General features: G+C 62.3%; 60 protein-coding genes and 2 pseudogenes (1 of these 62 cut by a window edge). 36 read left to right on the top strand and 26 right to left on the bottom strand.

Annotation, left to right across the window (positions count from 1 at the left end):
* The 5 genes from ATE70_RS22820 to ATE70_RS22800 all read right to left on the bottom strand — a co-directional run.
* Window positions 1-26, bottom strand: partial view of a conjugal transfer protein TraG gene (locus tag ATE70_RS22820; RefSeq protein ID WP_058457582.1) — the beginning only. It extends 1,966 nt beyond the left edge of the window; only the first 26 of its 1,992 coding nucleotides appear in the window; the start codon lies at window positions 24-26; its stop codon lies beyond the left edge, outside the window.
* Window positions 27-163: 137 nt separating this feature from the next.
* The gene (locus ATE70_RS22815) at window positions 164-904 is read right to left on the bottom strand and encodes an SDR family oxidoreductase (RefSeq protein WP_156416661.1); all 741 of its coding nucleotides are present in this window, start codon (window positions 902-904) and stop codon (window positions 164-166) included.
* 66 nt (window positions 905-970) lie between these two features.
* On the bottom strand, window positions 971-1,555 hold the full coding sequence (locus ATE70_RS22810) for a TetR/AcrR family transcriptional regulator (RefSeq protein WP_058457583.1): 585 nt from the start codon (window positions 1,553-1,555) through the stop codon (window positions 971-973).
* Between the two features lie 77 nt (window positions 1,556-1,632).
* Window positions 1,633-2,796, bottom strand: a complete 1,164-nt coding sequence (locus ATE70_RS22805) for a DUF3363 domain-containing protein (RefSeq protein WP_269433480.1) — start codon at window positions 2,794-2,796, stop codon at window positions 1,633-1,635.
* 20 nt (window positions 2,797-2,816) lie between these two features.
* A protein-coding gene (locus tag ATE70_RS22800) for an IS3 family transposase (RefSeq protein WP_156419806.1) occupies window positions 2,817-3,988 on the bottom strand; the annotation gives its coding sequence in 2 pieces (ribosomal slippage) (window positions 2,817-3,724 and window positions 3,724-3,988; 1,173 coding nt in all).
* 112 nt (window positions 3,989-4,100) lie between these two features.
* Here ATE70_RS22800 and ATE70_RS22790 point away from each other — a divergent pair.
* Window positions 4,101-4,310 (top strand): hypothetical protein, encoded by a 210-nt coding sequence (locus ATE70_RS22790; RefSeq protein ID WP_058539811.1) that lies wholly within the window; start codon window positions 4,101-4,103, stop codon window positions 4,308-4,310.
* Between the two features lie 30 nt (window positions 4,311-4,340).
* Window positions 4,341-5,000: a hypothetical protein gene (locus ATE70_RS22785; protein WP_058539810.1), complete on the top strand. Its 660-nt coding sequence runs from the start codon at window positions 4,341-4,343 to the stop codon at window positions 4,998-5,000.
* 10 nt (window positions 5,001-5,010) lie between these two features.
* Here ATE70_RS22785 and ATE70_RS22780 read toward each other — a convergent pair whose 3' ends face one another.
* Window positions 5,011-5,796, bottom strand: a complete 786-nt coding sequence (locus ATE70_RS22780) for a hypothetical protein (RefSeq protein WP_058539809.1) — start codon at window positions 5,794-5,796, stop codon at window positions 5,011-5,013.
* 176 nt (window positions 5,797-5,972) lie between these two features.
* Between ATE70_RS22780 and ATE70_RS22775 the strand changes: the two genes are divergently transcribed.
* Window positions 5,973-6,197, top strand: a complete 225-nt coding sequence (locus tag ATE70_RS22775; RefSeq protein WP_058539808.1) for a hypothetical protein — start codon at window positions 5,973-5,975, stop codon at window positions 6,195-6,197.
* Between the two features lie 31 nt (window positions 6,198-6,228).
* Here ATE70_RS22775 and ATE70_RS22770 read toward each other — a convergent pair whose 3' ends face one another.
* From ATE70_RS22770 to ATE70_RS22750, 5 genes are all read right to left on the bottom strand, one after another.
* Window positions 6,229-7,299, bottom strand: coding sequence for a DUF6988 family protein (locus ATE70_RS22770; RefSeq protein ID WP_058801147.1), 1,071 nt, complete (start codon window positions 7,297-7,299; stop codon window positions 6,229-6,231).
* A 49-nt stretch (window positions 7,300-7,348) separates the two neighbouring features.
* On the bottom strand, window positions 7,349-7,942 hold the full coding sequence (locus ATE70_RS25015; protein WP_156419805.1) for a hypothetical protein: 594 nt from the start codon (window positions 7,940-7,942) through the stop codon (window positions 7,349-7,351).
* Between the two features lie 29 nt (window positions 7,943-7,971).
* Window positions 7,972-10,485, bottom strand: a complete 2,514-nt coding sequence (locus ATE70_RS22760) for a S8 family peptidase (protein ID WP_231732812.1) — start codon at window positions 10,483-10,485, stop codon at window positions 7,972-7,974.
* Entirely contained in the window at window positions 10,391-11,461 is a 1,071-nt protein-coding gene (locus tag ATE70_RS22755) for an AAA family ATPase (RefSeq protein WP_054590513.1), read from the bottom strand. The genes ATE70_RS22760 and ATE70_RS22755 overlap by 95 nt, the downstream gene beginning before the upstream one ends.
* Window positions 11,462-11,668: 207 nt before the next feature.
* Complete coding sequence (locus ATE70_RS22750; protein ID WP_058539819.1) at window positions 11,669-12,679, bottom strand: site-specific integrase; 1,011 nt, start codon at window positions 12,677-12,679, stop codon at window positions 11,669-11,671.
* A 187-nt stretch (window positions 12,680-12,866) separates the two neighbouring features.
* Between ATE70_RS22750 and ATE70_RS25010 the strand changes: the two genes are divergently transcribed.
* The gene (locus tag ATE70_RS25010; RefSeq protein WP_058799921.1) at window positions 12,867-13,175 is read left to right on the top strand and encodes a hypothetical protein; all 309 of its coding nucleotides are present in this window, start codon (window positions 12,867-12,869) and stop codon (window positions 13,173-13,175) included.
* Between the two features lie 70 nt (window positions 13,176-13,245).
* Here ATE70_RS25010 and ATE70_RS22745 read toward each other — a convergent pair whose 3' ends face one another.
* Window positions 13,246-14,487: a tyrosine-type recombinase/integrase gene (locus tag ATE70_RS22745; protein WP_030541452.1), complete on the bottom strand. Its 1,242-nt coding sequence runs from the start codon at window positions 14,485-14,487 to the stop codon at window positions 13,246-13,248.
* A gap of 172 nt (window positions 14,488-14,659) precedes the next feature.
* Between ATE70_RS22745 and ATE70_RS22740 the strand changes: the two genes are divergently transcribed.
* Entirely contained in the window at window positions 14,660-15,865 is a 1,206-nt protein-coding gene (locus ATE70_RS22740; RefSeq protein ID WP_058539805.1) for a MarR family transcriptional regulator, read from the top strand.
* A 254-nt stretch (window positions 15,866-16,119) separates the two neighbouring features.
* Here the strand turns inward: ATE70_RS22740 and ATE70_RS22735 are convergent, their stop codons facing one another.
* The 7 genes from ATE70_RS22735 to ATE70_RS22705 all read right to left on the bottom strand — a co-directional run bounded on the left by ATE70_RS22735 (window position 16,120) and on the right by ATE70_RS22705 (window position 25,621).
* Window positions 16,120-17,382 carry a TniQ family protein gene (locus ATE70_RS22735; protein WP_048575061.1) on the bottom strand — a complete coding sequence of 421 codons (1,263 nt, stop codon included), beginning with the start codon at window positions 17,380-17,382 and terminating at the stop codon, window positions 16,120-16,122.
* Window positions 17,379-18,215 (bottom strand): TniB family NTP-binding protein, encoded by an 837-nt coding sequence (locus ATE70_RS22730; RefSeq protein WP_030540651.1) that lies wholly within the window; start codon window positions 18,213-18,215, stop codon window positions 17,379-17,381. Before ATE70_RS22730 ends, ATE70_RS22735 begins: the two co-directional genes overlap by 4 nt.
* On the bottom strand, window positions 18,212-19,885 hold the full coding sequence (locus ATE70_RS22725) for a Mu transposase C-terminal domain-containing protein (RefSeq protein ID WP_030540650.1): 1,674 nt from the start codon (window positions 19,883-19,885) through the stop codon (window positions 18,212-18,214). Before ATE70_RS22725 ends, ATE70_RS22730 begins: the two co-directional genes overlap by 4 nt.
* Window positions 19,886-20,682: 797 nt before the next feature.
* Window positions 20,683-20,964, bottom strand: coding sequence for a WGR domain-containing protein (locus tag ATE70_RS24575; RefSeq protein WP_082640040.1), 282 nt, complete (start codon window positions 20,962-20,964; stop codon window positions 20,683-20,685).
* A gap of 1,012 nt (window positions 20,965-21,976) precedes the next feature.
* Entirely contained in the window at window positions 21,977-23,230 is a 1,254-nt protein-coding gene (locus ATE70_RS22715) for a replication initiator protein A (protein ID WP_081095436.1), read from the bottom strand.
* Between the two features lie 178 nt (window positions 23,231-23,408).
* On the bottom strand, window positions 23,409-24,425 hold the full coding sequence (locus tag ATE70_RS22710; RefSeq protein ID WP_058539803.1) for a ParB/RepB/Spo0J family partition protein: 1,017 nt from the start codon (window positions 24,423-24,425) through the stop codon (window positions 23,409-23,411).
* Window positions 24,422-25,621, bottom strand: coding sequence for an AAA family ATPase (locus ATE70_RS22705; protein WP_058539802.1), 1,200 nt, complete (start codon window positions 25,619-25,621; stop codon window positions 24,422-24,424). Before ATE70_RS22705 ends, ATE70_RS22710 begins: the two co-directional genes overlap by 4 nt.
* Before the next feature lie 222 nt (window positions 25,622-25,843).
* Here ATE70_RS22705 and ATE70_RS22700 point away from each other — a divergent pair, with 222 nt between their 5' ends.
* From ATE70_RS22700 to ATE70_RS22670, 7 genes are all read left to right on the top strand, one after another.
* On the top strand, window positions 25,844-26,956 hold the full coding sequence (locus ATE70_RS22700; protein ID WP_058539801.1) for an SAM-dependent methyltransferase: 1,113 nt from the start codon (window positions 25,844-25,846) through the stop codon (window positions 26,954-26,956).
* Window positions 26,957-27,021: 65 nt separating this feature from the next.
* A complete protein-coding gene (locus ATE70_RS22695) occupies window positions 27,022-27,228 on the top strand; it encodes a hypothetical protein (protein WP_058539800.1) in 207 nt (68 codons plus the stop codon).
* A 12-nt stretch (window positions 27,229-27,240) separates the two neighbouring features.
* On the top strand, window positions 27,241-27,864 hold the full coding sequence (locus ATE70_RS22690; RefSeq protein WP_058539799.1) for a DUF6927 domain-containing protein: 624 nt from the start codon (window positions 27,241-27,243) through the stop codon (window positions 27,862-27,864).
* A 16-nt stretch (window positions 27,865-27,880) separates the two neighbouring features.
* Window positions 27,881-28,081, top strand: coding sequence for a hypothetical protein (locus tag ATE70_RS22685; RefSeq protein WP_058539798.1), 201 nt, complete (start codon window positions 27,881-27,883; stop codon window positions 28,079-28,081).
* Between the two features lie 96 nt (window positions 28,082-28,177).
* Complete coding sequence (locus ATE70_RS22680; protein ID WP_058539797.1) at window positions 28,178-28,432, top strand: type II toxin-antitoxin system Phd/YefM family antitoxin; 255 nt, start codon at window positions 28,178-28,180, stop codon at window positions 28,430-28,432.
* Window positions 28,429-28,695, top strand: a complete 267-nt coding sequence (locus tag ATE70_RS22675) for a Txe/YoeB family addiction module toxin (protein ID WP_054136324.1) — start codon at window positions 28,429-28,431, stop codon at window positions 28,693-28,695. Before ATE70_RS22680 ends, ATE70_RS22675 begins: the two co-directional genes overlap by 4 nt.
* A gap of 14 nt (window positions 28,696-28,709) precedes the next feature.
* On the top strand, window positions 28,710-29,051 hold the full coding sequence (locus ATE70_RS22670; RefSeq protein ID WP_058539796.1) for a hypothetical protein: 342 nt from the start codon (window positions 28,710-28,712) through the stop codon (window positions 29,049-29,051).
* Window positions 29,052-29,074: 23 nt separating this feature from the next.
* On the opposite strand, the gene ATE70_RS22665 is transcribed toward ATE70_RS22670, so the two are convergent.
* The gene (locus ATE70_RS22665) at window positions 29,075-29,572 is read right to left on the bottom strand and encodes a hypothetical protein (protein WP_058539795.1); all 498 of its coding nucleotides are present in this window, start codon (window positions 29,570-29,572) and stop codon (window positions 29,075-29,077) included.
* A 67-nt stretch (window positions 29,573-29,639) separates the two neighbouring features.
* On the opposite strand from ATE70_RS22665, the gene ATE70_RS22660 reads away from it, so the two are divergent.
* From ATE70_RS22660 to ATE70_RS22610, 11 genes are all read left to right on the top strand, one after another.
* Window positions 29,640-30,926, top strand: a complete 1,287-nt coding sequence (locus tag ATE70_RS22660) for a hypothetical protein (RefSeq protein WP_058539794.1) — start codon at window positions 29,640-29,642, stop codon at window positions 30,924-30,926.
* 47 nt (window positions 30,927-30,973) lie between these two features.
* On the top strand, window positions 30,974-31,609 hold the full coding sequence (locus ATE70_RS22655) for a DUF7007 domain-containing protein (RefSeq protein ID WP_058539793.1): 636 nt from the start codon (window positions 30,974-30,976) through the stop codon (window positions 31,607-31,609).
* A 103-nt stretch (window positions 31,610-31,712) separates the two neighbouring features.
* Window positions 31,713-33,386 carry a hypothetical protein gene (locus ATE70_RS22650; protein ID WP_058539792.1) on the top strand — a complete coding sequence of 558 codons (1,674 nt, stop codon included), beginning with the start codon at window positions 31,713-31,715 and terminating at the stop codon, window positions 33,384-33,386.
* A 59-nt stretch (window positions 33,387-33,445) separates the two neighbouring features.
* Window positions 33,446-33,817: a DUF3768 domain-containing protein gene (locus ATE70_RS22645; RefSeq protein ID WP_058539791.1), complete on the top strand. Its 372-nt coding sequence runs from the start codon at window positions 33,446-33,448 to the stop codon at window positions 33,815-33,817.
* A 72-nt stretch (window positions 33,818-33,889) separates the two neighbouring features.
* Window positions 33,890-34,240, top strand: a complete 351-nt coding sequence (locus ATE70_RS22640; protein ID WP_058539790.1) for a hypothetical protein — start codon at window positions 33,890-33,892, stop codon at window positions 34,238-34,240.
* Window positions 34,241-34,388: 148 nt separating this feature from the next.
* Window positions 34,389-34,943, top strand: a complete 555-nt coding sequence (locus ATE70_RS22635; protein ID WP_058539789.1) for a DUF736 domain-containing protein — start codon at window positions 34,389-34,391, stop codon at window positions 34,941-34,943.
* Between the two features lie 183 nt (window positions 34,944-35,126).
* The gene (locus ATE70_RS22630) at window positions 35,127-35,642 is read left to right on the top strand and encodes a hypothetical protein (RefSeq protein ID WP_039330704.1); all 516 of its coding nucleotides are present in this window, start codon (window positions 35,127-35,129) and stop codon (window positions 35,640-35,642) included.
* Window positions 35,636-36,007: a hypothetical protein gene (locus ATE70_RS22625; RefSeq protein WP_022675508.1), complete on the top strand. Its 372-nt coding sequence runs from the start codon at window positions 35,636-35,638 to the stop codon at window positions 36,005-36,007. The genes ATE70_RS22630 and ATE70_RS22625 overlap by 7 nt, the downstream gene beginning before the upstream one ends.
* Window positions 36,008-36,082: 75 nt before the next feature.
* On the top strand, window positions 36,083-36,385 hold the full coding sequence (locus ATE70_RS22620; protein WP_039330707.1) for a type II toxin-antitoxin system prevent-host-death family antitoxin: 303 nt from the start codon (window positions 36,083-36,085) through the stop codon (window positions 36,383-36,385).
* Complete coding sequence (locus tag ATE70_RS22615) at window positions 36,366-36,770, top strand: hypothetical protein (RefSeq protein WP_022675506.1); 405 nt, start codon at window positions 36,366-36,368, stop codon at window positions 36,768-36,770. The genes ATE70_RS22620 and ATE70_RS22615 overlap by 20 nt, the downstream gene beginning before the upstream one ends.
* A 468-nt stretch (window positions 36,771-37,238) precedes the next feature.
* A complete protein-coding gene (locus ATE70_RS22610) occupies window positions 37,239-37,574 on the top strand; it encodes a single-stranded DNA-binding protein (protein WP_039330710.1) in 336 nt (111 codons plus the stop codon).
* A gap of 1,359 nt (window positions 37,575-38,933) precedes the next feature.
* Here ATE70_RS22610 and ATE70_RS22605 read toward each other — a convergent pair.
* Window positions 38,934-39,476 carry a MarR family winged helix-turn-helix transcriptional regulator gene (locus ATE70_RS22605; RefSeq protein WP_010339851.1) on the bottom strand — a complete coding sequence of 181 codons (543 nt, stop codon included), beginning with the start codon at window positions 39,474-39,476 and terminating at the stop codon, window positions 38,934-38,936.
* Between the two features lie 104 nt (window positions 39,477-39,580).
* Between ATE70_RS22605 and ATE70_RS22600 the strand changes: the two genes are divergently transcribed.
* The 4 genes and pseudogenes from ATE70_RS22600 to ATE70_RS22585 form a co-directional block, all read left to right on the top strand.
* Window positions 39,581-40,057 carry a YkgB family protein gene (locus ATE70_RS22600; protein ID WP_010339850.1) on the top strand — a complete coding sequence of 159 codons (477 nt, stop codon included), beginning with the start codon at window positions 39,581-39,583 and terminating at the stop codon, window positions 40,055-40,057.
* A 133-nt stretch (window positions 40,058-40,190) separates the two neighbouring features.
* Complete coding sequence (locus ATE70_RS22595) at window positions 40,191-40,775, top strand: recombinase family protein (RefSeq protein ID WP_010339849.1); 585 nt, start codon at window positions 40,191-40,193, stop codon at window positions 40,773-40,775.
* Between the two features lie 4 nt (window positions 40,776-40,779).
* The gene (locus tag ATE70_RS22590; RefSeq protein ID WP_012449407.1) at window positions 40,780-43,758 is read left to right on the top strand and encodes a Tn3-like element ISMpo10 family transposase; all 2,979 of its coding nucleotides are present in this window, start codon (window positions 40,780-40,782) and stop codon (window positions 43,756-43,758) included.
* Window positions 43,759-43,791: 33 nt separating this feature from the next.
* Window positions 43,792-44,844: pseudogene (locus ATE70_RS22585) on the top strand (hypothetical protein); the annotation flags it as partial.
* Window positions 44,845-44,847: 3 nt separating this feature from the next.
* Here the strand turns inward: ATE70_RS22585 and ATE70_RS22580 are convergent.
* A complete protein-coding gene (locus ATE70_RS22580) occupies window positions 44,848-45,117 on the bottom strand; it encodes a hypothetical protein (RefSeq protein ID WP_054362420.1) in 270 nt (89 codons plus the stop codon).
* A gap of 234 nt (window positions 45,118-45,351) precedes the next feature.
* Here ATE70_RS22580 and ATE70_RS22575 point away from each other — a divergent pair, with 234 nt between their 5' ends.
* From ATE70_RS22575 to ATE70_RS22565, 3 genes are all read left to right on the top strand, one after another.
* Window positions 45,352-45,603, top strand: a complete 252-nt coding sequence (locus tag ATE70_RS22575; protein WP_058539788.1) for a hypothetical protein — start codon at window positions 45,352-45,354, stop codon at window positions 45,601-45,603.
* 82 nt (window positions 45,604-45,685) lie between these two features.
* On the top strand, window positions 45,686-46,072 hold the full coding sequence (locus ATE70_RS22570) for a hypothetical protein (RefSeq protein WP_200912148.1): 387 nt from the start codon (window positions 45,686-45,688) through the stop codon (window positions 46,070-46,072).
* Between the two features lie 121 nt (window positions 46,073-46,193).
* The gene (locus ATE70_RS22565) at window positions 46,194-46,427 is read left to right on the top strand and encodes a hypothetical protein (RefSeq protein WP_054362423.1); all 234 of its coding nucleotides are present in this window, start codon (window positions 46,194-46,196) and stop codon (window positions 46,425-46,427) included.
* Here the strand turns inward: ATE70_RS22565 and ATE70_RS22560 are convergent.
* Genes ATE70_RS22560 through ATE70_RS22550 form a run of 3 tightly spaced genes read right to left on the bottom strand, consistent with a single transcriptional unit; the run spans window position 46,424 to window position 50,113 of the window.
* Window positions 46,424-46,750 carry a hypothetical protein gene (locus ATE70_RS22560; protein WP_054362424.1) on the bottom strand — a complete coding sequence of 109 codons (327 nt, stop codon included), beginning with the start codon at window positions 46,748-46,750 and terminating at the stop codon, window positions 46,424-46,426. The two genes, ATE70_RS22565 and ATE70_RS22560, sit on opposite strands and share 4 nt — an antisense overlap.
* Window positions 46,747-47,130 carry a ParA family protein gene (locus tag ATE70_RS22555; protein WP_058539787.1) on the bottom strand — a complete coding sequence of 128 codons (384 nt, stop codon included), beginning with the start codon at window positions 47,128-47,130 and terminating at the stop codon, window positions 46,747-46,749. Before ATE70_RS22555 ends, ATE70_RS22560 begins: the two co-directional genes overlap by 4 nt.
* A gap of 31 nt (window positions 47,131-47,161) precedes the next feature.
* On the bottom strand, window positions 47,162-50,113 hold the full coding sequence (locus tag ATE70_RS22550; protein ID WP_021226799.1) for a Tn3 family transposase: 2,952 nt from the start codon (window positions 50,111-50,113) through the stop codon (window positions 47,162-47,164).
* A gap of 128 nt (window positions 50,114-50,241) precedes the next feature.
* Here ATE70_RS22550 and ATE70_RS22545 point away from each other — a divergent pair, with 128 nt between their 5' ends.
* From ATE70_RS22545 to ATE70_RS22535, 3 genes and pseudogenes are all read left to right on the top strand, one after another.
* Window positions 50,242-50,847, top strand: a complete 606-nt coding sequence (locus ATE70_RS22545) for a recombinase family protein (RefSeq protein WP_021226800.1) — start codon at window positions 50,242-50,244, stop codon at window positions 50,845-50,847.
* Window positions 50,844-52,205: a hypothetical protein gene (locus tag ATE70_RS22540; RefSeq protein ID WP_058539786.1), complete on the top strand. Its 1,362-nt coding sequence runs from the start codon at window positions 50,844-50,846 to the stop codon at window positions 52,203-52,205. The genes ATE70_RS22545 and ATE70_RS22540 overlap by 4 nt, the downstream gene beginning before the upstream one ends.
* A 60-nt stretch (window positions 52,206-52,265) precedes the next feature.
* Window positions 52,266-52,526 (top strand): annotated as a pseudogene (locus ATE70_RS22535) (integrase); the annotation flags it as partial.
* A 70-nt stretch (window positions 52,527-52,596) separates the two neighbouring features.
* On the opposite strand, the gene ATE70_RS22530 reads toward ATE70_RS22535, so the two are convergent.
* A complete protein-coding gene (locus tag ATE70_RS22530) occupies window positions 52,597-52,899 on the bottom strand; it encodes a hypothetical protein (RefSeq protein WP_058539784.1) in 303 nt (100 codons plus the stop codon).
* A gap of 299 nt (window positions 52,900-53,198) precedes the next feature.
* Between ATE70_RS22530 and ATE70_RS22525 the strand changes: the two genes are divergently transcribed.
* From ATE70_RS22525 to ATE70_RS22515, 3 genes are read left to right on the top strand one after another with little or no spacing between them, the layout of a single operon-like run.
* Entirely contained in the window at window positions 53,199-53,396 is a 198-nt protein-coding gene (locus ATE70_RS22525; RefSeq protein ID WP_058539783.1) for a hypothetical protein, read from the top strand.
* Window positions 53,393-54,547, top strand: coding sequence for a tyrosine-type recombinase/integrase (locus tag ATE70_RS22520; RefSeq protein WP_231732809.1), 1,155 nt, complete (start codon window positions 53,393-53,395; stop codon window positions 54,545-54,547). Before ATE70_RS22525 ends, ATE70_RS22520 begins: the two co-directional genes overlap by 4 nt.
* 8 nt (window positions 54,548-54,555) lie before the next feature.
* Entirely contained in the window at window positions 54,556-54,762 is a 207-nt protein-coding gene (locus tag ATE70_RS22515; protein ID WP_058539782.1) for a hypothetical protein, read from the top strand.
* Window positions 54,763-55,069: the final 307 nt, after the last annotated feature.

The following is a 55,069-nucleotide window of genomic DNA, read 5'->3' as shown; positions in this document are numbered from 1 at the left end:
CCCCAGAGTATTTTCGTAGCAGACATCGACGCTCACCAATTGCATTTTCGCAAATTGGTGAAGAGCTGCGGCGCTATTCAATACGTGTCGTCATCATGTCGTACTGTAGCGCAAGGTAGCGAGAAATTACCGGTCTTCGACCGCCAATACGTGCGATCAACGTTCACAGCACGAACCCGCCATCGATAGTCAGGCTGGCGCCCGTCATATAACCAGCCTGATCGCTCGCAAGGTACGATATGAGGCCCGCAATCTCCGCCGGCTGTCCAACCCGGCGAAGGGGAATCATCTCTCGCAATTGTGGAATCATCCCCGCCGTCATGTCCGTCTCGGTCGGACCAGGCTGGATGTTGTTGACGGTGATTCCACGCGGAGCGAGATCGAGGGCAACGCCCTTTGCCATCGATGCGACAGCCGCCTTGGTCATGGCATAAACGCTGGCGCCCGGTGTGCCTGTGCGGACTGCAGTGTTGCTGCCGATCGTAATGATACGACCTCCGTCGCGCATGTGGCTGGCGGCAGCTTGGATGGCGAGGAAAACGCCCCGAACATTGACGGCCAGCATCAGGTCGAGATCCTCCAAAGTGAAGGCGTCCACCGTTGCTATCCGAATGATCCCGGCATTGACGACGACGACGTCGATCTGTCCAAGAGCCTCCGCGGTTTGCGCCGTGGCAGCTCGGATCGCCGTTGGATCGGCACTGTCAGCCCTTATCGAGAGCGCCGTCCCTCCCGCCGCCTCGATGGCGGAGACGACCTCTGCCGCCTTGTCCGGGCGCGACACATAGGTCAGAGCCACCGCGAATCCGTCTGCGGCCAGTCGCGATGCCGCGGCGGCGCCGATGCCACGCGATCCGCCGAACACCAGCGCTGTCCGGCGTTCCGTCCTTGATCCATTGCTCATGAAGAGTCCTTTCTTGATCGATCAGTGCATAACTAGGTGTGGTTCTACGCAGACCATGCCGATCCCCTAGTGAGATCGCAGGCGGTCGGTGGCGAAGTCGGCCATGCGGCGTAGTTCCTCCAAGCCACCGCCGCCACGCGCGGCAAGCTGAATTCCCGCCATGGTCAACTGAATGAAATTCGCTGCTTCCCCGGGGGTGAAGGTGGGGTCGATCTCTCCATTCGCCTGACCTTCGCTGAGTCGCTCGGCAAGCCGCTTGTTGATGGCCATCCCGACTTTGGTCCTTAGTTCGCGAAGTTCGGGATCGGATGCCCCGAATTCGCCGACCGAATTGACACCCATGCAGCCCATCGTCCTGAGCCTGTCGTCCTCGTCGATGAGTCCGATGAGCAGATCGCGGACGCCGGCTAGTGGTGAAATGGCGCCGTTCAGCCGCTTCAGGTGGCCGCTCGTCGTCTCTCGCTGATAGGTCTCGAGCGCTTCCACATAGAGCCGTCGCTTGTCGCCGAAGGCGTGGTAAAGACTCTGCCGCCCAATTCCCATTGCTTGGATGAGGTCTTCCGTCGACGTGGCGGCATAGCCCTTCGCCCAGAAGGCCTTCATGGCTTCCTTCAGGGCGACTTCCCGATTGAACTCTCGCGGTCTGGCCATGAACGCGGTTTAACCGTTATGCACTGATCAGTCAATAACGGCTCGCATGACTTTCATCGGCGAGCGACGTCAATTCCCTAGAGGCCGATTCCCCGCTGCCGGCCGAAGCTCCAGTCGACGCCGCCGTCGCCGCGGGCGACGCCCGAGACGTGACGGCCGAGCTGCTTTTCAATCGATGGTGTCCAAGGCACAAGGCTGAAGCCCAGGCCATCGTCGATCATGGCGAAGCGGCCGGTCGCGAGCGTGAGGCGCCGCTGATAGGTGCCGGTGACGTACTCGCCGGCCTCCGACTTGACCTGGGGTCGACCGGTCTCGGCGGTGATGCGGGCGGCAACTGCCTCCAGCTCGCGCCGGCGCAGCGTGTCGATCAGTCCGGGCTGGAAGCTGACGCCGCGCTTCTGGCGCTCGGCGAGGCCCTGACCGACGAGATGCTCGGCGCGGCGATCCATGGCGTCGCGCACCTCGGCGCCGAAGCCGCCGCCGAGCGCCACGGGCTCGCGGGCGATGGCCTGCCGGTCGAGCCAGGTCGCACCGGTCGCGGTGACCTGCCGCTCGATGTCGATATCGGAGCGCACGGCGATCGCGACGCGACGACGGCCCTGCGCATCGTCGAACTTGCGCAGCTCGACGATCGAGCCCGGCGCGCTGTCGCCGGCCGCGTCGAGGTCGGGCAGCTTGATATGATGGGTGCGGCCGTCGATGCCGTCGACAACGGCGAACGCCGTGCCCTTCAGCTCGTCGTCGAGCCCGCGCGCGACCAGGCGGCCGATGACGGGATCGTTGAGGCTTTCCGACGCGAGCACGTAGCTCGCGGTGCCGCGTGCGATGCCGCGCTCGGTCAGGCCATGATGGATGCGCTTGATGATGTCGCCGCGCTCGCCCAGCTCGCGCAGCGTCGCCTCGGCCTTCTCGGAGATCGTCCACTGGCCGGGGCCGATTTCATCGGCGAGGCCGAGCCCTTCGAGCTTGCGCAGCCGCCCGACTTTGAGCGCGCGGAATTCGTCTGGCCGGCGATCGGCATGCGGTGCGAGATCGATGACGCCGGTGCGATAGGCATCGCGGGCGAACTGGCGATCGAGATTGGTCCAACGATCGGCGTCGATCTGACGTTCGAGGGTGCGCCGGATCTCCTGATCGGTGCGCGGCCCCAACTCGTGGGTGATGAGGTCGCGCGCCCGGTCGCGCATGCCCTCTTTTATGTAGTCGCGCGAGATGACCAGGTCCGAATGACCGGCCCCCACCGAGTGGTCCGGGTGGATTGTTAGTGCATTCGCGCCTCCATCGCCAGTGTTGGCCGTAGGTGGAGCGAAGCGGAACCGGAGGGCAACACTGGCGATGGAACGGCCTCTGGCGCCGGTGGCCGATACCCGAGCGAGCTGTGCGGCCGGACTGTGTTGTAATGTCGCCGCCAGGCTTCGATCAGGATGCGGGCCTCGGCGAGCGAGTAGAAGATCTCGCCATTGAGCAGTTCATCGCGCAGCGACCCGTTGAAGCTCTCGCAGTATCCATTCTCCCATGGCGATCCGGGGGCGATGTAGAGCGTCTTCACGCCGACCTTCGCCAGCCATTCCTGCACCGCCGTCGCGATAAATTCCGGGCCATTGTCGGACCGGATATGCGCGGGCGGACCGCGCGTGACGAACAGTTCGGCCAGCGCCGCCAGCACATCGTCGCTCTTCAGCTTACGCGCCACGGGCAACGCCATGCACTCCCGGCTCGCCTCGTCGATGATCGACAGGATGCGGTATTTGCGACCATCGTGGGTGCGACCCTCGACGAAGTCATAGGACCAGACGTGCCCGGGATATTCCGGCCGAAGCCGGATGCATGATCCGTCGTTCAACCAGAGCCGCCCGCGCTTCGGCTGCCTTTGCGGCACCTTGAGCCCCTCGCGTCGCCAGATGCGCTCGACCCGTTTGCGGTTCACATGCCACCCTGCATTGCGCAGCAACGCCGTCACTCGGCGATAGCCATAACGACCATATTGCCGCGCCAGCGCAATGATATCCGCGGTAAGAGCTGCTTCGTCATCGGCCCCGCGAGGCACCTTGCGCTGTGTCGATCGATGTTGCCCGAGCACGCGGCAGACCCGTCGCTCGGACACCGGCATCATCATTCTGATGTGATCGATACAGCGCCTTCGGCGCGCGGGGCTCAGAAGTTTCCCCGGGCGGCCTCCTGCAATATCAGCTTGTCTAGCGTCAGGTCCGAGATCGCACGGCGAAGCCGCACATTCTCCTTCTCCAGATCCTTCATCCGACGTGCCTGATCGGTCTTCAGGCCGCCATATTCCTTACGCCACCGATAATAGGTTTGCTCGCTGACCGCGATCCGCCGACACGCCTCCGCGGTCGTCGCGCCCTGCGCCAGCACAACCTCCGCTTCACGCAGCTTGCCGATAATCTCTTCCGGGCGATGCTTCTTGCTCGGCATTCCATGTCTCCTTCGTAATCCAAAATATCATCAATTTTGGACCACTCAGAAGGGGGCAGATCAATACGGTCCACAGCAATGCGACCGATCACAGGGTCGAAACGAGCACCGAATGGCAAACTACGACGACGCTCTGAAAGTAATGGACGCGGTCGCAAAGTACCGTGAGGACGAGAGCTTGCCTAACGACCCGCACGAAATCGACCGCCTGTGCGAACGCTTGTTCTCGAACGATGGATTTGACGAAATCGCCATCGCATGGAAGCGTATTTCGAAATACGAGCGTGAGGTACACGGAGGCGATTGGCCAAAGGCCGATTGATGAGAATTGCCGTCATGCTACTATTGCCGCATGGCGAAACGGATTGAGCTCTACCAGGAAGCTGCCAAGCGGATGGCGATCAGCCCTGACGCGTGCATGGAGCAAATTCGGCGCTGCAGCATCAGTTCCAAGTTCGGATATGAGGGCACTGACCCAGCTTCGCTTGCCGCGATCGTGGGAATGGACGCAGACTGGGGTGCCGCCGCATTTGCGGAACTGCGGAGCACCGGTTTCATTAAGACGGACTGGGCCCGTTTCAAATGGTACCAGCCCAGCGGCAAGCAACTCGATGATAAGATAGCCGAACTAGCGGCAATCGAAGCCGCGGCAATCATCAGGCTGTCGTCCATGGACTGCGCGCCGGCACTACCTGTTATCCGCGCCTTGGCTGAGAACTTCCTCGAAGAAGCGGATGGCGGGGACACGATTGGGACGAGCCTTGCTCATAACAGGATGATGCTGGCGATCGTCAGCGCCACCGGCGAGCTTCGCCTCATGGAAGATTACGTCAAACACGCCAGTTTGGCGGTCGCCTATGCAGTTGCGGCTCGACTTGAGGCTGCCGACCTCGAGGGCATGAAACGTTCAGCTAATGTCATTGTGGACCTCATCGGGACGCCCGAACCGCGGGACTGTGCAGCCGAAGCTGTCGCCATGCGGCTCCACCCGAGAGAGCCCGTGATCGCGTAGGAGGCCTCACTCAGCAAAGCGGCAGGGCTACCTGACCGACCTCTTCCAAAGGCTCTATAATCGGCGTGAATGTGCGGGAGCTGCCCGCATAGGTTGGATACCCGGCTATGTTGTCCTCGATCGTCTGAAACCCATCCTGGCGGTCGTTGACCGGATAGATGCCCTCGCCCATCTTTTCGATGAGCGTCTGGAGCGAAGGGGCGATGCCATCGAAGAAGATCCGGCTAGCTGCGCGAACGCCCGCAAGGTCGCCTGACCTGGCAGATCCAAGAAACTGGTCGCTCGCCTCCACTAGAAATCCTGTGCGGACAGCATAAGAATCTGCCATCCAAAGGAGGCGGAAAAACGCCTGGGGGATGAATTGCGAGACAAGGTTGGCAAGGGTGCTTTCCTTGCCACCCAGGACGATATGCGTCAGCCCCATGGCACCAAGAAAAAAATCCTCGTGTTTCACAGGGACGTTTCGAATGCGTTCGTCGATGAATGCCGCAAGCGGGCCAAGAGTTCCACCCCCGGACTGCGCCAACCGTACTGCTCCGATCTCGACGATTGCGCCCAACGAAAGGCGCCATTCCTCAACTTGGCTCTGCGAGAATGTTGAGATGACATAGGACGTGCCCGAGCGGGTAAGATAGCCGCCGACCTTCAAGGCGACCAGCAGCCTGCGCGCCATATTGATATGAAGCCCGTAGTAGGCAGCCATGTCCTGGGCAGAGTACGGTGCTCCAGCCTTGAGCTCGCCAAATAGAATGCGCTCTCGAAGATCGAGATAGGTCGCGTCAGTCTTCGATAACATGCTCTCAACGGCTCGCTTGAATTCAGCGCAACCGCTCCCCTTCTGGTATGATTCTGGCACCCCACGCAATCGCTGATACAAATCGAATCGGCAATCGACTCCTAACCCCTCGCAGCGTTGATCCTATGATTGTCTTTTTGGCGTAAAAACGCTACGGAAAGGCTAGGAGAACCCCGATGGACGATTTCAACAACAGATCGAACATGGATCCGATCACTTATGCTGTCGTCACTGGCGATATCTCACGCGGCGCATCCCCAACTGATCTCCCTGGCCGTTTCGGCAACCCTAAGAGCCCGGAAGAGTATCTCACCTACGGAGGGAAGCCTTCGAAGGGTGGTTCGCTGATTGCACTGGCTCTTTCGATTGCCTTCCTCATCGTGGCCGTCCTTAGCTGGTAGCCTTTCCGGAATAGCGGTTGGGTTTAAAAGGTCACCGCTGATCACGATCATAGAAGCGCTCATTGAAGCGATCGTCGGCACCGTCCTCGCCTTTGCGATCCTGCTGAAAATCCTGACGGCGCTGGCCGGATCGCGTGACATTGGTCTCATAACGCTGTCCGAGAGACTGACCGCCTTCCTCAATTCGATTGCCGATCGCGCTGTCTGACGCCCCCTCGACAAGATTGCGCGGTGACCCGGCTGAACGACGGGGACCCTGTCCGCGTAAGTCTGCTTCGGTAAATGAGCCCGGACCTGAGACATTGCCCACAAGCGAACCAGATTCTGGTATCAGATCGCTGAACGGCGCCACCCGCTGATCGTAATAGTCGGAGATTATCGCCCGAGCGACCACTTCAGCAGTCGCCTGCTCCTGGGGGCTAAGATCAGTACGGGCCAGACTCGGTGCCGTCAGACCCAGTTCACCAGCCTTTTCCTGGTACCGGCTTGCGATAATCTGGCTGAGGTCAAAGGAGAGATTGGACCCATAGCCATCCCTACTTGAGGTGTTGCTGCTGAGGGATTTCGAGACCTCGTCGATCGCCGCAATGCGCTTATCAATCCGCCGAACGTCCTCAAGAGCCTGTTCACGGGAAAAGGCCTTTTCCGAGTACCCTTCGCTCCGGCTGAAGCTGCCGCTCTGCGAATAGCCGTTCATCGCACTCCATGCGCTTTGCTTCACCGTCGAAAGAAATTTGACCGAGAATTCTGGGCGCTCCTCGATCGCCTTGATTAGATCACCGAATTTCGGCGCGATCGTATCCTTTTCGACGAACGCTTCTATCTCCTGTTCCGAAGCGCAGTAATGAATCCAGGCCCCGCGCACGAAGCACTCGAAGGCACATCGGACGAGGGCGAATGCACTTGCATAAGTGGCCATCGATATCAGTGTGATAATGCCAGCATGGTGCTCGATCGACAGATCGAAGAGTTGGCCAGGAATGCGATGCCTGTGATCGCCTTTGATCTCCAAGCCTTCGAGGCTGGCGCGAATCCATGCCAAATCATCCTGCGCCATTGAGATGGCCGTCCGAACGTTTTCCGAGCTTGTACTCGTTTCCATGTTTGTTTCTTTCCCACCGCCTGTGGCTGGGGTCATTGAAAGGTTAATGTCACCGCATTCCTTCGCGTGGGAGTGTGGGATCACCAGCATCAGACCTGCGCCAGTACTCTTCACCAGCAGCTATGCCAGATGCTGTGAGAACATAGCGGTCGGCATAATCGGAGCTTGCCGCGAGCAGCCCGAGGCGAACCAATGGCGCGACACTGCCGTCGGCAACCGATCTTTCGCTGCGCGTTTCACCGTTTACGATTGTCCATCGCTTGCGACCATTCTCGATGAATAACTCAATTTCGCTCGGAATTCTGGTCGGAGCAGACGCTTCGCCCCGTACAGTCGACCAGCGGTGAGAAAAACAGATTGTCAGGAAGCTCAGCGTCTCCCTTGCCCGAGGGGGAATTTCCAACCAGTCGACCAAAGCATTGGCCGAAGGGAGCAACCCCTCGCGCTTGTTCAACAGGGCTTCTTGTCCGCAGACATAGGCCTTCACCATTGCGCGCTCGATCTCGCCAATCGTATTTTGCGTGCGCCCCCCTTTACGCGCCTCGCGATCCCGGGCGACAATTTCGCGCGCGGCCTCGCGGAACAACGCGCGCATTTTCGATGTTGGTCGCTCGGCTTTGGCAGGCTTCCTTTTGACGTTCATGGTTGCAACATCCCGAAGAAAAGCGAGCCTCAGACCGGCTGACGCGGCGCGATGCCGAGGCGCTGTGCGACCTGCGTGTAGAGACCGACGATGCCGGGCATGGCGACAGTGACCGCGAGACCGAATGGTACAGCTTCATCTATCGGAGTGCCCGGATCTGGATCGCGCTGCACAACGAGGTCAATCGTCATATCCGGGCCGACGACCGGCGCTTTGTCACCTTCCCAGCAACGCATGAATATGGTGCCGCGATTAGTCTGATTGCCGTCAGGTTGAAGGCTACGCGGAGAAACGCCCAAAGTGCCGGCTTCTGCTGGATCGAGCAGCTTGAGGCGAACGGATCGGTAGCTCTTGCGTCCCGGTTGCACGGGTGTGAACCATGCTAGCGTCGCCGACAGGCTGTGGGGCCGGGCCTGACCGCTCATGACCGCCGGTATGGGGACACGGACAGTGGTGACACGGTCGCGTGAAAGTTCTCCAACCGCCCAGAACGTCGCGCGGTCCTCCGCGCACGCTACCGCGTCTTCGGCGTCGACATAGCCAAATCCCAGGAAGCGCCTGATATTGTCCTTGATGTGGCTGTGATGCCCGCCGACCGGACCGATGATCGCTTTGATCCGTGCAGCAATGTCATCGGGCCAGCGGGCGGGATGGACAAGCAGCGCCTTGAGCAGGGCCGCCCGCTGAATGTGGGGCAGGCCCGCAAAATCCGGATACGCTGCCTCCAGTGCGTCGTGGATTCGATGACATGTGCGTGATGCCAGCGCGGTCGCGCCGCTGGTCCCGCCCGAATAGCCTTCGGCTACCCCGAAGGCGCCGGTACGAGGCGCCGCCACTTTGAGGCCAGCGGGGCGCGTTGAGGGCGCCGGTCTGACGAAGACATGACCGTCGGTCCGCATCTGGCGGAGGTGCTCGCGACCTCCCGGCATCAAAATGTCAGGTTTGACTGATCGGGCAAATCCAGGGCCGAGAGCGCTCGACGGGTTGGCGGCACGAATGCCCGGAAAGGGGTCGATGATGGTGCGGGCGGCGCGGCGGTCCGCAGCCGACACCCAATCGTCATTGGACGCGCCGACCGTCACCGCGTTGATTGCCTCGGACGGCGAAAACATACGCCGGTCAGCCATCAGATTGCCGATCGCGGTCAGCGTGCCGTCACAGCGAGCGGCGGCGTCAGCGTCTTCGAAAGCCGTGCCGGTCGCGAAGGCTGGGACGCCGAAGGTCTCCCTCACATTACCAGCACTCACCAGAAACAGAATGCCGTATCGGTACGCCAGTCGATCCAGCAGCCGTGCCCATGCCGACAGCGACGACTGAAAGGGACGCCGCTCGTTGCCAAGCGAGAGATTGACGATCAGCACGCCCGGCGCCGTTGCATCCGGGCCTTCTCGCATCGCTCTAATGGCGAGAAAGATGATGTCGACGACAAGCCGTCGTGCCGGGAAGCGATCCCCAGCACCCATCACCGGAACAACATGAATGCGCCGCGGCAATGCCGGTGCGGGATTGTTCCTGTCGCCATGCACGAGGAGCGACGCCATCGCAGTGCCATGGACGCGTTGGTCCACGGGGGCATGGGGTTCGAGATCGAATTGATCATCCACGACCAGATGAGCGGCGAGCAGCGGATGTGCGGCGACTGGAACTCCGTCGAGCAGGGCCAGGATCGGTTCGCGCAGGTTGCCGACCGCAGCAGCGGTGCCGGCGTCTGTGACGTCCTCGATCTCGATCGTCGTCGCTAGGCTTTGCGGGCGGATGTGCATGACAGGCTCGAGGCTGGCGATGCCGCCTTCCGCCTGATCGATGATCTCCCGGATCGCGCGTACCGGCAAATCCACGAGCAGGGCATGATAGGCGATCTCGGGCAGCCGGGCACGCGAGATGATCTGCCCGCCGCGTGCGGTCACTGCCGCGCGCACTTCATCTTCCCGTGCCTGGGCCTGAACCTCAGAGGCTCGGTAGATCAATTCGATCTCCAGCGGGACAAGCTCGTCCTCGCCGCGCTCCTCGATCTCCTCGGCGAGAAAACTGGCGTCGATTCGTTGGACCCTGTCCTGAGGCCCCCATGGTCGCAGATCGCGAAGCAGTTCGAACACGCCACGCCACGGCGTCTCCCCGAATTGCAGTTGATCGGCGTTCCAGCGCCTCCAAAGAGAGAGCAGTTCTGCGAGCGCGCGTGCGTCCGGAACAAGGAGGTAGGCAACGGGCTCCTTGTCGTCGTCGCTGCCTAACTCCTCCTCGTCGATCAGTTCGAGGCCGGGCACGCGCTGAACGGCTGCGGCAAAATTGTTTACCGAGCCACGGACTTCGAAGACGAGCAATCTCTCCGGTGCCAGGGCAGCCGGATCGGCACGCAGTTCGAGACCGCCCGGATCTCGCGCCAAAGCCTGGGCCAGGCGGTCGAATTTTGGGGCAAATGTGGCTTGCTGGCGATCCCGAGGGAAAGATTCAGGTGGTCGGGGAAATTTTTGCTGACCGGCGGGGCGTTGTCTTGATTGGTCTGGCGTCAGCCTCAGCAGGGGCTTGGTTGGATCGCTCGCCATCTACATTCCCGGGCCGTACGCGCGATTTCCATAGTTCAAGCTCTGTCTCGAGCGCATCATCGATCCCAATCTCCCCCAAACCCAATATCTGCCTGCGCCTCACATTCTGGCACAGGTCGAGCGCTTCAGCATAACTTACTTCGCCAAGGCGGGTCGCGAGCTTCTGTACAGTCATGCGCGGAGTTTCAGGCCAGCCAGAGATGACCCTGTCCAAAAACACCTCGAGCAGTTTGCGATCGGGCTGTGGAAAAGCTAACCGCATCTGAAAGCGACGCCATACCGCGCGATCAAGCAACTCTGCATGATTGGTAGCCGCAACAACTATGACATACGGCGGCAATTGATCGAGTTGCATGAGCAAGAACGAGACCACGCGCTTGATTTCGCCGGTTTCATGGGTGTCGCCACGCTCTTTACCGATAGCATCAAACTCGTCGAAAAATAGGACGCTCGGCTGTGTGCGCACATAATCGAACAGTTTGCGAAGACGGGCGTTGGTCTCACCAAGGTAACTGCCGATCAAAGCATCATAACGCACCACGAAGAATGGTAAGCCCAGCGCTTCCGCGATTGCCTCAGCAAAGGACGTCTTCCCGTTTCCAGGAGGCCCGGAAAGCAGAATCCGATGCCGTGGCTCATAGGCATGTGCGCGCAAAACATCAGCACGCATGTGCTCTTCGATCAGCTGACGACCATTCTCGCGCGCTGGCAACGAAAGGAGCAGATCATCAAATCTAACCCGCGCTTCGATTTCGATGATCGTGTCTCGACCTGGCCCGACCTGAGGCTGGGAGGTCGTGAGAGGCGGCGGCGTTACCGGCACGGTGCTTAGTGCGCGTTCGATGCGATCTGCAACGATGTGGTGATTTTTGGCTCGTTCGTCCGCGGCAATGGCCTCGGCCGCTGCGCGCAACGTCTCACGGTCGCCAGCAACGCTGGCGCGAACGAGCGAGACGAGATGATCAGCGCGGGCCATTTTCTATGTTTCAGTCACTCAAGCGGCAGGATCAAAATGGACTACCTAGGGAATCTAATGAAATTTTCCTGCGGTGTAATCAATTATTCGAGGTCCAGCTCTAGCAGACCTAGCACGAAAACGCCTCTGCCATATGTGACGCTCCGTAAGGGTACCTGAAACCAGGGACCATCGTGGAGCAAGCCAGCATCCCATAGCCCAGATTCTCTACAGAAATCTCTCACCCGCATGGTTCTCGAACAGCGCTGCGTCGCGGACATAGCCAAGCAGCACCTCGACCTTTTTCTGCCGCGATACCTCCTGCATCTTCGGCAATGAGGCCCCCGCCTTGGCTGCCTCGGTCAGGAACCCTGAGCGTAGCGAGTGGGCACCGAATGCGGCAGGATCGAGCCCAACCTTTTCAGCGTAACGCTGGATCAGGCGGGCAACCGAGCGATCCGACATGGGCTCCTTGGTCATCATACCTTGTGCGTCGGTGCGGTAAAACAAAGGACCAGCCTCCCCTCCCCTAACGCTGAGCCATTCGTTGAGGCGCGCGCCGGGCTTTAGCACCTTACCAGAAGGCACCGCGATGACCTGCCCTGCGCCCTCCTGGTCGGTTTTCGAATGCCGGATCGTCAATTTGAGACCCTCCCGCACCAGCTCAAGGTCAGCCAGCTGTAGCGCGACAAGTTCGGAACGCCGGAGCGCCGCCGCCAACCCCAGTGCCATGACCGCTCGGTCGCGGATCGCTCGCGGACTCTGGCCTTCGGCAGCTGCAATCATCCGCGCAAGATCGGCCGCCAGAATTGCGCTCTTCTTGCGCGTCGGCCGAGCACGTTGCTCACGCCGGATCCCAGCAAGTGTGTCGGCGATTACTGCGCGCGGATCGCGGTGCTGGGGCGCAACCTGTCCTGCCTGCCTGTGGTGCCAGGCGATGGAGGCAAGGTGCCGCCCGATGGTGCTGTCCGCCCTCCCCGCCTGCGCCAGCCAGGCAAGGTATGTGGCAACTGCCTCCGGCATGGCAGGCATAGGCTCAAGATCGCGCGTCCAGCACCATTCCTCGAACTGCCGCCAGTCACTGTCATAGGCCCGCACAGTGTTGGCCGCCTTGGATCGCGCCCGGTACGAGCGCGCCGCTTCGATCTCAGCTGCGAGCTGCGGCGGGATCGCATTCCCCAGCGGCGAAAGCGCGACTTCATCTGAAAGCCCCAAAGCCCTGCTGCTGTCATCGTCCACGGCGACACTCCTCAAGCTTCATTGCCGCTGGTGTGCCCTATCCCTGCGTTGGGCGCGGACGTCATCGCGGCCAATTCAGGCTGCTTTATATAGAATGCCTTATCGTCCGTGAAGGGCTCTTATCGGACAGCAAAAGCACCGTACAAGCTGGGTATACTTTTTAAGCCATTTATATACTATCTGGCCGATGGTATCCGCCCCAGCACCCTGGCAACTGACGCTTGCCCGCATCGAAGGCGCCCTCCCCTTCATCTCACCCGAGCTGTCCGAATGCCTTGCGCTGGCCTCACTCAGGCGCCTCTGGCGCGTGCATGTGCGCGATTATCCGTTTGATAATATTGGAATTGAACACAATCCGGGGCTCGAGGCAGACGAGCTTATGCGCTCGTGGTATTCCGAAGAACGCCGCCAGTTTTTATCGTGGATCAGCCGGCGAGGTCACCCTCCCCTCGCCCATGCCGCCAAGCTGGTCATGGCCGCCAAAAGTCACTTGTGAACGGACAAAGAACACTGCATCCGACACCCCACGCCAATTCACCTGACCGACAAAATTCTCTGCACCGGCGTTATTTCCTGACACCCTTCAACATACGCGCCGCCGCGTTGGACGACGGAGCGAGCTTGCGGCCGTAGCGGAGTGCAGTGGCGGTCGAGGTCCATCGCAATGCCTGCGCGATCGGTCCCGCATCCTCGCCATTGGCGAACAGATCCTGGGTCAGGCCGACGCGCAACGAATGCGTGCTCAGCGCATCGATCGCATGGTCGAGATCGGCGCCCATGAGATCGACCAGGCCCTGGTCGGCTGCGGCGAGCGCCGTGCGCTTGATGATCAGCCGCATCGCCGCCGGCGTCAGCGCGCGCTCGCCAATTCCGTAGGTCACCGTGGCCGCGCGCGCAGGCCGCGCCGCCATGCGTTCCCGATCGACCCGGGCATGATAGGCCAGATCCTCGATCGCGAGCGCCCGGCGCGCTTCGCGGGGTTTGGTCCGGATCACCGCTACGCGGCGGAACAAGGCGCCCGCGCGGATTGATGCGGCCTCGCGCCAAAGAGCGACACGCCGCATCGTGTCGGGCGACAGCCACACCCAGGCCCCTTGCCCTTCCTGGTCGGTTTTCGAGTGGGGCACCTCGAGCAGCCCCGATCCATCCTCTTGCGCTTCCATCAATTCGACGGCGACGGCCACCAGCTCCGATACGCGCAAACCCGCATCATAGCCGAGCGACAGGATCGCCGCGTCGCGCAGGCCAGCGACGTCGCGCCCACACGCCTCGAGCAGCACCGACAGCGTGAACCCCCTGACGGCTTCCCGCCCGATCCCTTCGCCGAGCCGCAACGGGCCGGCCTGGCGCTGCCGGACTCCGGCCCGACGCCGCAGCCCACGCAGCGCATCGCGGACCACGACGGCACCGACGGGGCATGGAACGTCGAGAAGGTGATGGGCCACCGCCAGCGAGGACAGGCGCCGGGACACGGTCGCCGGCTTGAGCCGCCGCGCCTCGCAATAGTCAATATAGGCGACAAGCCGCGCTTCGTCGGCGGGCAGGCCGATCCCGCCGCGCTCGGCCGAGAAGCGCGCGTAGCAATCGAGATCGACCGCGAGCGCCTTGATGCTGGCGGGCGCCCGCGCCTCGATGCTCTTCTGGAAGTTGAGTTCGACCAGGCTGGCGCCTTCGCCTGTCAGCTCCTGAAGCAACTCGACGAGCTGGACCGCGCGATCTTGCGCGGCGCCCGACCGCCGCTGGGGCAGCGGCGCCTCGCCGGGTGCCAGGATCGTCACGATCTCCGCGGAAACCGAGCGCTTGGGCATGGGCAGACGCTCTGTCTGTGCAGCGATCGACAGGACGGATTTGGCGCGCATACCGGGGGACTATAACCCCGATTTCGCCGAAGTCACTATCGATAACATTCTATTATCGATAGTGCAAAAAAGGGCGTGCTAGGGATGGTGCAGTTAAGGCAGTTTAGGTTACCCTTGCGACATGCCCGATTTTTGCGATCCATCGACCCGATTCCATCCGCTCCGATCGGACGAAGATGCGCCGATCGAAGACCTGATGACGGCAAGGGTGCGCGCGGCGCTCACCTGGGGCCAGCTGCAAGGCCGTTTAGCGCATGTGCCCGCGCAAGTTGCGCATCAATTCTGCGCCGCGCTCGCCCGCCTGCTCCTCGTCGAAGCGCTCACGGGTAGCGGCTTTTCCGGCGCGAACAGCTGGTTTTCCGCATGGTTTTCCGGCCTCCAGCCCGTGCCCGACGCCACCGCCCATGTCGCAGCCCCGCCCTCGCTGGTCGCCGACACGCTGCTCGCCGAGCTCTCGCTGTCGGCCTGGGCGCCGCTCGCCGACACGGCCATCCAAATCCGCGCCGCAGCGCATTTCCATCGCGGCGAGGGCGCCCCGCAAGGCGAGCGCGGCGATGCCCCCGCGTTCGCCGTAGCGGAAGCGGCGCGGCTCGCCGAGCCGCCCGCCGACGATCGCGCGGACGACTGGCCCCTCGCCGCGCTCGATCGCCTGCATCGGGCCGCGGCCGCCTCGCCGCATTTCGCGCCCACCGAGCGCAGCTACCAGCTGCTCCCCCTGCCCGCCGGGCCGGTCTCCTTCGAGCAGACGCGGACGGCCACGCCGCTGTGGGCGCTCGATCTCCTCGCCGGCGCCCTGATCGCGCGGAGCGAGCCAGCGACCAGGCCGCTGCCCCTGCCCGGAGCCGTGCGCGCCGAGGCGCTCAGACCCGAGCTCTGGTCCCGCGAGCGCGCCATTATCACGGCCGAGGCCGCCGGCGAAGCTGCGCAGCGGCTGAGCGACCAGCTCGATGCAGCCCATGCGAGCGTGCGCGAAGTGCATGAGGCGATGACCGTCCTGCGTTCGACCTCGCGCGCGCCGCTGCTCTACCGGCTGCTCGCGGGCTTCGGACCGCTGCGCCCGCTCCAGATCGAGAAGGCCCTTGGCGTTTCGAAAAACGGCGTGCGCGATCTCGTCGCCGCCCTCGTCAAAGCGGGCCTCGCCGAGCGGGCGGCGTACGAACATCACACGATCATCCGCGCCCTGCCCCGCGCGCGCCGTGCCACGCTGGCGGCCGAGGGTGAAAGCAGATCCGTTGAAACCAGCTCCGGCGCGACGTTCGCCGCGTTCGACGCGGCCATGGCCGATGTCGAGCGCGTGCTCGCCCGTATGGAGACGGCGCGCGAATGACCCCGGCAACACGGCAAGATAGGAAACCCCGGCAGAAACTTCAAATCGACGCGCCCGATACGGGACTCGCGCCGCCGTTTCAGGCCATGACCTGTCTTTGAACGATCAAAGGAAAGTTCGCGCAAAAGCCCCTGGGAGCGCAAAAAGGCGGTCTCGGATAGGAGGGGGCGCCCAGAGGCCGCCACCACGCCCTACGGGCCTCCTGAGGGCAAATTCGCGCGAAATGCCCAATGGGCGACCGTCGCCGTCCGGCTTTACCATCCGCGCCCATGACCCGGCAGATCGAGCAGGATGCGAAACCTGGGAGCGGCGAAGCAGGCGGCGAGCCGCGCCCGCCACAGATCGCCATTCGCGCTGCAAGCCGGCTCGGCGCAGCCGGCGGACATCGCCGCGCCCACCATCCCCGATGCTTGCAGGTAAAACAGCGCCTCCTGGAAACCACGGCGCTGCGCTGACATCGCCGCGCTCTCCGTCGCGGCGGCGTCTCGTACCGCGCGCGCCAGCGCCGCGCGGCGAGCCTTCAGCCCCTGCATCAAATGGGCACGGGGATAATTGCGCTTGGCCTGCTCGAGCTGCTCGCAGACCATGGTGAGCCGGCGACGCTCGCGGTCGAGCTGCCGCAGGCCGACCCTGGCGATCGCCTCCGCCAGATCCGATAATTGGGGTCCGACGCCGGAAGCCGCCTTTCGCGGCAGGCGTGCCGGCTGCGCATCGAAGCGGAAGATTTGCTCCCATCGCCCGGCTTTCAGCCCGTCACTGCTGTGGAGCGCCGCCAGCAGCAGATGACGCACCGGAGCGTAGTGGAAGCGGTTGCCGACCAGCGCCGCCCGGTACCGCTCCCAACCTACCCGGTCACCGGGGCGGGCGCCGCGGATTTGCTCCCGCGCAATCATCCCGTTCCACAGCACTCGGGTTTTGACGAAGGCAAACCGCGCCATTTGCGCGCGCGTGCGCGCGACCCGGGCCGCGAGCGCCCGCTCGGCGGCCTGCGTCCGCCCCAGGGCCCTGATCCCCGCAAGATCGGTCAGCAACAGCGCATGACGGTCGCAGAAGGTCGTCACGCGCAAGATCCAGCTCCGCTCGATCCGCCACGGCGCGCCGGACACCAGCCAGTCAAGCCAGCACTGGGCGCAGCCGATTGACCGCAGCGTCAGCGGCAACAGATCGCCGCGCCCACAGCCGACGAACGTCCTAGAAATCGCCTTCGCGGGCACCATCGTCGCCCACGCGAGCCGTTCTACCATCACCTGGCGGCGGTCCGGCACGCCAGCGACCGCCGGCGCCGGCGCGGCCAACCAAGCCGATGCGCGCGACGTGGCCGGTACGCGCGACGTGGCCGGTACGGGCGACACGGCCAGGTCGCGATCGGCGAGCGCCGCGTCGATGCCGAGATGGCGAAACAGCGCTTTGGGCGTGGTCTCATGACGCGCGGCCAGGCGGCGCAGCCAGGATTCGAAACATTCCTCGGGCAGCGGCCTCACCCGAAACGCCAGCGGCTCGATCTCCCGCCCGCTCATTCCGGGCTATAAGGCGTAAACAATTGCAGCGCCTCGGTGATATCGTCCTGGGTCACGAACCGGCGGTCATGCCGCCGCGCGACCTTTCCCGACCAGTGCAGGATGCGCTTGAAGTTCCCGGTGACCCCGCCGCTGGTCCGCCAGATGCGCTCGGCGAACGCGGGTTCGGCGAGATGGTCGGGCTCCTCCATCCCCATGCCGCGGGCCAGCGCGCGGATCAGGCGCTGCGCGGGCTCGCCCGGCTCCCATAACGGCAATTTGAGGATGATTGAGCGGTACGCCAGCTCGACATCGTCGGCGAAGATCTGCCGGGCGACATCGAGGCCCGCCACGACCAGCGGCACATTGCCCGCGCTCATCAGGAAGCGGAACGCATCGAGCGTATCGCGCCGCGCAACGCCGCTCGCGGTCAGGATCACATGGACATTGTCGATCGCGACCAGCCGCGTGCCCTGTTCGGCCAGCAGGTCGACGACCTTCAAATCGGCGGTTTTGTGCGTGTTCGTGCGGATCGGCCAGCCCTGTTTCCAGAGCAGGGCGAGGTTGATCTTGAGCGAGGTCGGACTCGAGGGAATGACCGTGCGCAGCACGGGCTGATAGCGCGCCTCGCCCCAATCGGCGGGCTCGGGAAAGGCTTCGGCAAGGCGGCGCTGCGCTTCGCGCAGGATCGAGGTTTTGCCCATGCCGGACTGTCCGGTGAGCACGATGCAGGTCGGGCGTTCCTCGGGATCGTCATGCGCGACATCGACGATCGTCTCGACCGCGTTCCGCGCTTCTTCGAAATCGATCCAGAAGGAGGGCGCCAGCGATGGCGCGGTCGCAGCGGCGCTCATGTCCGCTCCTGCAACCAGTCGTCTTCGCTGAGCTCGGCGACCGGTTTCCAGTCAATGGGCGGCTTTTCCGGCGCTTCGCCATACCGGAGGTCCGCGAGCGTCGTCCCCTCGCCTTCGCGGCGCTTTGCCTGGCGCCGCGCCGCCTTCGTGCGAACGCGGGCGCGGTGGATTTCCTGATTGGCGGCGGCCACCGCCCGCGCCGTCGCCGCGCGACCGCCATCGGCCTGGTAGGCCCGGCCTAGCGCCCGCACTCCTGCCCTGGCGGCCTCCCAATCCGCCTCCCAGACGTCGGGATAGTCGCCGACAACCGGCAATTCGACATAGCGGCCGTCGAGGTCGGCGTAGATATGCTGGATCGTCCGCTCATCCCAGCTGATCTCGACCCTTTGGCCGATCCTGGCGGCAAGCATCGGGTGCCAGTAATGGCGATATCTGATCTGGATACCCTTGGCATGGACCGTGAGCGACTTCGACGGCAGAAACTGGCGGAACAGTTCGCCCGCATCGACCGACACGGGCAGCAGCGGGCTGTGCTTCGCCGCCTCGCGCTCCCACATCTGGGCCGGACACAGGCCGCCCAGCGCGCTATGCGGCGCGTGATGATAGATCGCGATCTGGCACAGCAGCCAGCGCTCGAATTCCACAAGCGTCATCGCCGCGTCCGCCTCGGCATCATAGCCGTCGCGCGCCGCCACGTTCGATCCGGTCGCACCGGGCAAAAGCCGCAGTTTTCCAATCATCGTGCCGATCAGCCGCTCGATATGCCCGCCAAGATGGGCCGGCCCGGGCCTCCGCACATCGGGGCCAATCCCATTGCGGACGCAGGCGCGCCGGAAGGCTTCGGAGCGATGCGGTTTGGCCTGATCGGCATGCAAGCGCCGGAACAAACCGTGCATCGGATAGCTGACATCGACGCCCAGGTGGGCGAGGGCCGGCTCTTTGGGCAACACAGCGCTCGCAACCGCCCGTCCGCACCGGAATATCGAGGGGTCGCCGAAGCTGACATAGTAACCAAGAATGGACCGGGTCCAGATTTCGATGAGGAAGGTGATCCACGGTCTTCCGAGCTGTTCGCGCCGCAGACTATCGACCAGGATGACATCGCCCTTGGTGTGATCCATCTGAACCAGGTCGAGAAATCCCTCGCTTGCATATTCGCCGGGGTGCGGTTCATGGGCGCTCCGCGTCTTCGATCCCATCGTCGCTTTCGCCCAAACACGGCTCGGAATCTCAGCCAGAAGCCGCTCGATCGTCTTCTCGCTTGGGATCAGATCGGCGGGAAAGCGATGATCTCCGTTGTCCGCGTGCAACAGGCCCCAAATCTGCCGCGCCGCTTCCGCACGCGATGGCGGCACCATCTTGAGCGCAATTTCGTCGATCAACGTCTCGATGGCGGCCCTCACCTCGGGATCGATCCTGTGCGATCCAACAGCGGGTCCACGCGGTTTTGGAGCCAGCGTTTCCGCGACCGGATGCACCCGGAAGCGCGCGGCCAGTGTCCGTATCTGCCGCTCTTTAAGGCCGGTTGCCTCGGAAATCGCCTGAACCTGAGCCGCTGTCACCGGGCCGGAAAGCGATATATGTCGCCGGAAATGGGGGTAGAGAGCCAATCCCGCCTCAAGCGATTTGAGGCTCCGCCGGGGCGCTGGAGACGGCTTGCGCTCAATCACGGAACGGGCTCCCCAATGATTTTTGCTGTCCGCGAAATGTAGCTTATTTTGTCGAACACCGCGACGTGTATATTGCCCTAGACAGAATTACTCGCAGAGCATCCGATGTAATATATTGATATTACATGATATTATTGAAATGTAGCCTATTTTGTCGGCTGACATCACTCCGAAGGATTCAGCGAGACATACAGGCCCGCCGATCGCGCGCTCGAACGGCTCGATGCGCTGCTGCCGACCCGCGATCCGATGGGCGCCTTGCTTGAATGGTTGGCGGAGCTGCGAACTGAAGAAATCGATTTCCTCGAGGGTGGCAGTGAGATGGTCCAAGTCGGTGGGTTCGCGGTAACGCGTATGGCACCGCGTGGGGCGGCCTGGGCGGCATCGCTCGCTGCTGCCATGCGGCCGCACTTGTTTGGGCTGGGCTCGGCGCCAATGGCGCTTGCTGGGGTCATGCCGCGGGCTCTGTTCCGTGAACTTCACGAGGAACCCCTGCCTGTCCTATTAGGCCGTGCGCTTCAGGGTACCGCTGAGAGTGCAGGCGCTGACCTCCGTGCCATGCAAAGGGCTCACCTGCAGGCTGAGGGAGCACTTTCAGGCCTGTACGCCTCCTCGACGGCTCCCCTAGCTTGGCGTCTGGTAGCCGGTATCGGACCTCTCACCCGTGCGGAGCTTGCCAGAGGCCTTGGGGTGACCAAGCGAACCGCTTCACAATCAGTTGCGGCTTTGGCGACTGCCAGTATGGTCAGCCTTCGAACTTCCGATGGCGCAATCGTCCCAACGGACACGTGAACGTATCATGGACCCCGGAATACCTCCCGGTAGCAAACGCCAATTCGATGATGTGAGGTCGCTCTGCGACGCAGCAATTGTTCTACGAACTTTGTCGCCCTGCCTGCGTCGGCGAAGGATAACTTGCGTCGCTGTCCACGCGTTCCAATCCGCCCCCATGAGAATTCAACAATCGTGACACCGAACAGGTCCTGGCTTCGAGATATGACGTACCGCCTTGCAACATTGAGATCGGGATCTTTGGCTTCGAGCCAGATCTGACATTCCCCTTGTCCATCCTCTAACATGCGGAGGACTATGCGATAGCCACGTGAAGTTAAGCCAATCGGAAGTTTGAATCACAGGTCCCTGTCGTGATTCACGGAATCGATCTTAAAGCTGTCACGAGCGCTAATCTGCCGAGCTGCCATCCCGGTGGAAGGTACGCATTGCACGCAAAGCGGTCATTGTCGAAGGGATATGTCGGCCTTCCTTAATCTTGAATCAAATCAATAACAAATCCGCCGCAGGCGTGAACGTTAGGGGATTTAGATTCTAAGGTTAAGAGGTTACCTGCTCGCGATCAGCCTGCAAACTCCTGATTTCTCGCGAGTCGGGGCGGCTATGCCGAATCTGAAAACACGATGTTCGGTTTCTGATAGCACGACCGCCAGATTCTAATAACACGTCATCTGATGCCTGATCACACGTTCGCCACCTCCCCGCCCTGTTGATAACTTTGAAAGCGCGGCTGAGAACGTGAGGCCAGAGGATCAGTTAGCGTTCCGATTCACATATGATGCGCCGATCCCAAACTTTCTGATCCCCCATTTGCCCCTATGCTGAAACAAACGTGTTTTCGGAAATGTGGTATTTCCGGTCTAACGTGTTTTCAGGAATGGTTTTTGGAGGCATTTTCCATCGCCCAGCTTGAAGGCCGACCTGTCGGGTTTCTGGATCGCAGTGACCGAAGTGGAGCCTAAGGCGATCTGCCAGCTGGCTTGAGCGCTGCACAGTAGATCGCTGATTTCAGTCAAAGATGGACGGCAGAAGCACGGCCGTAGGGTCTATGCCGGTGGTCTTGGGCATAGTCAGCGATTTCTTAGCAGGCGCCGAACGTAGACGCGATCCTCTGATCGGGCGGGCTAAGCGAAGTGATTCCCGAAAACACGTTCGCTAGCTGCCGTGCATGATGAGACGGTTCTTATTGTTACGATAGATCGCTATGCCTGCGGCAGAGCGTAATCAGGCCTGAAGCCGAGCGGCAGCTCTACCAGCGCGCCGGGCGCCGCTACCAAGTCCTGCAGAAGGTCGCGATCTTCAAAAGCCCGGAAGCGTATGCTTGTTGCGCTCGTGGTGCTTCTTCATGAAGCCGTAGAACCGTTTCGAGTAGTTCCTTGGCAACTCATGCGGATTGCTGTTCAAAAAGGAATCGAATTGCCGCATCAGCACATCGAGATCCCAACCAGGACATTCAGCACGGATGGCCTGGTAGATTTCGGGGTCAAGAGTGTCCTGCGCGCCCCCTCCCCTTCGCCGTGACTGAGATTGGCTTGCATTGCTGTCCAATGCCGCTGATGCATCGGCTTGCTGTTCGGGGCGCAAGCTCGCGCTCGTTGTTGCAAGGAGCTTGCGCACGAGGGCAGGATCAACGAATTCCTGCGGAGGGCTGACCTTGGCTGCCTTTTCGGGGGTTGCGCGCTGAATGCGCTGGGCTCTGCTCTCCGTGGTGACAGAGCCACTGCCCTCGGTTTTTCCAGAAGGTTTTTCGAGATGGCGACGCATCACCATCTTTAGCTTTGGGCGCGGCGTCTCTGCTCCAATGACCTCCAGACTGATATCCGGCAGGTTGTTAGCTCGCGCCAATTCAAGAATCTTGTTCTTGAACGAGGGTAGGGAGCTTTCGCTGCCGCTTTTCTGATGAAGAGTTTCGAAGCCAATCGTGAAACCTTCTGGCCCATTGCCACCAGCGTGCTTGCGAGCTGCGCGGTAGAGCCATTTCCCAAGTCCACTCGTTATCTCGAAATACAAAGGCGAAATCGCAAGGACATTTCGCTTGTCCATGACCCCGTCGAAGAACCACTTGGAAAGCGTGATTTCCATCCCAAGCGAACGCTGGGTTCGCTCATCAACGAGATGAGTATAGCTATCGATCCACGAAAATGTGGTCTCGCGGGATTTGGAGTTTGCTCGGATGTTCGTCTTGATCGTCGTGGCCTGAAGACGATCAAGCGCTGCGATCAGTCGCTCATAGGCGCGCCCGCTTACACCCCAGCAGATTCGCTTGAGGAGATCGCCAGGTTGAACACGAATGGTCGGCGAAAGGTCGTTGTCACCCCGCTCGCGCAATTCGTTGAGGTGAGACGCCAGATAGATCATGATATCTGCATCCCAGATGGTCGCCATCCCATAGGCTGGGTTGGCTGATACATGGACGGTGACCGACTTGTCCGGGCTGAGGTACTCAATGGGTTTCAGGCGCTTCTTCTTCGAAAGGCTGAAGAAAGGACGCTGCATGGTCTCCTGATAGTCCCGCAGCGAGATGTCGCTGAAATCAGGCAGCGTGAAGAACATCTCGAACTGCACCCGGCGACCGGAGGAGGACTGATCTTTCTCGCTCACGTTCTTCGCCTAGTAAATCTGCCGCTGTCCCACATGTGGGACAAGTGTGCTAAACATATGAAATAAAACGATAAAAACCACATTTTCAGAGTGGTAAAGGCATGGCCATAGGTGGGTTCGAAACCCTCCTTCATGGGGCAGGCCTTTTTAGAATCTTCGCCTTCTCAATCAGAGGGCGCAATGCATCGAGGATTTCGTCAGCGCTCAAATCAGTGGGTTTGATCGTTATCGTGAGCCCTCGTGCACGATCCTTTTCGATGACACCAATGGACGATCCTGCGGCTTCGATTACGGCTTTCTGGGCACGGCCAGGCCTGCCCGAAACTGCCTTGAGTAGACGGACAACAACCTGAGGGCCAGAAATTGGCTCTTCGTCTCCGGATTGCCGGAAACTTTGTTCCGCAGCGATTTGCTTTGCTGCTTCCTCCATCCTGGGGCGCAGCGATGGGTTGCGTATGGCTGGAAGAAGCTTGTCACCGTACCGGACCTGAAGTTCCATTGGCGAGGCAAATGCGCTTACGATTGTTTGCGGGATCTCTGTCAGGCCGATGTACCGTGCGAGCGTAGATTTCGAGATCTTCACGCGTTCAGCAAGCCGTGCCTGAAGGCCATCGTAATAGGTGTCGACTGCTGCCTTGTAGTTCAAACCGCGTTCTAAATCTGAGATATCTTCCCTCTCGCGGTTCTCGATATCAGCAAGGCGGAACGCAGCTTCGTCATCGAGATCTTCGATAATCGCTACGAGCTCGATATCCGGGTAGTGATTGGCGTTGAGCCACGCGACAGCCCAGTGGCGCCTTGTGCCAATGATCAGTTCGTACTGCAGCTCACCTTGCTGTTTCCGACGCACGACTACTGGGATGCGGTTCCCGTTTTCTGCTTGGATCGATTCAATCAGAGATCGCAAACGGGGTTCGGTGAGCTGTTCGTAATCACGGGCGTTTCCCGGCCAGATCGAACATTCTGCAGGTTTGAGCCGAATGGTCGGACGCTTGACCATCCGCGCTGCTTCCGTGAAGCCTTCAAGCCGACGTGTTGTGAAATTGCGCGATGCGGTTGCCCCTGCAGCGTCCTTGGCTTCAGAGATGGAAGGCTGGTCAGGGGCAGGGGAGGCGAGGGCCTCGCCAATCAATGAACGACGGCTCACGCTGCAACACTCCCTGCCGTGTCAGATGACCGTCTCGAAATGCTCTTCGACGGCCACTGCTCATGTATTTCGTTCAGAACTTCTCCGAAGACTGCGTTGAGATTGTCCCGGCAACGCTGGTAGGTTGCGTGCGCAGCTGAAGGCTTGCTTTCATAGATCGACCGGAATGCCTGAGTGGCATTCTTGATTTCCTCAGAAGCCAGGATCGGCTGATTCAGCAGGAAATTGGCATATGTGGCCTTCATCATCTTCCACATGTCGGCTTCACCTGGCTTGCTGGGGGTGTAGGCCGAGCAGACGACGCGAATGAACCCATAATCAACAGGTGTTCCGTGATCCTCGAGGATCTCGATATTCTCGGCGATGGTGTCCATGAAATGGATGGTTGAAAGATAGTCGAGCTGCCTTGCCGGAACCGGGATGAGCATACCTGTTGCGGCGGCCATCACATTGAGGCCCAGGAACCCCATGGCCGGCGGAGGATCGAGCAAGACGACGTCGAAGTCCTTGATGATACTGTCGATGCCAATACGGAGACGCTGAAGTCCCTCGCGCACTGCTTGTCCGCCCTCCGTCAACGTTGCCGTGAGGTCCCACTCTGCATCCTGCAGGCCAAGGCTTGACGGCACTATTTTGATTGTAGGCCAAGCGGTTTCTCGGATTGCATTCCTGAAATCATCGAATGTACTGCGAGGCGACAGGAAGTTTCCTAAAGTCTCCTCTTCATCGATGAGTGCTTCGGGCTGGATGTCGAACATAGTTGTCGTTGACGCCTGAGGATCGCAGTCGATCACGAGAACGCTATATCCGTTCAGTGCAAGAAAATCGGCGAAATGCTTGGTAATCGTACTCTTGCCGACGCCGCCCTTGAAATTCTGCACGGCTACTACGACCGCATTCTCATGGGCTAGCTTGCCCGGATGAATGTTCAGCGCCTTGCGAATATGAGTAAGGTCTTCGAGCGTGTAATAGCGACGGCCATTGTTAAGCTGCTTCGGAGGCGCGAGACGTCCCTCCTTCTCTGCCTTGGCAAGCGCTTCAGGCGTTCTTCCGACCAATTCCGCTGCCGCCGTAGGCCCAAACGTGATATCCAGGACCTTGCGTTCATCAGGTTTGAACACCACAGCTTTGACCCGATCGCGCATCATTTCGCAGGATCTGGTCATATTTCGCAGTGTGTTCACGGTGTAGGACATGCGTCTGCCTTTCGATGAATCGCAGTTCTGCGACCCAGTTCGTGTTTTATGATCATTTTCGGCGGTAGAAGTCAAACCGATATCATCGGGATGGTGCCGGTCCCGAATTCCCGTCGCTGCCGGGCACCCCTTGTCGCATAGCCTGTGGTGATTACGGGCTCATAACTCCGAGGCGAGAGGGGAGGGGGATGGCCTGATGCGGTTCAGCATCAGGAGCAGACCGTGACCGACCTATTTGAACAATCCAGCCAGAAGCTGGACGCAGCAATCACCGAAATCCAGCACGCCATCGCCACCGGACTGGCGAACAAGCAACGCCTGTTTGAGACGATGCGCCAGCTTTACGGGGAGGGCTCCGCAAACGGCGCATGGAGCCAGAGGGACGCCTTTGACCTGCTCGAGGCGGCATTGACGCGCCACATGGCCGGACTGCTGAACAAGCCTCAGATGCTGCACCAGATTTCGGAGATCAGTGCGCTTATCGAGGCACTGCCGACACATACGGTCAGAAGTGAAGACCAGATCAGGTTCCAGCAATTCTCGACGCCCGCAGACCTTGCAGCGCTTTGCGTGATTTTGGCGCAGCCGCTTGCAACCGATATCGTTCTTGAACCGAGCGCCGGACATGGCGCCCTCGTGGCAACTCTGCCCAATGTCAGCGCATTGCATCTCAACGAAATCGATCCGCGCAGGCGTGAAAAGCTGGCTCTGCTGTTTCCCGAGGCCACCATGACAGGGATCGATGGGGCCATGCTGGCTTCGCATCTCGACACGGCGGTGCAGCCAAGCCTGATCCTGATGAACCCGCCGTTCTCTCGGTCAATGGGGCGAGGAGCAGACGAGTTCGCAGCGGTGCGTCACCTGCGCGCTGCCATAACGCGCCTCAAGCAGGGGGGCAGGATCGTCGCGATCATGCCGGACTGGTTCACGCCGAGCGCAAAGCTTGCAAAAATCTACGAAGACACCTTTGCCTCTTGCACGGTCCGCACATCCATCCGGCTCGACAAATGCTATCACAAGCAGGGCACCAGCGTGGCCGTGCGCTTGTACGTGATCGACAAGATCCCGGGGCAGATCAGACCTGCAGTTTTGGCGCGGCAGACAGTTGCAGACTTGGCGTCGGCGGTTCCCATCGTGAAACGCGTGACAGTCCAGCCCGACTGCGGACCGCGCGCGGTGCCGCCGAAAGCAAAGCTGGGTGCGCTCTTCAAAGCCATGCGGGCAGACCTGCAATCATCGCGCTGGTCAAACGCGGGCTCGACTATCGTCCCGAAGAACTGCGCCACTACCGGCGCGAAGGCACGCGGGCGCTGCGCCAGATCGCAGCAGGGATAGGGCTCGAGCACGCCGATTACCGCATCAGCTATTACACCTCGCAGGAACAGCTGGCGGGCGAGCATGTGCTGGAAGCCGACGGGATCTATGTCCGCATCAGCCCGGAACGGTTTGGCGAACCTGGTCTCGCCTGGCGCAACCCGTTCTGGAAACCGCCTGGCGCGGTGATGCGCAAAGCGCCGATCACCGCCCTTGCAGACATTCACGCACTCACGGCGCGCATCGCGCGCGAATTGAAGATCGCACCTCCGGCGCAGCCGGGGCTCATCTGAAGGAGAACACGCATGGGCTGGCTTTACATGCACCGTGCCGGAATGGGGGGCTTCGACACTCCCAAGGCCTATCTCGACAATCAGCTCACATGGGAGCGCGAGAATGAAGAAACCGGCACCTTCGAAGGATGCCGGGTCATCAGAAGCGTGTCCACATCCGGTGCCTACTACGCGGCTGTCCAGCGCTATGGACCGAATAACCAGACCCACGCCATCTCCGCGGTGATCTGTCTGGTCCGCTGGAACCCCAAGGCCGCAGACGGCCTCCTGTTCGGCTACAAGGACATGGATGAAAACTCCGGGCCGGTGGAAGCCGGGTGTCCCAGAAGTATCCTTGAGGAACTGGGGCCAACCCGTCACCCTTATGCTCTCGACTGGCGTAACCGGTGCTACCGCCAGCTCCGGCTCAAGGAGCGCAAGATCGCCGATGGCGACCTGATCCGGCTGCCTGAACCCATGAAGTTCACCGACGGGAGCGAACACGCCGAGTTCAGGGTGACAAAGCGGGGCGCGAAGATTGAACTCAGCACGCCCGATGGCCGAGGCCGGTTCCGCATCAGCAGATTGATGGAGCGCCGATTTGAAGTCGTGCCCCCAAAGCGCGCGGTTCGCACATTCTTCACGGCGACGCCGTAACGCTCGGGAGGTGATCATGCTGCCTCAGAGCCTCGACCCGAGAAGGGACATCCTGTGCGGGCGCGCCAATGCCGAGCGCGTCGCCATTCGGATGACCGCAAATTCCGGGCAGAGCCATGCCGTGGTAAGGACGGACAGCAAGCTCCAGCCCTTCTGCGTTTTGCCTGCAGAAGAGAGCCTTTCCGGAGCGATCGAGCTGCAGGTTGTTGTCCTGTAGGCTGCTCTCGGAAAAATGAGGGTCTTGCCCTTCACCACTTGTTCAAGCTTGCAGTTGTACCAATATTAGTACAATGGTTCGGTAAAGGATGAAGCTATGGACGTTATCACCTACTCAGAAGCGCGCGCCAATCTGAAAGGCATTATGGATCAGGTGGTCAGTGACCGGACACATGTTGTGGTCACGCGGCAGAAGGCCGAGTCGATCGTGATGGTTTCGCTCGAAGATTGGAACGCGATCGAGGAGACCATGTATCTCCTTTCGAACCGCACCAATGCCGACCGCCTGCGGCAGTCGATCGAGCAACTGGATGGCGATGGCGGCAATGAGCGCGGGCTGATCGAGCCTTGAAGCTGGTCTTTGCAGACAACGCCTGGGAGGATTATCTGCACTGGCAGCAAACCGATGACAAGGTTCTCACCCGGCTCAACGACCTCATCAAGGAATGCCAGCGAACGCCTTTCAAAGGAACCGGAAAGCCTGAGCCGCTCAAAGGCTCCCTGGCAGGCTGGTGGTCGCGGCGGATCACCAAAGAAGACCGTCTGGTCTATCGCGTCACCGGCAAAGGAAACGAGCAGCAGCTAGAGATTGCCCAATGCCGGTTTCACTATTGATCTGAGGTCCCTGCATGAATTCTCATCGCGATGCGGAAGATGGCGCGCATGATCCGCGTAAACTGATAGCGCTGCTGGGCACCACGGGCGATGAACTCGGGCGCACGCTTGGTCTCGACAAAGATGCTACCTGCCGCATGGAATCGGATGACATTCAGCGCCGCATCGGCTCGATGATAGAGGTGCTCAGCAAGGTGGAGCCGCGTTTCGGTTCTATGATCATGACCTATGCCTGGTATCGTTCTGAGCCGCTTTCCGGTTTTTCCGGCCAGACTGCGATGGAGCTTGTGCGCTGCGACCGCGTGCAGGACGTGCTGACTTACATTGATGCCGTGAACGCAGGTGTGCATGCCTAGGCATGGCAATGTCGCCGCAATGTCTATTCCTCGATCATCCCTCCGAGGCCGGGATCGAGATGCCACGATGGGCCTTCGGTAAAGTCGGCATTGCGGGCAGGAACAGGGCCATCAGGCTCTGACGAGACGTAAGGGTTGACCATCGGTGCCGGGTGCTGGCCCGAGCGCAGAATCTGCCCCGACATCTGGCACCGCGGCCCAAGGAGTTCGAAGAGCCATTCGAGATCGTCGAGCATCTGGATAACCCCGCGCCCTGCCAGCGCATAGTAGAGGCAGCGCTGATAGTCATCGCAATGGCAGGACAGGATCTGCGTCAGCCGAGCCTTGGCATTGGGCAGGCCCTGGAAGACGCCCTGCAAGGTCTCATAGAGCTCGCGCGCTGAGTAGTAGGCATCGAACGGCTCCACTCCGATCGAGGCATTGGCGAGCATGCGCTTGGTTGGGCGGCAATTGGGATCAAGTGCCGCGTCGCGCAGCGTGACATCGAGGTCGAACTTGCCGATATCAAAGACCTTGTTCATTATTCATGGGCTCCCGCTGAGTATGAACATACCGTGAACAAACGACAGGGTCAAGGCGTCACCATGCATGTGGCTGGTAGGTAAGGACACCACTGGAAAGACCGGCAGGGTCGCCATCAGCGACGAGCTGAAGGCTGCGCTGGTGCGCTGGTATACAGGCCGGGGCAGCGAGGCCGACCACCGTGCTTCGGTCTCGCTGGTCTCCACCGCGCGCGAGAACCACAAGTGGATCGCCTGCGATTGCCTTGGGGCAGAGCGTCCGCCGCCGCTGATGAGCGCGGCCTATCTCAGTTTTCAGGAAACCTACTATCTCAGGCGCCTTACCTCGCGGCCAGGCCACGATGCCAAATGCCCCTTTCATTTGCCCCAGGCACCGCCGCGTATCCGCGAGACCGCAAAGGACTCGCTTTACGCTATCGGCCTTCCCAAGGGCCTGTTCAGCGCGCACCAGAAGGCGCCGGAGAAGCTTGCACAGAGGCCGGAAGACATTGAGCCGGACGACCGCTCACGCGGCGTTGCGATCCCGCGCCTGGGCAAGCTACTCTGGCTGCTGCTCGAGCGGGCAGGCGCAAACGTCCTGCGCGAATTGCCGCCCAGTGGCAGGCGCGAAGGCTCGATCAGCGCAGAAATGCGGTACCTCAAGCGCGCAGCCGCGGGCCTCGAGATCGCTCCGGGTATTCGGCTGTCGGATCACCTCTACACCAACGCCATCGATTACGAGAAGCGGCGTGTCCATGCCCGGTTACGCTCTGCCGCCGAGACCTGGCCGCCCGAGTTTGCGCCGCAGGCCTTTCTGCTTCTCGAAGCGAGCGAGGTGACGTCGAGCGAGGTCGTGACGGGGCTCGGCACCGTCGAAATCCGCAACCGCATCCAGCACACCGGGATCATCCGCGCCGAGGTCGAGCCACCGTTTCTGGTGCTTGCTGTCGTCGGCGAGCACAGCCGGCGCGAAGGATACCTGGCGCTGCGGGCCTATGCCCAGCCTGTGTTCAGCGGAAACCAGTTCGTGCCCGCCGAGCGCGACCACGATCGCGATGTGCTGCGCGCGCTCCAACAGGCCCAGTATGAACTGCGCCGCCTCGGTGTCAGGATGGCCGTCAAGAAGGTCCTCTTTGACATCGCGCTGGCTGCGGGCTCGGCGAGGCCGGATTTCCTGGTGGCGCTGCTCGATGAGCATAGCGGGGTGGAGTGCAAGTTCGCGCTCCAGATCCTGCAGTCGGATGATGCTGACTATCTTGAGCTGCGCAGCATCGAGCGCGAGCGTCTCGGTCAGGCCGGGCTTGTCGTATCCATGGCCGTCAGCAGCGTGACGCCTGAGGCAATTATCAGCGAAGCCCGCCGCATTCTCGAGTGAAGGGGAGGGGGAGGATGTGAGCGAACCTGAAGAAGGAGAGTTCGCTCATGACATGCTTTGCTCCGTCGCCGCGCCCATCGACATCGATCTGGGGTGCTGTCCAACAGGCCGATCAGCTTGGCCCCGGGATTTGGTCGGTGATGACCGCCAGCCACGGCGGCATCATTCTGTCCGATCAGAGACAGGCCGCCATGCCGTCGGCGCTACAGATCGAGGGAGGGTCCTACGAAGAAGACTGCGATTGGTCGCTCCCGATCCTTGCCTTTTCTAGCGAGCTTGATGGGCAGGGCTCCTGCTCCGCGGGCTTCCTGCAGCTTGCCCGCGATACCGCCAAATGTTGGCATCCGGACCGCTTCAGCGCCTTTACCGGCGAGGCCGTCGAGGAGAATGCCTCCACGATCCTGCGGACGCGTAAGGCCTACATCGCCGCGATCGGCGAATTCTGCGTGACCAGCGCCTGGGGCGATTGGGCCGAATGGGTGCCGGAAGGCAAAGTCGGCGTGATTGCCCGGCAAGTCGAGCGCGTCGATCACCTTGGCCGGCCAACTCATGGCGAGGCCGAAGTCTGCGCGCTGATCGCGAAGGACCTCTACGCCGCGCGCGGCGAGGTCACGGCGCTGCGCGATACGGCGCACGAGATCATCCCGATGCCCGATGCCCTGCGACCAAAACGAGTGGCCTGAAGAGCAGGCCGAAGGCCGCCCGGCTCTGGCCAGGCATCGATCCGCCGATCTGGAGGGAAGGGGGAGGGGAAGGGCGAACCAGTGCGATGAAGGACCCCTTGCCATGAACCCGACAGTTATCCGACCCAGCGTCAGCCCGAAGACGATCACCAAAGTCACACGCCTCTTTAACGGCACCATGGGCGATATTCTGGGAGAGCTCCTCCAGAATAGTCGCCGCGCGGGCGCTTCCCGGATCGATATCGCCTGCTGCGCAGATCAGGACGGAGCGCGACTGACCCTTGTCGATGATGGAACCGGCGTCGCCGATCCCCAGACCATGATTGCGCTCGGGGATTCGGGCTGGAACCAGCGCATCCATGAGGCCGAAGACCCGGCAGGCATGGGTGTCTTCAGCCTGGCGGGCAAGGACACACAGATCAGCTCGCGTCATGTCGATGCCGACACCGGATGGTCGGTCCATGTCCCCGCGGATGGCTGGACCGGCGCGCAGGACATTGCCGTGCGGCCCCTTGCTCGTCCGGTTGGGACGACCATCACTTTCCTGATGCCCGGAGTGAGCGAGCAGACGTCCGAGCGGATTCTGCGCGAGGTCGCGAAGTTCTACCCGCTGCCTGTGTTCTTCAATGGCACGGAAATGCCGAGCGAGGAGTTCCTCGCCAAGGCGATCTACATTGCCGAGTGGAACGGCAGCCAAATCGGCGTGTTCGAAGGGCGCGAATACCACCAGGACCCCACCACGAATTTCCATGGCATGGTGCTCACCCGCAAGCTTGCCAGCGTCTCGGAGAGCCTTGGCGGCAAGACCTACCATGCCCGGCTCGATATCGGGGCCACCCCGGGCCTTGCCCTTGTGCTCCCGGCGCGCAAGGAATTCGTCGAGAACGCCGCATTTGCGGCGCTTCAGGCAGGGTGCAAGCGCACGATCTATGCCGCGCTGGCGCACAAAGGCCAGCACCGGCTCTCCTTCGAGAACTGGAAGGAAGCGCGCGATCTGGGGGTTGCCCTGCCCGAGGCCGACCCCTGCCTGCCCCGCTGGCATGCGGCCATCGCGGAGAGCGACAACGTCAATGTCGAGTATGAGGAAGTCGAAGCAGGTGCGGACACGATCCTTGTCGCGGATCTTGAGCCCGATATTGCACAGGGACTGGAGCGCGCGCTGCGCGAGCACCCTTTGCGCCCGCACCTCGTCGAGAACCATCCTGCCTACGCTGGCTATGGCTGGTATGACGCGCTGCATCAGCTCGGGAACGTGCGCTTCTATGTTGCAGCCGGGGAGCAGGGCCACGTCATCGCCGAGAACGGCAGCTTTCCGCCGCTCGATGACCATGTTCGTGCCGAGACGATCGAGCTGAGGTTCTGTGTCTTCCACCGCGCCAGCGAAACGCAGCGCGAGGAACGGTTCCCGGCAGATGTGGCCTTTGTCGTGGGCGAGGATGGCTGGTACAGCGGTGTCGACCAGATCCGCATCGCTTTTGTGCCGGGTCCGGCGCTGACCCCCGAAACGCTGGTCGATCTGATCGAGAACGTCTGTTTCTGTGCGAGCGACGACAGCGAGGCCGACTCCTGGGACACCCAGCACGAGCACTTCTTGCGCGACGCGCGCGAGCTCGCGGCCCGGGTGCTGCTCGGCGAAGACGAGGCCATTGCGGCGCGTATCCGCGACACGCTCGCCGGTATCCTGTGGGTCATTCCCAAGGATCGGCAGGTTGCCATTACCGTCGCCCCCGGGACCGCGATCAATGTTCAGCTGTCCGCTTGTCAGCCTGCCGGCTGAGGCTCGCGAGGCCGTCCGGTTGCCCGCTGATCGCCCCTTTGATCGGGAGGAGAGCTCCAATGCATGACACATCCGACCTCTCTTGCGCTCGGCAGCGCACCGAGCGGATCGCGCTGCTCAATGATGCCGCACGCCAGGGCCGTGACCGAACGGCACGCATCGTCATGACCTCCGGGCTGCTTGCAGAACTCGGCGGCGACACGGTGGCACAAAGCATGATGGCACAGGCCCGGCTGATCGCCGCTCTGCGCCATTGCACCTTCGCCCCGGATTCGCCCGAGCGAGACTTTGCAAGCCTGGATGTCGATGGCATCAAGGTGCTGATGAAAGTCGATTATTACGACACCGAACTGGCATTCGGGTCCGAGGATCCGGCCAATCCAGCGATGACACGGCGGGTCATCACGCTGATGCGGCCAGCGGACTACTGATCATTGTGAAGGGCAGGCATTTCGCTGCGTGACCGGGCAGCCGCCCAAGCCCGATGCGGAGGTAAACGGCGCATGAGCAGACACAAAGTACCGCTTCGCAACGGGATTGCGGCGGCAAGTGCCTATGTTGGCTGGGATCGCCCGCTTCAGACCTATTTCGCACAGGTACTGAGCGCCCCTGACGAAGACGGAGAAAAGATCGAACTTGTATGGGTCGGAACCGATTTCGGCGAGCTCCCCCGCGCAGTTGACGCAATCCGCGTGCTCGAACCCTATTGCCATATCGATGCAAGTCTTGCCGCACAGCTCGAGATCGACAGGATGGCCTGCCTCGCCACGCGCGATGGGCCCAATCAGCTCGAAGCCAAGGCCTTCATGGCGCGCCTCAGCCACATCAAGGACAGGTCCGAGCCCGAAGCTTAGGTCAGTATAGACCGTGCATGGCTCGAAGCAGGGCCGGTTCAGCTCCAAACCACACATCAAGACTCCTCAGCCCTCTGGGCTGGATAGAATTACGCGCGCCTGCGGTGGCTGGCGCACGGGCCGGGCCACGGGCCCGGAGGAGAGGGGGATGGGAGAAGGTGTTCCGGACAAGGGGTTCGGACAGCATCAGGAGAACTTCGACATGAACATCGGCACCCTCAAGGCCAACGCAGAAGGCGTTCACATCGGCCGCATCACCACCCTGACCTTCAGTGCGACCGTCGCTCTGCGGGCCTTCGAATCCAGCAACGAGCGCGCACCCAAGTTCGACCTCATGGCGCTCTCGGCGGACCGCCGCAGCTGGGTCAAGATCGGCGCGCTCTGGGAATACTCGTCGAACGAGACCGGCGAGTGCTTCCTCTCGGGCCAGATCGACGATCCCAGCCTCTCGGCGCCGATCCCGGTCGCCATGTTCCAGCAGAACGATGGCAGCTACAACGTCGCCTGGCGCCGCTCGAAGCCCAAGGCCTCGCTCGACGGCTTCGGCAGCGAGAGTGAAGGCGCCCTGCCGCCGCTGACTGCCACCGGCGACGAACCGGCCAGCGACCGCAGCGTTGACAGCGGTGCTGCCACCGGCGACGGTCTGGGCGACAGCACCGCTCCGGCACCCAAGGGCAAGACGCGCGCGAGCGTCGACGCCTGACCGGGACAAGCCCCCCGTGACCGGTGCCGCGACCCGCGCCGGTCACATCGGGAAGGCCCGTCCGCGCATTCGTCGCGGGCGGGCCTTTTCTTTGCCCGGTGCTTGCAAGCCGAGCCGACCTGCAGCGGAAACTCTGCCTGCGAAAGAGAAGGGGGAGGTGCCGTTCAAGCAAAGGAGGCTTGAATGGCACAGACAAACTGGACTCTCGATCTTGGCGGGGCTCCGTGGAACGAAGACTGCGCGCAGATCGGCCACACCCCGAACTTCGACCTCGTGAATACCGCAGAAGTCACGCTCTACAGGGCTGCGCTGATCGCGGTCGCCGGGCCTCCGCCCGCCGGGATCACCCTGCGGATCAAGGCTAACGCCCATGATTTCGGGACCTACCGGACGGTCGAGGCGAGCGTCGACGACGAACAGGACGATGGTAGCCATGCCAGCTATATCGAGACCCTCGAGACCGGCTTCGCCTTTTGGCATCAAGCCGGGTTTGCACCGCCTGAATTCGGCAAACTGACAGCGAGCAATCAGCTTGCGGGTTTCGTCGTGGATGCCGTCGCAAGCGCGCTGCGGATCACACGGCCGAGCAGCACCGGCGCATTCTTCCCAGCGTCCTCCGGACCGCTTCACCGGAACCTCACCGCAGCCTTTCCGGAGGCGGCGCAGCGCGCCTTTTCCGAAGCGAGCCTGCCATGCTGACCGACAGCGAGCGCTTCGCCTTCAGCGTCTGGCGGATCCATGCGTTCGCCTCGACGGGCAATGCCTACGACGCCGTGCAGACCGACGAGAGCATCGCAGCCGGTGACACCCTGCTTGTTCTCGATGAACGGGTTGTCGGTGTCGCGATGACTTGGCCTTTTGCCATCACGGCACAGCCGGGCAAGCTTCACGCGGTCTGTGCGCCTGGCGCTGGCGAAACCCTTGGGCACATTGAAAGGGCGCTCGATGTTCCAGACGGGTCAATCGCTCGAGCCTGCCGCCTCGCAAGGACACTGGGCATTGCGATTGATGCGGGCCTCGTCCCGTGGCTGTCTGAGCCGCTGGCGAGAGATGGGGACGACTAGCGCGGCGAGTGGCGCCACAGAAATCTTGCTATTTTGGCAATAATTGCTATTTTAAGGCCAAGAGGAGATACCACCATGCCAGCGGCGGCGAATGAGCACCCCAGGGTTCCCCTAACCCAGTTTCACAACAACACCGGCGAGTTCCTCGATCTGGCAACCAAGCAGCCGGTCGTCCTGACCAGCCATGGCCGCGAGCGGCATGTAATCGCAGATAGCGAGTATTTCCGCCATCTTGAACAGGCGGCACGCGGTGTGATCGCCGGCCACATGAATATCGAAGCTGTCGCTTCGTCCGACATGACCGGAGCCGACCGCAAGGCTTTTGCCAATGCACGGCCTTCGGCCAGTGAACTTGCCAATGACCGCTGGGAAGACTGACCGACCCGCCGCAGGCCATATCCTCCGTTACGTCTATCTCTTCGAGGAAGAGCAGAGACGAGGCCGCGACGAAGGCGTCAAGGAACGCTTCGTCGTCGTCGTGGGTGTGGACGGCTCGCGCTATCTGGTTGCCGCGATCACGACCAAGGGCGAGGGGCGCAAGAACGCCATCCCCATCCCCGATGAGATCGCACGCACAGCCGGGCTCGTTCCGGGTAGCGCGATTGTCGTTTCGGAATTCAACCGGTTCACCTGGCCCGGGTTCGACATCAGACCCCTGATGAAGCAGCCCGGGTACATTGCCGGACGACTCCCACCGCGGTTCACAGCAAAGATCATCGATGCCATCGGAGCCTGGGGCGCCGCTGCCGTCGATCGCGATTGATTTCCGGAACGCCGAGGCAGCCTGCTCCTTGGAGCCTTGTCTGATCGTGCATCAACGTCAGGCCAGTCACGCCGGCGTTGTGGATTGGCGCCGGAGGTGGCCGAGGTCGGGTATTCCGGATCAGTGCCGCAGAGGGACCTCTCGCTCACCGGGATCGGCAAGGGCGGGCGAATTATCCCGTGATCATCATCGTCAATAACAAGCCGGTACGCGGCGAAGTTGATGTCCAGGCGTGCGATAAGCTCCTGTGCCAACAGCACGTCCGCCGACCAGTGCCCATGCCTCTTTGGTCGAGCTTAGGGCCAACCTGCAGAAATGCGAGCCGTGTTGCCCGGCAAGCCGGGCTGCCCGCACCACCTCGATTTACGAGGTTCCCCGCGCGCGGAAGCGCGCGGTGTCCCAGCTCTCCCGCCGAGGCTCGACAAGGGCACCGGCGGACGAGCCGTCGGTACCAAGGAGGCTCTTGCAATGAACATCGTCAACCTCGTCGGCCGTCTCGCCAAGGATCCCGTTGCCCGCGACCGCAGCGACACCCGCATCACCGAACTGATCCTCGTGACTGAACGTCCGGTGATCCGCGACGGCAAGGTCCAGAAGGATCCGGAAACCGGCTACCCGGTCAAGGATGCCGAATTCCACAAGATCACCGTCTTCAATGGCCTCGGGCTCCCGCTGCGCCAGCACAAGGCCAAGGGTGACCAGCTCGCCGTGACGGGTCGCATCCACTACTCGCGCTGGCAGGACGCCGAAGGCAATGACCGCTACGGCTGCGAGATCATCGCCGAGAACGTCGAGTTCCTGTGATCGTCAGGAGGGCGGCGCTTCGGTGCCGCCCTTCCACTCGTAATTGGTTGCGCGAGCCAGATTATGGAGCGCAGGTCGGCTAATTGCCGGTAGGATCAATCCTGGCACCGCGGTGACCACAGCTGCAGCGCAAGTGCTGGGCTACCATGTCCAGTTTAAGAGGGATCGACCTGCTGAAGCAGTGATCGCGAAGCCGGGCCGCCGGCACGATGACTACACGCCTGCAGCGGCCGCACTCGATCTGCGCATTGAGGCCATGACGAACGAGATCGGCGACAGAATCGAGGCGTTTGGTTCCCATACGCCACCGAGAACATATAAAGAACTTCATCGTCAAGGGATGCCGAAGGGGAGGTTGGCGCCTGCCGGCTTATGGCCGGCATCGCGCTCTATTCCGCCGGGCTGCCGCCAGCACACAAGCGTGGCCTGTGTGCTGGGTCTGCGACCGGCGTCACCTAGTCCCTGCCGGGTCTCGGCCTATTCGGGTGACGATCGCTGGCGTGAGGGAGTGGAGTTCGCCCGCGCCTTGCCTTGCTCTAGGTCCGTTCCAGTCCGCTCTTACGTCCGGTTGAGAGATACAGTTCGAGCGCACCGGATGACCGGGATTGGGTGGAAAATCGAATGGCGGCTTTGGAGTCGCTCAAGTCGGCAAGATCTACGTAATCGGGCGACCGCTTGGGCCTCGCTACCATCGCTTCCAGACCGACGCGCGATCGGTGGCATAAACCTGCTGGACCCATTTCACTGCTGAGCGGTTCGACCAGCGCTTGAGGGCTGACGATAGCGATACTGGCCATCGAATCCCCTCAGATATGCCCCGAACCGGTTCGGTTTGGAGGCTTGCGATTGGTGCCAGCAAACTAGCTGCGGTGAGATCAGCTCGACCGAATTCATCTCCGGAAAGGTAGTCCCCACGCTCGAATATCACCTGATCGAACCAGTCAAGCTCATGGTCCACTTGAGCGATAAGGTCCGGAAGGACATCTAACCGGGCATTCATCCCAGACACCATCATGGGCCTAAGTATGGGCCACGTTAATCGACCGATTACAGATTGCGGTCGGCTCGACACTCGGAAAAGGACATCACGGATGCCCGATTTTGAATCGGACAGCAGTCCAGCGTACAGGCACTGACGGATGAGTGGCGCCGTTTTTTCTTCGAGTCTCCGCTCAATTTCAGGAACACCGCCAGGCATTCCAGTCCAATCCAGAATCAAGTCACTACCCTGACAGATCGATCCATCGCGATGCACGAGCACGGGAAGAGCTGTTGTGGCCACGGGTAGGCCATGGGATCCCTTTGAGGGGTCAGGACATAGAACGGGCACAGATATACGCTAAGCGTCTCTGCGCGCACTTATGGGTCGACTCTATGCGTCGACGACTCCAGCATTCCAAAGGCATCCATCGGACAGTTGTAGCATCGCCTCTCGTCGCAGAGCCGGCATATCGTCAGCGCCGAGACAGCGTCGTCAGACATCTGCGCAAGTATTGTCTCGGCAATACGTTCCAGCACGAGGCGGTCAGCATTCGAGACATGGCTAAGGATTTCGGATAAAGTCTCGTTTCTTCGTTGCAGGATCGCAGATAGGCGAGTCTCGCCTGCCTCAGTGAGCATCAGCGCTACTGCACGACGGTCCCGTAGCGCTTTGGATCGAACGGCGAACCCGGCTGCAACCAATCGATCGACAAGCCGCACCGTCCCCGCGTGGGACAAGCCTAGCACCCGTCCTAATTCGTCGATCGAAAGACCGGTCGCGTGACCGATGACGACGATCGCCGCGGTGGTTTCGCCACCGCCGGGTATCGTCGGGTCGAATGCCGCCTTCTTAATTCGATCGGTGATGCCCACTGCGAGGGCGCCGAACAGATTGACGAGCCGGTCCGAGAGTACGTTCAAAGGGTTGCCTCATTCATTGACGGCGTATAGTGTATGCGCAGCGCATATATCACGCCTGTCTAAGCATGAAGGCAGGTCATGCGCCATGATGAAAGCGAGGCACCATGTTTTCGACATTACACATAGCTGAAAAGACGACCGGCTCTCGCGGGTCTCTCGCGTTGCTGCGCTGGGCGCTGGTGGTCATCTTTCTCTGGTTCGGTTGCATGAAATTCACGAGCTATGAAGCGATGGGCATCGCGCCATTGATGAAGAACAGTCCGATCATGAGCTGGATTCCGGCCGTTTTTGGGGTGCAGGGTGGAAGCTATTTTATAGGCACCGTCGAGCTCGCGACGGCCGCTGCGCTGATTATCGGTGCTTTCAACAAGACGGCCTCCGCTCTCGGCGCGGCGATGTCATGCCTGACTTATGCCGTGACACTGACGTTTTTCCTGAGCACGCCTGGCGTCGCCGAGCCGACCGCTGGCGGGTTCCCGGCGATTTCGGCCGGAACCGGACAGTTCCTGTTGAAGGACCTGGTGCTTCTTGCGGCATCAGCGTGCCTTCTACTTGCGTCCATACGGACAGCAGACGCGTGACGGCAAACAGGTGATAGGCGACGCTCCGGACCTGCGCTTTTGCCGAACCATACCCGCCTCAGCCCATAACGATCGACAAACCCTGTCGCTTTGATAGGGTGTTCGAAAACATGCTTTCGAGGGTTTGTCGTACATGCTGGTCGGATATATGCGGGTGTCAACGACCGATGACCGCCAAACGGTCGATCTCCAGCGGGACGCGCTCGTCGCAACCGGGGTCGATCATCGGCATCTCCATACCGACAAGGCATCCGGCGCGCGCGACGACCGACCAGGCCTGAAAGCCTGCCTCGACTATCTGAACGCGGGCGACACACTGATCGTGTGGAAGCTCGACCGGCTCGGACGCTCGCTGCCGCACCTGCTGACGATCGTCACCGATCTGAAGGCGCGCGGCATCGCGTTCCGGTCGCTGACCGAGCAGATGGATACGACCACGCCGCACGGCGAATTGCTGTTCTCGCTGTTCGGTGCATTGGCACAATATGAGCGTGCGCTCACGCGCGAACGGGTGATGGCGGGACTGGCTGCTGCCAAACGCCGGGGACGCCAAGGTGGCCGCCCGCCGATGATCGACGCCGAAACGCTCGAGCGGATCACCGCCGCGCTGGATGGCGGGGCCAGCAAGGCGTCCGTCTGCCGGACCTTCAAGGTGCCGCGTTCGACCCTTCTCGGCACGCTTGCCCGGATCGGCTGGACCGCACCGGCCAAGGTCTAAGCCGATGCCGCGTCGCGCCGTCCTGTCGGACGAGCAACGCGCGGCGTTGCTCGCGCTTCCCGACGACGAAACCCTGCTCGTCCAGCACTGGACATTGAGCCGGGACGACTTGGCCATCATCGTCCGCCGGAGGCGACCGCATAACCGGCTGGGTTTCGCGATCCAGCTTTGCGCGCTGCGCTATCCTGGCCGTTTCCTGCGACCCGGTGAACTGATCCCTGATACGCCGCTCGCGTTCGTCGCAGAGCAATTGCAGGTCGGACCCGAGGTGCTGGCCGACTACGCGACGCGCGGCCCGACCCGGTACGAACAGCTCGATGCACTGCGCGATGCATTCGGCTTCATGCCGCTCAGTCGGCCGCTGCGAACGACGTTGCAGGAATGGCTCCTGCCGATCGCGCTGACGACGACCAGCGGGGCTAGGCTGGCGCGCGTGATGCTGGATGAGTGCCGGCGACGGCGCATCATTGTGCCGGGCATCAGTTCGGTCGAGCGGATGGTCGCACAGGCGTTGCTCGATGCCGAACGCCATGTCGCCGAGCATCTGACCCGAGGACTCGATGCTCGACAGCGCCGGCTGCTCGATGCGCTTCTCCTGCCCCACACAGGCACGAACTTGAGCGATCTGGCCTGGGTGCGGCAGTCACCCGGCAAGCCCGGCCGAAAGACATTCGCCGCCATCATCGAGCGACTGACACTGCTTCGGGCCATCGGGATCGATCCGGATATCGCCGTAGGCGTCCATCCCGAGCGCCTCCGACGCCTGTGCCAGGAAGGCGTGCGGCTGACCGCGCAACATGTTCGGACGCTGCAAGCGACGCGGCGTCGCGCCACATTGGTGGCGACCATCCTCGAAACCATCGTTACCCTCACCGACGATGCGGTGCTGATGTTCGATCGCCTGCTTGGGCAGATGTTCCGGCGCGAACAGAACAGCGCGGACACGACACTCAAGCGCAACCGGCGCACCATCAACGGCAAAATCCGGCTGCTTGCCCAACTCGGCGCTGCCTTGCTCGCCGCCAAGATATCAGGTGGCGATATCGGCGCTGCGGTCGAGGCAGCGATCGGATGGAATGATCTCGGCCGCGAGGTCGATGAAGCCCGCAAGCTGATCCGCCCCGATTCGGTCGATCCCGTCGCGGTCGCCGCGACCAATTACCCCGTCCTCCGACAGGTCGGTCCCTCGTTCATCGCCTCGTTCACATTCGGGGCGGTGCCAGCCTGCCATGCGCTCGCGCGAGCGGTCGCGATCATGCGCGACCTTCATTTTGGTCATCTGCGCAAATTGCCTGCAGGCACGCCAGTCGGCTTCATCCGGCAAGCTTGGCGTCGGGCGATCGGCACCGGCATTCCCGATCGCAGGATCTATGAATTGTGCGTGCTGGTCGAGCTTCGCGACCGGCTTCGCGCCGGCGACATGTGGGTCGAGGGAAGCCGACGCTATCGTGCTGTCGAGCAGCAACTCATTCCTGCCCCCGTATTCGCCAACATGCGCGCGGCCGGCCCCTTGCCGATACCGGCACCGGATACGGCCGATATCTGGCTGGCCGAACGACGCGCCCGCCTCGCCCGTCGATTGGCCGAGGTCGAGCGAAAGGCGGAGACGGACGCGCTGGAAGACGTGCAGCTCAGCTTGGGCAGGCTGCGGATTTCGCCCTTGAAGGCGATTACTCCCGAGGAATCCGATACCGCCCTTGCGCCGCTCTATGCGCATCTGCCCGCGATCCGCATCACCGACCTTCTTGCCGAAGTCGATCGATGGACCGGGTTCAGCCAGTGCTTCACGCATCTGCAAAGTGGCCGTGCCGCGGATGAACCACGTGCGATCCTCACGGCGGTGCTCGCCGATGCCACCAATCTGGGCCATACGCGCATGGCGGAAGCCTGCAATCTCGTGACCCAGCGCCAACTCGGTTGGCTCGCCTCGTGGCATCTGCGCGAGGAAACCTACGGTCGCGCGCTCGCCCGGCTTGTCGACGCCCAACACACCGCGCCGCTGGCCGCGCTGTTCGGGTCCGGCACCTCGTCCAGCTCAGACGGTCAGAACTTTCCGCTCGACCGCCGCGCCCAGGCAACCGGCGCAGTCAATCCGCACAAGGGGACAGAGCCGGCTGTCTCCTTTTACAGCCACGTCTCGGATCGCTACGCGCCGTTCCATTCCACAGTTATCTCCGCTTCGGCGAGCGAGGCGGCACAGGTGCTCGACGGGCTGCTCCACCACGGCGCCGATCTGCACATCGAAGAGCATCACGTCGATGGCGGGGGCGTCTCCGACCATGTGTTCGCGCTATGTCATCTGCTTGGGTTCCGGTTCGCGCCGCGTATCCCGAATATCGCCGCACGCCGTTTGCACCTGTTTAACGGCATCGAACCCGGCCCCGATATTGCGCCGCTGGTCGCGGGCCGCATCGACGAAGGTCTGATCGAGGCACACTGGGACGACGTGCTGCGACTGGGAACCTCGATCCGCACAGGCGTCGTCAGCGCCTCGATCATGCTGGAACGGCTCGGCTCCTATCCACGCGCCAACGGCCTGGCACTGGCGTTGCGCGAGATCGGTCGCGTCGAGCGTACCCTGTTCACGCTCGACTGGATCGAGCAGCCCGAACAGCGTCGCCGCGCCACCCGCGAACTCAACAAGGGAGAAGCGGAAAATGCCCTGAAACGCGCCATCTTCTTCCATCGCATCGGCCGTATCCGCGATCATGCGCTGCAAGCCCAAAGCCATCGGGCGAGCGCGCTGAACCTCGTCGCCGGTGCCATCGTCCTGTGGAACACGACCTACCTGCAAGCCGCCCGGATGCATCTCGCCAACCTCGGCCGGCCGGTCCCGCCGGACCTGCTGCAACACCTATCACCGCTCGGTTGGCAGCATATCAATCTCACCGGCGATTACCTCTGGACCGATCCCGATGCGCCATCCACCGCGCTCAGACCGCTTCGCCAGATGCGCGCCGTCGAAGGCACGGCAAAACCTTAGCGTATATCTGGGTCCGTTCTGTGTACCGACCCCTATCTGCGGAGATTGACGAGCACCAAGCGGCCGGAGCACCGCGAGGACTGCCCCTTCTTCCGCGACCAGGTCACGCACCGCATCACCGAGATCCGCTCTCGCGAGACGCCTGCTGATCCACCCACCGGCTATTTCGAGGTGCTGCGCCCAGCCCCGGAGAAACTGGCGCAGAGGCCCGAGGAAGATGCCAGCGACGATCGCACCCGCCATGCCTCCGTTCCGCGCCTAGCGCGGCTCCTGTGGCGCCTGATCGACGCTGCCGGCACCAACAAGGTGGCCCCCGTCGCGCACGAATACGAAACCGCCTCGATCAAGCTGGAGTTCGAGGCGCTCGGCAGAGCCTCGACCAAGATCGAGATCGCGCCGGGCATCGAGCTCGGCCGAGCGTTCTGGACCCACGCAAATGCGCTTCACAGCCGTAGAGCCTACGCCATGCTGCGCCAGCTCGCGAAATCGTGGCCGAGCGGACACGCGCCACAGGGCTTCATGGCGCTGTTCTCGCCACACGTCCGGGGCCACGTCGTCGACGTCCCCGGGGCCGAGGCGATCCACGTCGCCAACCGCGTGCAGTCGCCCTCCGTGCGCGGCAACCTCATCAAGGGGCCGTTCTTGGTGATGATCGTCGCGGGCGAGTATCCCGAGGCGCACGGCTACGCACCGCTTCGCGCCTACGCTCAACCAATCTTCTCCGGTCAGCGCTTCATCCCGGTCGACTCCGAGTTCGAACGGTCGGTCCTTCGCGAGCTGTTCAAGGCCCGCCGGCTACTGGACGCCGGGGGAGTGGATCTCGCGATCGAGAAGCCCGTCTTTGACCGCCTCACGACCCAGGGCTCATGCCGACCCGACTTCCTCCTCGAGGCACGCTCGCGCCTGACTGGCGAGATCAAACAGCTCGTGGTCGAAGCGATGGGCTTCAGCGACGACGACTACCTGACGTCCAAGGCGACGACGCATCCGCGTATGCGGCTCCTTGGACCACTCCTGACGATCGAGCCCACGGATGTCGAGAAGGACCGCGTGGGCGATCTGATCGCGAGTGCTCTCGATCTCTGAGGCTCAGTTCCAGCTCAGGCTCATGCCGAACGAGACCACGATCCCGAGCGTCACAGGGGTCGACAGAAGGTAGAGCTTCTGCCAGCGCCACCAGGTCTTCGGCAGGAACAGCACGGCGCCACGCACGGACCGCATCTCCTCCCAGGACCGCTCGCGATACAGACGGATTCCGGCGACCGAGACGGAGAGGACCATCGCGATCGCGCAGCACAGCCCCGTGGCGGTGTAGAGTGCTATCCAGTTGATCAACTCGACTTGGGTCAGGTGCGCCATGATCAGCCTCGTAGCCCGCCTCGGGTGATTAATGTCTCCGACCCTTGGCCGGTTCCGAACGGACCCTATCTGTTTACAACAGCATGGTGAGGATATGCTTAACCCCCCACCGCAACGAAAGTGACGCAAGTTCCTCGCATACCGCAAGCTAATGGTCGATAAACGGCTTCGCACGTCCTGCCGATCGGATCGCCGACCCACGTCCGCACGCCGAGCTGCCGAGGCGGTTTGTTGATGAACCCCGGCGTCGTCGTCCTCGTCATCATCTTCGAGGGCGTTCGGAAGGTCACGCTCCACGCGACCGAAGCGCAGGCGTGGCGGCAGCTGATGGAGTTCGTAGACCGACGCTGGGAACGCCGGTTCGGCCGAGCCCCCTCCCCTATCGAGCCCGAGGCGCGCGCGGACCAGTTCTTCCGCAACAACAGCGACGATCTCTACGCCATCATCGACGCCGACCTTTCCGAGCTGCAGGAGGCGCTCAGCTGACGCCGTTCTTCGCTTGGCCTGACGCACCATCCCGTCGTACAATCTAGGCGAGCGGGAGCCTCCTATGTTCGAGTGCCTTATCTTGGGCGACAGCACCGGCGTCGGTGCCGGTCAGGCGATCAACCGGCGCTATGCCCAGCAATGCGACGTGCAGGCCGTCGAGCGTGCTACAGCGGCGCAGATCCTCACCTGGAGGAAAACGGGCAAAGACTATGGCGCCTGTGTTTTCGCCATGGGATCAAACGACCCGGCCGGCGCCGCCCTCGCGACCAAACTCACGAAGATCCGCACCAGCCTCTGCTTTCGCCGAGTCATTTGGCTGCTGCCTTATGCAAGACCCCAGGCTTATACTGTCAGCTCGGTTGCCGCTCGCTTCGGGGACGAGACGGTCGACTTGAACCGTTTTGAGACGCGGGACCGGATACATCCGCGCAACTATTCGCAAGTAGCATCGGTTCTTCTGCGCTGAGCGCAGAATCATAAAAGAGGTGAGAGGGATCGAGAGGATCGGGCAAGCGGGAGTTGCGTCCCGCGGCCCCTGCCCTCACCCGCCGAGGCTCCGGTCCCGGCGCAGCTCGCAGGAGCTTGCGATGTCGCTACACCTCTTGATGATCACCTTCGGCGACAAAGACGAACTGTCGGTCCACCCGGACCACGGCTCCGCATGGGCGGCGCTGCTGGGGTTCGTGGACGATCGCTGGTCAGCCTTGCTCGGAAGCACAGAGGCACCCGATGACGAGAACGCGCGCGTCGACGCCTTCTTCGCACTTCCGGACGCCTTCTACCTGATCGGCGAAGTGGTGGCGTCGCTGCCCGCCGCCTAGCGTTCCTCTCCCTCAGCCAGGTCCATCAGCTTCTCGATGGCCTGCCAGTAAGGCAGCCGCTCCCGGTCGCAGTATTCGACGAAGCGCCCCATCACGCTCACCGGGCCTTTGACGCTGACCTGGTGGAGCTGCTCGCCCGCATAAGCCGACTTCTGCCGGCGCGGCAATGCCGCAGGCGCGGACGGCTTGGAGAACCCGTGTTCGCGCCCGATGTCATCTACCGCAGCCGCGTCTCGGCGCTGATCCGTTCGGCTGCGTTCAGCCCGGGTGTTCGGCCGGATGTCCGAGAGATCGTCCAGCCCAAGTTTGATGCCGTTGCTCATGCCGTCTGCTCCACGACAGCGTTCTGCCGTCTGATTTCCGTCACGACCTCCTGCACGAAGGCGGTGGCATTGATGCGCGCCTTGTCCAGCCCGGTCGCCTGATCGTCGCCGAGGCTCCAGAGCGAGCGGTAGTGTGTGAACATCGCGCGAAACCCCGCGCGATCGTTCAGAGCGGTCTCGAAGGTCGGGATACCCGCGCCCCGAAACTGCGACCTGATTTCCTTCTCGTCGCGCGTCGCGATCGCAGGGTTCACGCGCGTAAACAGCATGCGATACGGGATCTCGCGGCGAAGCGCCCTCCCCTCATCCACCACCAGCTTGATCGCCCGGCTCGCCTGTCGTGCGTCGACCGGCGACGCCTGCAGCGGGATGATGACCAAGTCGGCCCCTGTGCATTATGCGGACACAGATTCACGGTAGCGGTTTGATGAGCAGCGGCATGAGGCCATTGGCGTCGAGATCGAGGTGATCGGACCAGACATAATCGCCGGTGAGATTGATGCGATCCCAACCCAATGGTGAGAGCCGAGACAGCATAGCCGGATCGATCTGGCTTCCGCGGCGGCGCATTTCTTCGACGGCGTGCCCAAGATAGCGACAGTTGAACAGGATGATCGCTGCGGTGACGAGGTTGAGGGCAGCCGCGCGGGTTTGCTGGTTCTCCAAGCCACGGTCGCGAAAGCGACCGAGCCGATGGAAGGCGACCGCTCGCGCCAGGCTGTTGCGCGCCTCGCCCTTGTTCAACTCGGCGGTGACCGTGCGGCGTAGCGCCGGATCGTCGAACCAGCGCAACGTGAACAGCGTGCGCTCGATCCGTCCTACCTCGCGGAGCGCCGCGGCGAGGCTGTTCTGCTGGCGGTAGGCGGATAGCTTTTTGAGGATCAGCGAGGGCGTAACGGTGCGATCACGCATCGCGCCGATGACGCGTTCGATATCCGGCCAGTGGCTGACGATCAGATCCCGGTTGAGCCTGTGACCGAACAGTGGCGCAAGCCTGCCATAGCGCTTCGAAGGTTCGAATGCGTAGAGGCGCCGGTCGGACAGGCGAGGAATGCGCGGCTCGAAATCGAGCCCGAGGAGATGCATCGTTGCGAACACGATGTCGGAAACGCCGCCTCCATCGACGTGCAGCGCGGTCAGATCGGCGTTGCTGTCATGGCCGAGGAGCCCATCGAGCGCATGGATGGCTTCTCCTGCCGTGCCGGCGATCACCGTCTGGTGCAGCGGCGCGTAGCGGTCGGTGATGGTGGTGTAGATCTTGACCACTGGGTCGCGACCATAATGGGCGTTGACCGCTCCGCCGGCTTCGCCCGGCCCGCCCAGGTAGAAGGCCTGGCCATCCGCGGAAGCCCGGTGTCCTTGCCCAAACCAGGCGGCGATCGGCTCGGCGTGGATGGCGTCGGTCAGACAGGCGAGCGCCGCCCGAAAGGTTTCCTCGCGCATGTGCCATGTCTGCATGCGCAGCAGCGCGCGGCGTGACCCTGCGCCGCATACCTCGGCCATGCGCGACAGCCCAAGATTGGTCGCTTCGGCAATCAGAGTGGCGAGGAAGGCCTGCTCATCGCCAGGCGGCAACCCGGTCGAGACGTGCCCGAAGTGCTGGGTGAAGCCGGTCCATCGTTCGACCTGCGACAGCACGTCGGTGATACGCGTGGCAGGCAGCATACCGTAGCAGGCAAGCGTCAGATGCCGTCCTTCGTCGTGCCCGGCATCATCGTCCTTCAGTTCCTTGGGGAAGCGCAATCGCTCGCCAGCGAACAGGGCAGCATCACGTCCGGCCAGATTCTGGGCGACGTCGCACAAGGCTTTGTCGAGTTGCGCGGCGCGCTGATCGAGCCATGCGTGTGGATCACCGAGCGAGAACACCGGTTGCAGCGCTGCGCCACTTGATGGCGCGAGCAGCACCTCCAGCGACCTGTGCAGCCGTGACCTCGGCACCCAGATATCACCCGATGCCAGTGCATTGGCGAGCGCCCCGTAGGTGGCCATCTCCCAATGCGTCCGGTCGATCTTGCCGGCGACCACGACATGGCGGTGCCAGCGCCGCTCGACATGACCGAGCGGAACGTCGGCAGGGAGCGGCTTGCGCCAGTCGCCATCAAGATCCGACAGGACCGTCATCGCATTGCGCAACGCCGCGGTGCCGGCCCGGCCGTGGAAATCGAGCGTTTGCAGGAATAGAGGTCCTATTCGTTTGAAGGTCCGGTATTCGGCTGCGATCTCGCTCAACACATCGTCCCTGTGAGGTGCCGCGGTACGACGGATGATCGCGGCATCGGCATCGAGCATGTCGAGAGGCACGATATCCCTGAGGGCCGCGCCGATATCTTCACCGGTGCGTGCTACCCGGCTAACTGTTTCCAGCACGGTGGCGATGCGCATCAGTCGGTCACGGCCTTCGCGTCCCGAAATCGCGATTCCCTGTTCCAGGCGTTTGCGGGCACGAAGGTGAGCGCGTCCCATCAAGGCGCCGAACATGGCGATCGCCGCGTCGGTAAGCGTGGCTTCCATCTCGCGCAGCGTAGCAAGCAGGATGACCCGCCTGCGGGAGGCGCGCATCTGTTGGAAGGCCTGGGCGGTATAGCGCACGCCTTCGCGGGCGAACTGCGTCATGCGTGGCTCGTGCAGGGGATCGACCGGAACACAGGAAATTCCGGTCCTGCGGATCAGAGCGACCTTCTCAAGGATTTCGGCGAGCGAGGCTGACGCGACGCGGGGCTGTGGTTCGCGCAGCCACGACAAGCGGCTCTGTCGATCATGCACCTTCTCATCGACCAGCGTATCGAGGCGCTGACGCATATCCGCATCGAGTTTATCATGGATTGCAGCGACCAGATCGGTTTCCACCCGCAGCATCGCCTCGGCCGCCATCCGCTCGACTACGCTGATGCCGGGGATAACGATGCGCCGCGTGCGCAGCTCGTCGAGCAGTCGATCGAGCAGAATACGCCCGTCCACGATGGGCATGGCTTCGATTTCCAGCCAGGTCATCATGATACCGCGCGCTGGCCGGCTCAGATCGGTGAAGCCGAAGCGCGCCTTGATGGCGGCAAGCTGATCGTAGCGGGTCGGCGCTCGCCGCGCGAAGTCGGCGATGGCGCCTGCATCCACCCCGACCTGCTCGGCGATATGGTCGAGCATGATCGCAGGCAACAGCTCGCCTGCGCGCAGATGCCGCCCCGGAAAGCGGAGGCAACAGAGTTGCAGGGCGTAGCTCAACCGGGTTGCCGGAGTGCGCGCGGTGCCGATTGCAGCAAGGTCCTCGGCATCGAGGCCATAGTGTCGCACCACCGCCGCCTCGCTGTCGGGCAAAGCAAGCAATGCGGCGCGCTGCCGCTGGGTCATCGGAATACGTGCGGGCATGTTTCATCCTTCAAAAACCTCTTGCCTTTTGCCCGCTTAATGAAAGAGGATTGTGAAAGGCCCAAGGCTGCGGAAATTGGTGCATCCTGTTTCCACCTCCGGATACGGCCGTTTGTGAAAGAAGCTGGATGACGCGCGAATCCTATCTGATCGGCTATGCCCGCGTGTCGAAGGGCGACGACCAGTCGAACGCCACGCAGCGGCGCGCGCTCGACGCGCTCGGCTGCAAACGTGTATTCGAGGAGACCGCTAGCGGCGGGCGATGGGACCGACCCAAGCTCCTGGAGATGATCGGGCAGTTGCGCGAGGGAGATGTCGTCGTCGTCTGGAAGCTCGACCGGCTGTCGCGCAGCCTGAAGGACATGCTGCACATCATGGAGCGGATCGAGCTCGCGGGAGCGGGCTTTCGTTCGTTGACCGAAGCGATCGACACCACCACCGCGGCAGGGCGGATGATGATGCAAATGGTGGGAAGCTTCGCCGAGTTCGAGCGGGCCATGATCCGCGAACGCACCAGCGCCGGCCTTGCCCAGGCACGTGCCGAAGGGCGGATCGGCGGACGACGGCGCAAGCTCGGCGACAAGCAGCGTCGCGAAATCGCCGAATCCGTCACCTCCGGTCGCAAGTCCGGTGCCGAGATGGCACGGTTGTACGGCGTCAGCGAACCCACGGTCTCGCGCATCGTCGCCGCGCACCGCCAGCAATTCAGTCAGCAGCAGAGGGAACAGGCATGAAGCGTGGTCACGATCTGTCCGGCGTCATGAAGTTCGCCACCTCGCCGGCCTGGGGCGAGCATCTGGGCGAGGCGCTCGGCGATCATCTCGGTCTGGCGATGGAGGAGTTCGACTTCGAAGCGGACGAGCTGGCAGACATCGTCGGCGATCATTGGGTCGGCGTGTTGTGGGGATGCGCGTTCGAGGATCTGCTCACGCGCACCATCGAACCCGGGGACCGGAACATTGTTGATGACTATATTCGGCGCCGGGGTTGGAACGAGAGCGGCTCGACCAAAATCTACCTGCGTGCCCTTCGATCGTCGGTGATGAGCCTCTACGAAGTCAGCGAGGTCGAGCCCGGGAGCGGCTTCCTTGTGCGCGACCTGATCCAGGGCGACGAGCCACTTCGAGTATCCGAGCGCAGCGCCTCGCAGACGCTGAAGCAATGGGACAGGATCGGTGCCCGCGTCGTGCAGGTCGGAGGCAAGCACCTCCTGTCGGGCGGCGTGCTGTCGTTCACGATGGAGGCGGCCGAGGCGCTCGTCGCCGATCTGCGGCGCTCGAAGGGCAAGCGCAGCCCGCGCACCGCGTTGAACCTAGACGCCGACGATCTTGCTGCGCTTCCAGCCCTCATCAGCACGGCATGGCTGTTCGATGTCGTTCCCAAGACCATGGGACCGGCGTCGATCCCTACGCTGCACAACAGTGATGGCGAGGAAGTGGTGTTCCACCGCGTGCGCTTTCCCTTCGCACGCGGCGTGACCCAGGCGCTGGTCGGTGAGCGGCTCGATACTATCCCTGCGCTTCAGCGGGAAACCACGCACTTCTGGAACTGGCTGGGCGAGGAACCGAACGGAATAGCGAAGAGCACCGGGCGTATGGCGTGGGGTGTGACGATGGCGGACGGCACCCCGGTGCTCGGCAATGTCGAATTGAAAGGCCGCGCCCTGATTCTCGCCGTCACCTCGGCCGAGCGGGCGAAACGCGGCACCGCGCTCATGACCGATGCGCTAGCCGGGTTGGTCGGCTCGCCGCTGACCACGATCGAGACGGTCGAACAGGCCATGGCGGCGCGGGCCGAGGGACTGACAATGTCCGAACCGGCACCCGCCATTGCGCCAGAGGTGGCAACCCCGCTCATCCATGCCATGCTCGACCGTCAGTACCGCGCGACGCTCGATGAACCCATCGGCATACTCGGCGACATCACCCCGCGCGCAGCCGTTCAAACGGCCGCAGGCCGGCACCGAGTAGCCGGGTGGCTCAAGCATCTCGAAAACCGCAGCAGCAGCCAACTCGACGCGAACGACCCGATGGCCACCTACGACTTCACCTGGATGTGGCGCGAACTTGGCATCGAGAACCTGCGCAAATAGTTGGCTACCCCTGACGTCGATGCCTACCGTGAATCTGTGTCCCTACAATGCACAGGGGCCATCAAGCGCACGGCGCTCGCCGCAGCCGACCAGGGCCTGGTCGATCTCATGGGCGCCGATCTCGACCATGCGATCGATGCGCTGAGCACGCATTCGTTGCGCGTCGGCCTGACCCAGGATCTGTTCGCCAATGGCGAGGATGCGGGACCGATCGCGCAGGCATTGCGATGGACCTCGACCGCCACTGCACTCCGCTACGGCCGCAAGCTCGCTCCGTCGTCCAACGCGGCGGCGCGTATGTTGAAGGGTGTCAGGAAATAACGCCGGTGCAGAGAATTTTGTCGGTCAGGTGAATTGGCGTGGGGTGTCGGATGCAGTGTTCTTTGTCCGTTCACATCTGGCGGACGCGCGCGATGGCGCCAGCGAGGTCGTGGCGGGGGTCAGGCAGCAACGAAGCAAGCAGGGCCAGGAAGGCATCGCGTTCGGCGGCGCACTCGGCGCCGATGACGCTGGCGCCGCTGATGATCGCGCGATCCTCGCGATACTGGTCCCAGGTTCTCTGGAGCGTGCGCAGCGCGAAGCAGTGACGCATTTCCGCGGGGTAGAGGGCAGGGGAGGCGTAGAGCGTGCGCGCTAGCGCGTCGACCTGGCCTTGCCGGAACGCGATCGCGGCGCTGTGGACGGGGAGGGTCATGTCGGCTCCATCTGTGGTAAGCTGATAGCCGCGAGTGGAGTCGGGGTCAAAGCCCGAGTTTACCTAACTGGTAGATTGGTATCCTATCCGGCTGTCGGCCTCCGACCGGACTTTCCATAATCGGACATTATGGTAAAACCGGGCTTGCCAAATCGCTCCATTCGTCCGAGAAAATCGCCCGATCGGAGCCCCGAAAAGGAGAGCGTGCCCTGACGAACGATCACCGTATCGCGGCCGAGCTGCGTGCGCTCTTTGGAGGCGATGCTGGCACGCGGCGGTCGGCCGCCGCGATCGCGCGCGTGCTCAACCAACGCAGCGTCACGGCGAACCGCGTCACCGCGCGCGACGCCGCCTTCGACCTGATGTGGGCCTATGAAGCCCGCCGCCTTGTCGACGACAGCCCGGGGCCGCGCGGCGGCGCGGGCTGGCGACTGTCCACGAAGGGCGCGACCCTGATTGCGAAAATGCACTCTGCATCGCCGGATTGCGCGTCGTGACCGAGCTCGCTCCGCTGCCGTCGTCGCTCGAGCTCGTGCTGTCGGCGCATGGCCGCCTCGTCGACTGGAGCAAGGCGCAACCGCTGGCGATCGAGGCCGCGGCCGACGCGATGGCGCCGGCGACCAAGGCGGCGATCGTCGCCGACCTCAAATGCTATCTGCGCTGGTGCATGTTGCAGCGGCCGATCGTCACCGCGGTGCCCGCGACCCCCGAAACCCTCGTCCTCTATCTGCGCTGGCTCTCGCGATCGTCCGAGACGCGCGCGGCCGCCAAGCCCGCGACCCTCGCGCGGCGCCTCGCAAGTATTGCGCGCGTGCATCGGATCCTCGGCTATGGCGACACCGAAGCCTTGCCGACGCAGGCGGGCATGGTGCGCGACACGCTGAAGGGCATTCGGCGCAAGGCGGGCGCGCGCCAGCGCCAAGCCGCGCCGTTGCGGTTCGGTGCGCCCATGTCGTCGGCCGAGCCGGAGCCCGGCGGGCTGACGATTCAGGGTCTGCTTGCGGCGTGCGGCGACGATCTGGTCGGGCTGCGCGATGCGGCGCTCGTGTCCATGACCTATGACGCGGGGCTTCGGGTGTCCGAGCTGGTCGCGGCCACGGTATCGGATCTGTCCCGCCTTGGCGATGGCAGTGGGCGGTTCGAGATCCGGCGATCGAAGACCGACCAGGACGGGGAGGGCAGCGTCGTGTGGCTCTCGGCCGAAACGATGGACCGGCTGTCGGCCTGGTTGGTCGCGAGCGGCATCGAGGACGGACCTGTTTTCCGCCGGATCAATATCCTCACGCGCGACAATGGCGGCGGGCAGCAGCAGCTGACCCACTATCTGGGAGCTTCGGGCCTGACGCGGCAGGGGGTTGTGGCCATCCTGCGCCGTGTCGCCACCACGGCGATCGCCGACGGCCACATCGCGGTGCCGCCGGGGGAGGAGGCCGATGCGGTGCAGGCGCTGAGCGCACATTCGTTCCGGGTCGGGCTGACGCAAGATTTGTTTGCTGCCGGAGAGGATGGCGCTGGGATCGCGCTCGCATTACGCTGGTCGTCGGCCACCACCGCGCTCCGTTATGCACGCGAGCTCGCGGCGGGAAGCAATGCCGCTGCGCGGGTTGTCGGCAGGGTGCGGAGTTCTAAGACAAGCGGGCAATGTTAGGAGTAATTATGAGCGGCGGAATTCCCACGGATGAAAGTGGTCAGGTGGGCAATGTTTACACATTGGTGCAAGCGTTGTTTCAGGATGCATCGAATGCGGGCTACGATCGGCGTGCGATCGCCGAAGCGCTGATGTGCGGTGCTCGCGATGTACTTGCCGACGATACCGAATTTCTGGCCGTGTTCGATCGGTTCAGGATGCTCCATTTGCGATAGAGGCCGTGAAGAAGCACTCGACGGGACGGTTGTGTAGCAGGCGATTTCGCCGGCAGCGAAGGCGGCGCGAACTCGCTCTTGGCGAAATTTTTCGAGTGGTGCATTCTCGGCAGAAAGGATGTGTGAATGTCAGTAGAGCCATCCAGTTGGACCTATATGTGTAGGCGCTTGCAATCATATCAGTGTCTGCTCGCAAACAGCCTGATTTGTTAGCGTCCGCGCTCGTGGTGTAATTTCCGGTGTAGGCGATGGTGTATTCCGGGGTGGGGCATGCCCCACCCCGGAATGCGGCGTCGCTGGTGGCCAC

It is taken from the genome of Sphingopyxis sp. H053, assembly GCF_001468225.1.
GTDB lineage: Bacteria > Pseudomonadota > Alphaproteobacteria > Sphingomonadales > Sphingomonadaceae > Sphingopyxis.
This window is presented reverse-complemented; position numbering and strand designations above follow the sequence as displayed.

What these genes read in the sequence shown, in the direction of transcription:
- ATE70_RS22815 (WP_156416661.1), bottom strand. Translation starts at nt 904, where the DNA reads ATGAGCAATGGATCAAGGACGGAACGCCGGACAGCGCTGGTGTTCGGC.
- ATE70_RS22810 (WP_058457583.1), bottom strand. Translation starts at nt 1,555, where the DNA reads ATGGCCAGACCGCGAGAGTTCAATCGGGAAGTCGCCCTGAAGGAAGCC.
- ATE70_RS22790 (WP_058539811.1), top strand. Translation starts at nt 4,101, where the DNA reads ATGGCAAACTACGACGACGCTCTGAAAGTAATGGACGCGGTCGCAAAG.
- ATE70_RS22785 (WP_058539810.1), top strand. Translation starts at nt 4,341, where the DNA reads ATGGCGAAACGGATTGAGCTCTACCAGGAAGCTGCCAAGCGGATGGCG.
- ATE70_RS22780 (WP_058539809.1), bottom strand. Translation starts at nt 5,796, where the DNA reads ATGTTATCGAAGACTGACGCGACCTATCTCGATCTTCGAGAGCGCATT.
- ATE70_RS22775 (WP_058539808.1), top strand. Translation starts at nt 5,973, where the DNA reads ATGGACGATTTCAACAACAGATCGAACATGGATCCGATCACTTATGCT.
- ATE70_RS22770 (WP_058801147.1), bottom strand. Translation starts at nt 7,299, where the DNA reads ATGGAAACGAGTACAAGCTCGGAAAACGTTCGGACGGCCATCTCAATG.
- ATE70_RS25015 (WP_156419805.1), bottom strand. Translation starts at nt 7,942, where the DNA reads ATGAACGTCAAAAGGAAGCCTGCCAAAGCCGAGCGACCAACATCGAAA.
- ATE70_RS22760 (WP_231732812.1), bottom strand. Translation starts at nt 10,485, where the DNA reads ATGGCGAGCGATCCAACCAAGCCCCTGCTGAGGCTGACGCCAGACCAA.
- ATE70_RS22755 (WP_054590513.1), bottom strand. Translation starts at nt 11,461, where the DNA reads ATGGCCCGCGCTGATCATCTCGTCTCGCTCGTTCGCGCCAGCGTTGCT.
- ATE70_RS25010 (WP_058799921.1), top strand. Translation starts at nt 12,867, where the DNA reads ATGGTATCCGCCCCAGCACCCTGGCAACTGACGCTTGCCCGCATCGAA.
- ATE70_RS22745 (WP_030541452.1), bottom strand. Translation starts at nt 14,487, where the DNA reads ATGCCCAAGCGCTCGGTTTCCGCGGAGATCGTGACGATCCTGGCACCC.
- ATE70_RS22740 (WP_058539805.1), top strand. Translation starts at nt 14,660, where the DNA reads ATGCCCGATTTTTGCGATCCATCGACCCGATTCCATCCGCTCCGATCG.
- ATE70_RS22735 (WP_048575061.1), bottom strand. Translation starts at nt 17,382, where the DNA reads ATGAGCGGGCGGGAGATCGAGCCGCTGGCGTTTCGGGTGAGGCCGCTG.
- ATE70_RS22730 (WP_030540651.1), bottom strand. Translation starts at nt 18,215, where the DNA reads ATGAGCGCCGCTGCGACCGCGCCATCGCTGGCGCCCTCCTTCTGGATC.
- ATE70_RS24575 (WP_082640040.1), bottom strand. Translation starts at nt 20,964, where the DNA reads ATGTTAGAGGATGGACAAGGGGAATGTCAGATCTGGCTCGAAGCCAAA.
- ATE70_RS22715 (WP_081095436.1), bottom strand. Translation starts at nt 23,230, where the DNA reads ATGTTCTTCACGCTGCCTGATTTCAGCGACATCTCGCTGCGGGACTAT.
- ATE70_RS22705 (WP_058539802.1), bottom strand. Translation starts at nt 25,621, where the DNA reads ATGTCCTACACCGTGAACACACTGCGAAATATGACCAGATCCTGCGAA.
- ATE70_RS22690 (WP_058539799.1), top strand. Translation starts at nt 27,241, where the DNA reads ATGGGCTGGCTTTACATGCACCGTGCCGGAATGGGGGGCTTCGACACT.
- ATE70_RS22685 (WP_058539798.1), top strand. Translation starts at nt 27,881, where the DNA reads ATGCTGCCTCAGAGCCTCGACCCGAGAAGGGACATCCTGTGCGGGCGC.
- ATE70_RS22680 (WP_058539797.1), top strand. Translation starts at nt 28,178, where the DNA reads ATGGACGTTATCACCTACTCAGAAGCGCGCGCCAATCTGAAAGGCATT.
- ATE70_RS22670 (WP_058539796.1), top strand. Translation starts at nt 28,710, where the DNA reads ATGAATTCTCATCGCGATGCGGAAGATGGCGCGCATGATCCGCGTAAA.
- ATE70_RS22665 (WP_058539795.1), bottom strand. Translation starts at nt 29,572, where the DNA reads ATGAACAAGGTCTTTGATATCGGCAAGTTCGACCTCGATGTCACGCTG.
- ATE70_RS22660 (WP_058539794.1), top strand. Translation starts at nt 29,640, where the DNA reads ATGTGGCTGGTAGGTAAGGACACCACTGGAAAGACCGGCAGGGTCGCC.
- ATE70_RS22655 (WP_058539793.1), top strand. Translation starts at nt 30,974, where the DNA reads ATGACATGCTTTGCTCCGTCGCCGCGCCCATCGACATCGATCTGGGGT.
- ATE70_RS22650 (WP_058539792.1), top strand. Translation starts at nt 31,713, where the DNA reads ATGAACCCGACAGTTATCCGACCCAGCGTCAGCCCGAAGACGATCACC.
- ATE70_RS22645 (WP_058539791.1), top strand. Translation starts at nt 33,446, where the DNA reads ATGCATGACACATCCGACCTCTCTTGCGCTCGGCAGCGCACCGAGCGG.
- ATE70_RS22640 (WP_058539790.1), top strand. Translation starts at nt 33,890, where the DNA reads ATGAGCAGACACAAAGTACCGCTTCGCAACGGGATTGCGGCGGCAAGT.
- ATE70_RS22635 (WP_058539789.1), top strand. Translation starts at nt 34,389, where the DNA reads ATGGGAGAAGGTGTTCCGGACAAGGGGTTCGGACAGCATCAGGAGAAC.
- ATE70_RS22630 (WP_039330704.1), top strand. Translation starts at nt 35,127, where the DNA reads ATGGCACAGACAAACTGGACTCTCGATCTTGGCGGGGCTCCGTGGAAC.
- ATE70_RS22625 (WP_022675508.1), top strand. Translation starts at nt 35,636, where the DNA reads ATGCTGACCGACAGCGAGCGCTTCGCCTTCAGCGTCTGGCGGATCCAT.
- ATE70_RS22620 (WP_039330707.1), top strand. Translation starts at nt 36,083, where the DNA reads ATGCCAGCGGCGGCGAATGAGCACCCCAGGGTTCCCCTAACCCAGTTT.
- ATE70_RS22615 (WP_022675506.1), top strand. Translation starts at nt 36,366, where the DNA reads ATGACCGCTGGGAAGACTGACCGACCCGCCGCAGGCCATATCCTCCGT.
- ATE70_RS22610 (WP_039330710.1), top strand. Translation starts at nt 37,239, where the DNA reads ATGAACATCGTCAACCTCGTCGGCCGTCTCGCCAAGGATCCCGTTGCC.
- ATE70_RS22600 (WP_010339850.1), top strand. Translation starts at nt 39,581, where the DNA reads ATGTTTTCGACATTACACATAGCTGAAAAGACGACCGGCTCTCGCGGG.
- ATE70_RS22595 (WP_010339849.1), top strand. Translation starts at nt 40,191, where the DNA reads ATGCTGGTCGGATATATGCGGGTGTCAACGACCGATGACCGCCAAACG.
- ATE70_RS22590 (WP_012449407.1), top strand. Translation starts at nt 40,780, where the DNA reads ATGCCGCGTCGCGCCGTCCTGTCGGACGAGCAACGCGCGGCGTTGCTC.
- ATE70_RS22580 (WP_054362420.1), bottom strand. Translation starts at nt 45,117, where the DNA reads ATGGCGCACCTGACCCAAGTCGAGTTGATCAACTGGATAGCACTCTAC.
- ATE70_RS22575 (WP_058539788.1), top strand. Translation starts at nt 45,352, where the DNA reads ATGAACCCCGGCGTCGTCGTCCTCGTCATCATCTTCGAGGGCGTTCGG.
- ATE70_RS22565 (WP_054362423.1), top strand. Translation starts at nt 46,194, where the DNA reads ATGTCGCTACACCTCTTGATGATCACCTTCGGCGACAAAGACGAACTG.
- ATE70_RS22560 (WP_054362424.1), bottom strand. Translation starts at nt 46,750, where the DNA reads ATGAGCAACGGCATCAAACTTGGGCTGGACGATCTCTCGGACATCCGG.
- ATE70_RS22550 (WP_021226799.1), bottom strand. Translation starts at nt 50,113, where the DNA reads ATGCCCGCACGTATTCCGATGACCCAGCGGCAGCGCGCCGCATTGCTT.
- ATE70_RS22545 (WP_021226800.1), top strand. Translation starts at nt 50,242, where the DNA reads ATGACGCGCGAATCCTATCTGATCGGCTATGCCCGCGTGTCGAAGGGC.
- ATE70_RS22540 (WP_058539786.1), top strand. Translation starts at nt 50,844, where the DNA reads ATGAAGCGTGGTCACGATCTGTCCGGCGTCATGAAGTTCGCCACCTCG.
- ATE70_RS22530 (WP_058539784.1), bottom strand. Translation starts at nt 52,899, where the DNA reads ATGACCCTCCCCGTCCACAGCGCCGCGATCGCGTTCCGGCAAGGCCAG.
- ATE70_RS22515 (WP_058539782.1), top strand. Translation starts at nt 54,556, where the DNA reads ATGAGCGGCGGAATTCCCACGGATGAAAGTGGTCAGGTGGGCAATGTT.